Annotated in this window: 41 protein-coding genes; 13 read left to right on the top strand and 28 right to left on the bottom strand. The window is 40.0% G+C overall.

The features are described 5' to 3' along the window. Positions 1 to 524 precede the first annotated feature (524 nt). Both AC106S_RS07220 and dnaK read left to right on the top strand, forming a co-directional pair. Positions 525 to 1,532: a DUF1028 domain-containing protein gene (locus tag AC106S_RS07220; RefSeq protein WP_482438406.1), complete on the top strand. Its 1,008-nt coding sequence runs from the start codon at positions 525 to 527 to the stop codon at positions 1,530 to 1,532. Positions 1,533 to 1,686: 154 nt separating this feature from the next. Next, positions 1,687 to 3,588 (top strand): molecular chaperone DnaK, encoded by a 1,902-nt coding sequence (dnaK, locus tag AC106S_RS07215; RefSeq protein WP_482438405.1) that lies wholly within the window; start codon positions 1,687 to 1,689, stop codon positions 3,586 to 3,588. Between the two features lie 78 nt (positions 3,589 to 3,666). On the opposite strand, the gene AC106S_RS07210 is transcribed toward dnaK, so the two are convergent. The 3 genes from AC106S_RS07210 to AC106S_RS07200 are packed head-to-tail and all read right to left on the bottom strand — an operon-like array spanning position 3,667 to position 7,216. Next, positions 3,667 to 4,656, bottom strand: coding sequence for a tetratricopeptide repeat protein (locus AC106S_RS07210; protein WP_482438404.1), 990 nt, complete (start codon positions 4,654 to 4,656; stop codon positions 3,667 to 3,669). A gap of 4 nt (positions 4,657 to 4,660) precedes the next feature. Next, entirely contained in the window at positions 4,661 to 5,527 is an 867-nt protein-coding gene (locus tag AC106S_RS07205) for a hypothetical protein (RefSeq protein ID WP_482438403.1), read from the bottom strand. Positions 5,528 to 5,539: 12 nt separating this feature from the next. Then, entirely contained in the window at positions 5,540 to 7,216 is a 1,677-nt protein-coding gene (locus AC106S_RS07200) for a hypothetical protein (protein WP_482438402.1), read from the bottom strand. A gap of 197 nt (positions 7,217 to 7,413) precedes the next feature. On the opposite strand from AC106S_RS07200, the gene AC106S_RS07195 reads away from it, so the two are divergent. After that, positions 7,414 to 8,376 (top strand): hypothetical protein, encoded by a 963-nt coding sequence (locus AC106S_RS07195; protein WP_482438401.1) that lies wholly within the window; start codon positions 7,414 to 7,416, stop codon positions 8,374 to 8,376. A 121-nt stretch (positions 8,377 to 8,497) separates the two neighbouring features. Here AC106S_RS07195 and AC106S_RS07190 read toward each other — a convergent pair whose 3' ends face one another. From AC106S_RS07190 to AC106S_RS07165, 6 genes are all read right to left on the bottom strand, one after another. After that, entirely contained in the window at positions 8,498 to 10,111 is a 1,614-nt protein-coding gene (locus tag AC106S_RS07190) for a RagB/SusD family nutrient uptake outer membrane protein (protein ID WP_482438400.1), read from the bottom strand. A gap of 7 nt (positions 10,112 to 10,118) precedes the next feature. Next, positions 10,119 to 13,109, bottom strand: a complete 2,991-nt coding sequence (locus tag AC106S_RS07185; RefSeq protein WP_482438399.1) for a SusC/RagA family TonB-linked outer membrane protein — start codon at positions 13,107 to 13,109, stop codon at positions 10,119 to 10,121. Positions 13,110 to 13,193: 84 nt separating this feature from the next. After that, positions 13,194 to 14,015 (bottom strand): FecR family protein, encoded by an 822-nt coding sequence (locus tag AC106S_RS07180; RefSeq protein ID WP_482438398.1) that lies wholly within the window; start codon positions 14,013 to 14,015, stop codon positions 13,194 to 13,196. Positions 14,016 to 14,116: 101 nt separating this feature from the next. After that, entirely contained in the window at positions 14,117 to 15,382 is a 1,266-nt protein-coding gene (locus AC106S_RS07175) for a histidine-type phosphatase (RefSeq protein WP_482438397.1), read from the bottom strand. 172 nt (positions 15,383 to 15,554) lie between these two features. Beyond that, positions 15,555 to 16,772, bottom strand: a complete 1,218-nt coding sequence (locus AC106S_RS07170) for a S41 family peptidase (protein ID WP_482438396.1) — start codon at positions 16,770 to 16,772, stop codon at positions 15,555 to 15,557. 92 nt (positions 16,773 to 16,864) lie between these two features. Next, positions 16,865 to 17,356: an RNA polymerase sigma factor gene (locus tag AC106S_RS07165; protein ID WP_482438395.1), complete on the bottom strand. Its 492-nt coding sequence runs from the start codon at positions 17,354 to 17,356 to the stop codon at positions 16,865 to 16,867. 220 nt (positions 17,357 to 17,576) lie between these two features. Here AC106S_RS07165 and AC106S_RS07160 point away from each other — a divergent pair, with 220 nt between their 5' ends. From AC106S_RS07160 to AC106S_RS07150, 3 genes are read left to right on the top strand one after another with little or no spacing between them, the layout of a single operon-like run. Continuing rightward, a complete protein-coding gene (locus AC106S_RS07160) occupies positions 17,577 to 18,668 on the top strand; it encodes a thioredoxin domain-containing protein (RefSeq protein WP_482438394.1) in 1,092 nt (363 codons plus the stop codon). Continuing rightward, the gene (locus AC106S_RS07155; RefSeq protein WP_482438393.1) at positions 18,637 to 18,816 is read left to right on the top strand and encodes a hypothetical protein; all 180 of its coding nucleotides are present in this window, start codon (positions 18,637 to 18,639) and stop codon (positions 18,814 to 18,816) included. Before AC106S_RS07160 ends, AC106S_RS07155 begins: the two co-directional genes overlap by 32 nt. Positions 18,817 to 18,852: 36 nt before the next feature. Then, on the top strand, positions 18,853 to 19,542 hold the full coding sequence (locus tag AC106S_RS07150; protein WP_482438392.1) for a hypothetical protein: 690 nt from the start codon (positions 18,853 to 18,855) through the stop codon (positions 19,540 to 19,542). A 160-nt stretch (positions 19,543 to 19,702) separates the two neighbouring features. Here the strand turns inward: AC106S_RS07150 and AC106S_RS07145 are convergent, their stop codons facing one another. The 3 genes from AC106S_RS07145 to AC106S_RS07135 all read right to left on the bottom strand — a co-directional run bounded on the left by AC106S_RS07145 (position 19,703) and on the right by AC106S_RS07135 (position 20,721). Continuing rightward, a complete protein-coding gene (locus AC106S_RS07145) occupies positions 19,703 to 20,098 on the bottom strand; it encodes a DUF7674 family protein (protein WP_482438391.1) in 396 nt (131 codons plus the stop codon). Between the two features lie 50 nt (positions 20,099 to 20,148). After that, the gene (locus AC106S_RS07140) at positions 20,149 to 20,280 is read right to left on the bottom strand and encodes a hypothetical protein (RefSeq protein ID WP_262486735.1); all 132 of its coding nucleotides are present in this window, start codon (positions 20,278 to 20,280) and stop codon (positions 20,149 to 20,151) included. 81 nt (positions 20,281 to 20,361) lie between these two features. Beyond that, positions 20,362 to 20,721: a DUF7674 family protein gene (locus AC106S_RS07135; protein WP_482438390.1), complete on the bottom strand. Its 360-nt coding sequence runs from the start codon at positions 20,719 to 20,721 to the stop codon at positions 20,362 to 20,364. A 38-nt stretch (positions 20,722 to 20,759) separates the two neighbouring features. Here AC106S_RS07135 and AC106S_RS07130 point away from each other — a divergent pair, with 38 nt between their 5' ends. The 3 genes from AC106S_RS07130 (at position 20,760) to AC106S_RS07120 (ending at position 23,355) form a co-directional block, all read left to right on the top strand. Continuing rightward, entirely contained in the window at positions 20,760 to 20,945 is a 186-nt protein-coding gene (locus tag AC106S_RS07130; protein WP_482438389.1) for a hypothetical protein, read from the top strand. A 188-nt stretch (positions 20,946 to 21,133) separates the two neighbouring features. Further along, positions 21,134 to 22,147 carry a nucleoid-associated protein gene (locus AC106S_RS07125; RefSeq protein WP_482438388.1) on the top strand — a complete coding sequence of 338 codons (1,014 nt, stop codon included), beginning with the start codon at positions 21,134 to 21,136 and terminating at the stop codon, positions 22,145 to 22,147. 434 nt (positions 22,148 to 22,581) lie between these two features. Continuing rightward, positions 22,582 to 23,355: a cyclase family protein gene (locus AC106S_RS07120; protein ID WP_482438387.1), complete on the top strand. Its 774-nt coding sequence runs from the start codon at positions 22,582 to 22,584 to the stop codon at positions 23,353 to 23,355. Positions 23,356 to 23,455: 100 nt separating this feature from the next. On the opposite strand, the gene AC106S_RS07115 is transcribed toward AC106S_RS07120, so the two are convergent. The 6 genes from AC106S_RS07115 to AC106S_RS07090 are packed head-to-tail and all read right to left on the bottom strand — an operon-like array spanning position 23,456 to position 30,500. Continuing rightward, positions 23,456 to 24,205 (bottom strand): succinate dehydrogenase/fumarate reductase iron-sulfur subunit, encoded by a 750-nt coding sequence (locus AC106S_RS07115; RefSeq protein ID WP_482438386.1) that lies wholly within the window; start codon positions 24,203 to 24,205, stop codon positions 23,456 to 23,458. A 12-nt stretch (positions 24,206 to 24,217) separates the two neighbouring features. Then, positions 24,218 to 26,134 (bottom strand): fumarate reductase/succinate dehydrogenase flavoprotein subunit, encoded by a 1,917-nt coding sequence (locus AC106S_RS07110; RefSeq protein ID WP_482438385.1) that lies wholly within the window; start codon positions 26,132 to 26,134, stop codon positions 24,218 to 24,220. A 12-nt stretch (positions 26,135 to 26,146) separates the two neighbouring features. Continuing rightward, entirely contained in the window at positions 26,147 to 26,803 is a 657-nt protein-coding gene (locus AC106S_RS07105; protein ID WP_482438384.1) for a succinate dehydrogenase cytochrome b subunit, read from the bottom strand. 16 nt (positions 26,804 to 26,819) lie between these two features. After that, a complete protein-coding gene (locus AC106S_RS07100) occupies positions 26,820 to 28,250 on the bottom strand; it encodes an anion permease (RefSeq protein ID WP_482438383.1) in 1,431 nt (476 codons plus the stop codon). Between the two features lie 18 nt (positions 28,251 to 28,268). Next, positions 28,269 to 29,426 (bottom strand): porin, encoded by a 1,158-nt coding sequence (locus AC106S_RS07095; RefSeq protein ID WP_482438382.1) that lies wholly within the window; start codon positions 29,424 to 29,426, stop codon positions 28,269 to 28,271. 24 nt (positions 29,427 to 29,450) lie between these two features. After that, positions 29,451 to 30,500, bottom strand: coding sequence for a linear amide C-N hydrolase (locus tag AC106S_RS07090; protein ID WP_482438381.1), 1,050 nt, complete (start codon positions 30,498 to 30,500; stop codon positions 29,451 to 29,453). A gap of 369 nt (positions 30,501 to 30,869) precedes the next feature. Here AC106S_RS07090 and AC106S_RS07085 point away from each other — a divergent pair, with 369 nt between their 5' ends. The 3 genes from AC106S_RS07085 (at position 30,870) to AC106S_RS07075 (ending at position 34,683) form a co-directional block, all read left to right on the top strand. Beyond that, the gene (locus AC106S_RS07085) at positions 30,870 to 33,059 is read left to right on the top strand and encodes an ATP-binding protein (protein WP_482438380.1); all 2,190 of its coding nucleotides are present in this window, start codon (positions 30,870 to 30,872) and stop codon (positions 33,057 to 33,059) included. 27 nt (positions 33,060 to 33,086) lie between these two features. Then, positions 33,087 to 33,638 carry a biliverdin-producing heme oxygenase gene (locus AC106S_RS07080; protein WP_482438379.1) on the top strand — a complete coding sequence of 184 codons (552 nt, stop codon included), beginning with the start codon at positions 33,087 to 33,089 and terminating at the stop codon, positions 33,636 to 33,638. Between the two features lie 118 nt (positions 33,639 to 33,756). Then, the gene (locus AC106S_RS07075) at positions 33,757 to 34,683 is read left to right on the top strand and encodes a malate dehydrogenase (RefSeq protein ID WP_482438378.1); all 927 of its coding nucleotides are present in this window, start codon (positions 33,757 to 33,759) and stop codon (positions 34,681 to 34,683) included. A gap of 99 nt (positions 34,684 to 34,782) precedes the next feature. Here AC106S_RS07075 and AC106S_RS07070 read toward each other — a convergent pair whose 3' ends face one another. From AC106S_RS07070 to AC106S_RS07025, 10 genes are all read right to left on the bottom strand, one after another. Further along, positions 34,783 to 35,379 carry a hypothetical protein gene (locus AC106S_RS07070; protein WP_482438377.1) on the bottom strand — a complete coding sequence of 199 codons (597 nt, stop codon included), beginning with the start codon at positions 35,377 to 35,379 and terminating at the stop codon, positions 34,783 to 34,785. 151 nt (positions 35,380 to 35,530) lie between these two features. Then, positions 35,531 to 36,082: a putative glycolipid-binding domain-containing protein gene (locus AC106S_RS07065; RefSeq protein ID WP_482438376.1), complete on the bottom strand. Its 552-nt coding sequence runs from the start codon at positions 36,080 to 36,082 to the stop codon at positions 35,531 to 35,533. 104 nt (positions 36,083 to 36,186) lie between these two features. Beyond that, complete coding sequence (locus tag AC106S_RS07060) at positions 36,187 to 37,104, bottom strand: alpha/beta fold hydrolase (protein ID WP_482438375.1); 918 nt, start codon at positions 37,102 to 37,104, stop codon at positions 36,187 to 36,189. Positions 37,105 to 37,188: 84 nt separating this feature from the next. Next, positions 37,189 to 37,911, bottom strand: coding sequence for a YwqG family protein (locus tag AC106S_RS07055; RefSeq protein WP_482438374.1), 723 nt, complete (start codon positions 37,909 to 37,911; stop codon positions 37,189 to 37,191). 50 nt (positions 37,912 to 37,961) lie between these two features. Next, positions 37,962 to 38,507: a hypothetical protein gene (locus tag AC106S_RS07050; RefSeq protein WP_482438373.1), complete on the bottom strand. Its 546-nt coding sequence runs from the start codon at positions 38,505 to 38,507 to the stop codon at positions 37,962 to 37,964. Between the two features lie 115 nt (positions 38,508 to 38,622). Continuing rightward, a complete protein-coding gene (locus AC106S_RS07045) occupies positions 38,623 to 38,871 on the bottom strand; it encodes a redox-active disulfide protein 2 (protein ID WP_482438372.1) in 249 nt (82 codons plus the stop codon). A 1-nt stretch (position 38,872) separates the two neighbouring features. After that, a complete protein-coding gene (locus AC106S_RS07040; RefSeq protein WP_482438371.1) occupies positions 38,873 to 39,469 on the bottom strand; it encodes a hypothetical protein in 597 nt (198 codons plus the stop codon). 149 nt (positions 39,470 to 39,618) lie between these two features. Further along, positions 39,619 to 39,870: a hypothetical protein gene (locus AC106S_RS07035; RefSeq protein ID WP_482438370.1), complete on the bottom strand. Its 252-nt coding sequence runs from the start codon at positions 39,868 to 39,870 to the stop codon at positions 39,619 to 39,621. A 134-nt stretch (positions 39,871 to 40,004) separates the two neighbouring features. Beyond that, positions 40,005 to 40,541 (bottom strand): GNAT family N-acetyltransferase, encoded by a 537-nt coding sequence (locus AC106S_RS07030; protein WP_482438369.1) that lies wholly within the window; start codon positions 40,539 to 40,541, stop codon positions 40,005 to 40,007. A 17-nt stretch (positions 40,542 to 40,558) separates the two neighbouring features. Then, a complete protein-coding gene (locus tag AC106S_RS07025; protein WP_482438368.1) occupies positions 40,559 to 40,951 on the bottom strand; it encodes a VOC family protein in 393 nt (130 codons plus the stop codon). A gap of 273 nt (positions 40,952 to 41,224) precedes the next feature. On the opposite strand from AC106S_RS07025, the gene pafA reads away from it, so the two are divergent. Continuing rightward, positions 41,225 to 42,868: an alkaline phosphatase PafA gene (pafA, locus tag AC106S_RS07020; protein ID WP_482438367.1), complete on the top strand. Its 1,644-nt coding sequence runs from the start codon at positions 41,225 to 41,227 to the stop codon at positions 42,866 to 42,868. Positions 42,869 to 43,049 lie beyond the last annotated feature (181 nt).

The following is a 43,049-nucleotide window of genomic DNA, read 5'->3' as shown; positions in this document are numbered from 1 at the left end:
GTGGTAATCTGGCTTAAGAAATCCTGGGTAGAGGATTTGAGATCTTTCTGCCATACTACTTCCTGAGCAGGAAAAGTAAGGACAGCACATACAGCCAGAACGCCTGCATAGCTTTTTCTCATGTATTTATGTCTTTTTTTTAGTTAATATTAGTTTTTGTATTCCCGCTGCAAATTTAACACTTTTTAAGACAACGGTATCACTTGAACGGGATCTAATACAATTTATTTTATCATTTTTATATTTTTCTCAATTTTATAAGAGAAATTTTCTCTCTTTGGCAAAGCTATGGCTTCAAAGCGACAGAACGTGTCGTGTTTTTTGATAAATTCCATAGAATGAAGAATTTTCTATCTGTGTTTTATTTTTATTTTAACAATTATTTTTTATGATGGTTTTTGATGTATATTTTAAATTATTTTTAATTAGTTAGTTGATTAATAGTGTGTTTTGGGTATTTACTTGTCTTTTTTAATATATTTAATTTTAAAGTTCAAGACAAAAAACACTTTAAAATATATATTATGAAAAGAATTTTTTCACTTTTATTATTCGCTGTTCATTACTTAGTTTTTGCCCAGGATACTTTTTCAATCGTAGCCGTAGATCCGGTAACCGGAGAAGTAGGGAGCGCGGGTGCATCATGTTTGGATATTAGCTGGTATCCTTCATCTTTTTATCTGAGCAATGCTGATTTTCTTTCAGTACTGATTCCGGGGAGAGGGGCAATTAATACACAGGCAATGTACGATGCGGGTAATCAGAATAATGCGACAGCCAGAATGCTTGCAGGATACAGTCCTCAAGAGATTATTAATTGGCTTATGGCTAATGATACTAATAATCTTCCCCAAAATCGCCAGTACGGTATTGTAGATCTGAATAACGGAACGGCAAGATCGAAAGCCTTTACAGGAAACAGCTGCCTGGACTATAAAGGACATATAGAGGGACCAACCTATGCTATTCAGGGAAATATACTCTTAGGTAAAAAAGTTCTGGATTCAATGGAAGCTAGATTCAACAGGGAGCAGGGTGGGCTGGCATGTAAGCTTATGGCTGCTCTTCAGGGAGCAAAAATGGTAGGAGCAGATACGAGATGTGCCAATAATGGAACATCGGCTCTTTTTGCTTTCCTGAAGGTTTCTAAATCTACGGATCCCACGGGCTCACCTTCTATACTTTTAAGAGTTAAAACATCATCTACTGCTGGTCAGGAGCCCATAGATCTGCTGCAGACAGAATTTAATAATAATGTAGGCGCATGTGGAACACTGGGGACTGATACAGTAAGTAAAGAAAAAGATAGGGTAGAAGTATATCCAAATCCATTTTCTTCATATGTGCAGGTGGTTTATCATAATGAAGGAACTCCCTATTCAATTAAAGATGTTTCAGGTAATATAATACGGACAGGAAAACTACAGAAAGGAATATCCAGGATTGATTTGCAAAACCTGACGGCCGGATTGTATTTTCTCATTATCCATGATGGAAAGACGGATATTATGAAAAAAATTATCAGAAAATAATGAACATATTTACCAACTTAAACACAAATAAACCTCGATTCAATCGGGGTTTTATTTTTATTGTGTCATTTTGTCACATTTTTTTGAATGGTATAGATATTGAGAAATTGAGAGTGTAAATTAAAATATAAAAATTAGAAAAATTAAAAATATTATGAGTAAAATAATTGGAATTGACTTAGGAACGACCAACTCTTGTGTTGCTGTAATGGAGGGTAAAGACCCTGTTGTTATTCCTAACGCTGAAGGTAAGAGAACAACACCTTCTATCGTAGCATTTACAGAAGATGGTGAAAGAAAAGTGGGAGATCCTGCAAAAAGACAGGCTGTAACGAATCCAAAGAAAACTGTATACTCTATCAAAAGATTTATCGGAACTCATTTTAAAGAAGATGCCAAAGAAATCTCAAGAGTGCCTTACGAAGTAGTAGCAGGACCGAATGATACCGTAAAAGTAAAAATCGACGACAGAGAATATACTCCACAGGAAATTTCTGCAATGACTCTTCAGAAAATGAAGAAAACTGCGGAAGATTATCTTGGACAGGAAGTAACAAGAGCAGTAATCACTGTTCCGGCATACTTCAACGATGCGCAGAGACAGGCTACTAAAGAAGCCGGTGAAATTGCCGGTCTTAAAGTGGAAAGAATCATCAACGAACCTACGGCTGCTGCTTTGGCTTACGGTCTTGATAAAAACCATAAAGATCAGAAAATCGCAGTATATGACCTTGGTGGTGGTACTTTCGATATCTCTATCCTTGATTTGGGGGACGGTGTATTTGAAGTATTGTCTACCAACGGTGATACTCACTTAGGAGGTGATGACTTTGATGATGTGATCATCAACTGGATGGCAGATGAATTCAAAGCTGAAGAAGGAGTAGATTTAAAAACTGATGCTATCGCTCTTCAAAGATTGAAAGAAGCTGCTGAAAAAGCAAAAATCGAATTATCTTCTTCTCCTCAGACTGAAATCAACCTTCCTTATATCACGGCTACGGCTACGGGACCTAAGCACCTGGTGAAGACTTTAACTAAAGCTAAATTCGAGCAGCTATCCGCTGATCTGGTAAGAAGATCTATGGAGCCGGTTGCCAAAGCGCTGAAAGATGCAGGTCTGTCTACTTCAGATATCGACGAGGTAATCCTGGTTGGTGGTTCTACAAGAATCCCGATCATTCAGGAAGAAGTGGAAAAATTCTTTGGTAAAAAACCGTCTAAAGGGGTAAACCCGGATGAAGTTGTAGCTATTGGTGCAGCAATCCAGGGGGGTGTATTGACAGGGGATGTAAAAGATGTATTGCTTCTTGACGTTACTCCGCTTTCTTTAGGTATTGAAACAATGGGTTCTGTATTCACAAAATTAATTGAAGCGAATACCACCATTCCGACTAAAAAGTCTGAAGTATTCTCTACTGCTTCTGACAACCAGCCGGCTGTAAGCATCAGAGTAGGACAGGGGGAAAGACCAATGTTCAACGATAACAAAGAAATCGGTAGATTCGATCTTGCAGATATTCCACCGGCACCAAGAGGAGTTCCTCAGATTGAAGTAACTTTCGATATTGATGCTAACGGTATCTTAAGTGTATCTGCTAAAGATAAAGGAACAGGTAAAGAGCAGACGATCAAAATTCAGGCTTCTTCAGGTCTTTCTGATGAAGAAATCGAAAGAATGAAGAAAGAAGCTCAGGAAAACTCTGCTGCTGATGCCAAAAGAAAAGAAGAAGTTGAAATCTTCAACAAAGCTGACGGATTGATCTTCCAGACTGAAAAACAATTGAAAGAATTCGGTGAAAAACTTTCTGCTGATAAAAAAGCAGCTATCGAAACAGCTCACGCAGAATTGAAAACGGCTTTCGAAGCTAAAAATGCTGATGACGTAAAAGCTAAAACTGAAGCGTTAGATGCAGCATGGATGGCGGCTTCTGAAGAATTGTACGCAGCTGGCCAACAGCCGGGAGCTGATGCAGGTGCCGGAGCTCAAAACCCTGGAGGTAACACCGCAGGAGGTGAAGATGTACAGGATGCTGACTTCGAAGAAGTGAAATAAAAAGCAAACAGCATATCGCTAAATATCAGAAAACCGTGGTACAGCCACGGTTTTCTTTATTTTAAAAAATATCAATCATTATTTATTCCGCCATTCTCTGGCCAGTTTTTTATTTTTTTCTGTGCCTAATCCTTCCTGATACATTTTGGCTATATACCCTTTAGCTATATTTTTAGTCTCTGCATCTCCATTTTCATAAGATCCCTTAAACCATTTCATCGACTTTTCATAATCCTGTTTCATATAATATAAATGTCCTATGATATGCATGCTGTAAAAATTGGGGGTGAAATTTTTGTCCAGTGCTTTCTCAAACCAGCTGAGCGATTGATCATAATCCTGCTGTACACCCAATCCGGAATAATACATAACCCCTAATGAACATATGGAATTGCCATCGTCTTTCATGGCCGCTTTCTCAAACCATTTTTTAGCTTCAGAATATTTTTTGGCATCATAATGTAAAATTCCAAGATTATTCATGGCAGTCCTGATTTTTCTTTCGGCCGGTATTGTATACCATTTCTGAGCCTGTTCAAGATTTTTTTCCACTCCTTTTCCTTCTGCATAATAATATCCTATATAAGTCATTGTATATAGATTTCCTTTTTCAGCTGCCTTTTTAGAATAATCAAAAGATTGTCCGTAGTCTTTATCATTAAAATATTTTGCAGCCAGCTTGGCATCAGGGTCTTCAAATTTTATATTGGCAGAGTTCACATATTTCTCAATCGTATGTATCTCCCGGAACTTGTCGGTATCTATATTCTTTGCCCTGGAAGCATATTGCATGTATTTTTTTATCTGTGCATTCATAGTCTGTAATTCCTGGCTGTCCGGTGTCTGATAATCCATTACTTTATCCAGGCAGATTATAAACAGATATGAAACTTTTGGTGTCCATTTTCCCAGGAGCTTTTCTGCTTCTGCAAGATGTGTGACCGCTTTCGGATAAGCTTCTTCGGCAAAGGCTTCTTCCGCCATTTCATATTCCAGCCTTGCTTTCAGGTCATTTTGTGAGAAAACCAGCACAGGAATCAGCAAAAGTAAGAACGGTAGTATTTTCATAGTATTAATTTATCATGACAAAAGCCGTATTATATGCGGAGAACGCAGCATCTTTTCCGGTAGAATCCTGTAAACCCCAGATCTGGAAAACAACAGTTTTACCATTTTTCTTCCAGGTGTATTCTATCGATTTTTCTTTTTCATCGGTTTGCGGTTTAAATCCGAATTTTTTGGTATGCTCCTCAATAACAGGCTGATATATCTGTTGGATGGAGGAAATACTGACATTGCCCTTATACCGGCTGTAATCATATGTAAACATATATCCTTTTACTACATCTTTGTCATTCAGCAGAACAGCAGTAAGGTCAAAACCGTATTTACCCATCGGGAAAAGATGGTATCCAAAATAATCATGGGGCTTTTTAGGCTTTTTCGGACGGGCTTTAAAAAATTTTGATTCTTTATGTTTTTCCTTCAGTTCATCTATATTTACATCAAGTTCCCAGTCTTTGAAAGAAAAGTTTTGGAATGCCGATTCTTTATTCCGGGTATCTTTCATTTCATTGACAACAGCTTCTTTCTCCGAATCCAGCCTTTTATATATTTTGTAGATTTCTCCTTTCTTCTCTTCTGAGAAAGGCTTATACCCCGGTGATTTTTCAAATTTTTCAATCGTTTTTTTTACTGTGGAAAAATAGGCGGTATCTTTTCTGGCCAGTTCTCTTTCTGCTAAAATCTGCAGATAAAGAATTTTGGCATTTTCTTTTTTCAGGATTTTTTTTGCTTCTTCAAGATGAGAAAGCGTTTTGGTAAAATCTCCCGAAGCAAAAGCAGTTTCTGCATCTTCATATTCTATTTTGGCCTTTGTATCATTCTGCGGGAAAGCCAATACAGAAATAAAAAGGAATAAAAAAGGCAGTATGTTCATGATTAGTTTTTTTTAATTATTCCAGAAATCATCAGTTTTTGTTTTCGTAGTTTCCTTTTTGGGAGCCGTTTTTCCAGTTTCCCAAAAATCACCGGAAGAAGTTTTGTTTGTTTTATCCGCGGCTTTTCCTTTGTATTCAATACCAACGGTTTTCATTTCAGCTTTTGCCGAAAGGTTGATAAGGCTCTGTCTCATCTTATCTGCCAGGTCTTTTTGAGTGTAATATCCCATCAGGGTTATTTGCGGGGTTTTGGTCCTGGCTTTAATTTCGTTGACCAGAGAATTTTTAAACGGCCAGGTTCCATCGCTGTACTGTGCAACGGGATATACATTGGTGATATAAATTTCCGGTTTATCGGCTTCCATATCATTCTGGTTGAAGTAATACGCAAAACAGTAGACTTCAGGCTGTTTTATATTGTGTCTGGAGAGTGGTGTTCCGCCATCGGGAAACTCAGAAAAAAGTTTCTGTCTCAGTTCCAGCAAAGCTGCTTTTCTTTTGGTTTCAAATTCAAGAAGATATTGCCTCCTTTGTTTTTCCAGTTTTTCTCTTGCTTCTCTTTTCTGTTTTTCACCATTATTGAACAGGCTTGCTGCCAGGCCTGCAAATTCGCCAATTGCCTGTCCGGAGGCCGTTCCGTTATTAAAAAGTAAATTGGCTCCCTGTTTTACCGATTCATCTGCGGCTTCTTTCCATTCGTTTACAGACTGGTTTATAGAAGAGTATTTCTGGTTGAAGTCTCTCTCCAGTTCTTCAACAGATGAATAATTTCCTGAAAGACTTGAATTTTCTTCTATATTTTCCCGCAAAGACCGGGCATTTTGCTGTGCATAAAAAGTGGTGTTGAAATTATTTTGCCAGGCATCCATCTTCCTGTTGGATTCTTCTCTTCTTTTTTCACCTTCTTCCATGATGCCGTTGATTTTTCCTATGTATTCTTTATCTTTCCTGGCTTTTTTTTCCGCCGCAGTTTCAGCTTTGGACGTAGTTTTATTGGAAGATTGGACGGGGGATTTATCATTCCGGAAATCATCATCAGAAGCCGGGGATTTGCTTATGGATTTTTGTTTCTTACCGGAAGATTTTTGATTCTGCACCGTTTTTTCCGGCTCTTCTTTTTTTATGTTTTTCGATTCCTCTTCTTTTTGTTTACGGAGATATCTTTCTATGGCAGCGTGGGCATCGCCTCCATCAAAGGAGATACTCTTCGCGGTAAAATCCACTTTTGTGTCGGAATCAGCCCAGTTTTTGGGAATATTGGATGAAACTTCGGTATTGTTTCCTCCTGCCAGCCCGGAATTATCCAGGTAGCCGCCTATGAAAATTTCTACATTTTTGGTAATCCGGGGAGGGTTCAGTGATGGATTGTATACCTCCAGAATACCGCTTACCGATTTAATCTTCACATTTCTGAGCTCAGGAATCATATTGGACATATATGTTTTTCCTTTGTAGAAGTAGATGACTTCCTGAGAAGTAGACCAAACGGATGCTTTATAGCCGGCATATAGATTTCCGTAAGCAGGGATCACTCTGTAATTAATATCAAAAGTTATAGAGGCAGGTCCGTTTTTATCACCGAAAGTATTGGAATAAGTTGATTTTACCTTTCCTGTAATTTCATTTTTCTGAGAAAAGACCTTTATAGATATTAAAAATATAATAATACAGCTAATTATCTTTTTCATTTTCAGAATTTATATGATACAAAATTCAGGAATCGGCATTTTTTTTCAAATACCGCAATCGTGGTATTTTTAAGTACGGTCAATCAATTTTATAGCAGGCTGAAAAAATGATGATAAAACTTTATCTCTTTTTCAAAAAAACCGGTTATTTGCCGTGATTGGGCTTTTTTTCCGATCTTTATCAAAATATTAAAACGATGAAACTGAATTTCAGCAGAATGCTTTTCGGGCTTATGGTGCTTTGCAGCGTTCTGGCCCATGCCCAGAAAAATGCGGAGAATATCGAGGGAGTTTATAAAGCCAAAGGGGCCGCTTTTGTCATCAATAAAAATAAAACGTTTCTCGTCATAGCCTACGGAACATTGATAAAAGGAACCTGGAGCATTGAAAAAGATCTCGTTTATTTAAAACCTCAAAATCCGGATGCCAAATTCTATGTCTATGCAAGGAAAAATCCTTCCGTTAAAACAGGAATGCGCGTCAGCTTCATGGGAGATGGTATCGGAAACGGAATTGTAGTGGGGGAATTTCCCAATAAAATGCAGCCGCTTTTTAATGAGAATGCCAATTGCTTTGATTATCCCAATGTTCATCTGTTTAAAGAAAAACCGGCAGCCATTACTTTACTGGAAGAACAGAATTACGAAAATGAAAGGGGAGTGGATATCCCCAGACTGATGTATAATTTTCCGACCGGTGATTACAACGATTTTATTGTTCAGCATATGCAGGACAGCCTGTATCATCGCGATTTTGTTTTCAAAATAACGAAAAACGGTTTATCCGATCCGGAGGATGCTTCAGGAAAGGCTTTCAGAAAATCTACCGTAAAAGAAGCATTTTCTGATCAAGAAGAACTGAAATTTATCGAGGGAGCTTTCAACCGGGCTTTTGCAGCAGATTATAAACTGGTCAACAACGCTTATAATACCCATGATGATATGGACCGGGAAATAAATATTGAACACTACAAGTACGATAAAATAAAGAACATATATGTAAATCCGGCTGTACCGGCAAAACAGCTGGACTACAACAGTAAAGATTACCATTACCAGGATGTCCTGATGAAATTTGACCGGATCACGGGAACCTCACAGCCACAGGTAACCGTAAAAAAAATATCCGCTCCTGTTTTTACTGCTGATTGTGACAGGTAAGGAAGTCACTCATCGGAACAAATGTCAGTAAACATATACGAAATTTAACCGATGCAGATTTCTGCAAAAAAAGACACCCGGATAACCAGGTGTCTTTTCTATGAATGTTAAAGGGTATCAGTTAATAACCGTCGTTCTGTACCAGGTTGGGGTTGGCGGTAATATCTGCGGAAGGAAGCGGGAAAATATTGTATTTTTCTGCAATTCCTTTTCCGGCCTGGGTATTTCCTTTCCAGCTCCAGGTATAATCCGCTCCGGTAAACTTACTGAAACGGATCAGATCGGTTCTTCTCACAAGTTCCCATGAAAGTTCCCTTGATCTTTCGTCCAGCATGAAATTCAGGTTCAGATCGGAAGCGGTAATAGCTCCGTTACCGTTATTGTAAGCTCTGTTTCTTACGACATTCACGTAGTTAAGAGCTGTGGAAGTATTTCCTGTTCTTAAATAGGCCTCAGCAGCGGTAAGGTAGGCTTCGGAAAGACGGAACATCGGGAAATCGGTATCTACATAAGCCGCATCAGAACCGGCAGTTCCGCTTTTGGTGACATTTCTCCATTTGGTAAAGGCGTATCCGTCCTGGAAAGTTCCCGGTAGAGCGGCAATATCTTTTTTATGACCGATGTTGAAGAACAGCGCTCTGCTGTCATTCTTGGCAAAAGCATTAGGATCCGCGGTATTGAAATTCTGATCCGCTGTCTGGAACCTGTTGACAAATTCCGGGCGTACGCGGATATTTCCCCATCCTCCGGCAATACCCATATTCAGGTAAGTAAGCATGGTTCCTCCGGTCTGTGCCAGTACAAAAAATGTTGTTCCTCCGTATGTTTTGGAATGGATACCGTCCATATTCAGAGACCAGATGATCTCCGGCGAAGTATGGTTGTCTGCCAGGAAGTTGTACAGATATTTTGGAGAAAGGCTGTAATGGCTGCTGATTACCTTTTCCGAATATTCAGCGGCTTTTGCCCATTGTGCAGACCCTGTATACACCTGGGCATTCAGATAAAGTCTTGATAAAAGAAAATCGGCGGCGGTTTTATCCACTCTTCCGTATTCATTGGATGTGGGAAGGGCTGTTTCAATTTCTTTAAGTTCATTTTCCACATAGCTGTACAGATCCGTTCTTGAAATCTGCTTGGGAAGGAACTGAGGATCCAGTTTGTCAGCATCCGTTACAAATGGAACTTTTCCATAGGTATCCAGAAGTACCCAGTAGGAATAGGCTCTCAGGAAACGGGCCTCAGCACGGAAGTAGCTTACCTGCTGCCTGAAATCAGGATCGTTGTGGCCTCTTTCTGCAAGTTTGCTGTCTGTGGTCTGCCTTAAAAATTCGTTGGTATATCCGATGATCTGGTATAACCTGGCGTAATATCCGTTCAGAATGGCGGTATTGGAATCCCAGGTATTGGTGGCAAGCTGCCTTAAACCGTTGGTTTGTGAACCCATAATAGCTTCATCAGTGGTAAGGATCTGGATATAGAAGGCAAGACGGATGAATGAGCTGTATCCTTCATCAAAGTTCCCCATATCCGGATCTCCGGTAGGACCTTCCTGTCCGCTGAGACACAAGGCAGCATAACATTTGGCCAGGACCCCCTTGTAATTGGCAGGATCTGAATAAATCTGCTCTCCGGTTACCATATTCGGGTCAATAGGAGCGGTATCCAGGTCATTTACACATGATCCCGCTGTAAAAAGAAGCAGTATAAACGGCAGTATATATAAACGTTTCATTATGATATTATTTAAAATTAACATTAAGCCCGAAAAGGAACGAGCGCGGTCTTGAGTAAATATTATTGTCAATTCCCAGATAAACTTCAGGATCCAGCCCGCTGTATTTGGTGATGACAAAGACATTCTGCATAGATAAATTCACACCCAGGTCAAATTTGTTGCTGATGTTTTTAAAATTATGCCCTAAAGTAATGTTATCCATCCTGAAGAAGGAGGCCTTTTCAAGGAAGAAATCCGAGTAAAGCTGAAGGTTGTTGAATCCCTGTTCCGCTGTGTAGGTCAGGATATTGCTGTACGTTCCGTTACCTGAATTGGCTTTCATTTTATAGTCTTTGGATTTCACATTATTATAAACATAGTTTCCGAAATTAGCATGACCGTTGAATCCCAGGTACCAGTTTTTATAGCTTACTTTTGAGGAAATTCCAAGATAAGACTTCGGCATTGGACTTTTATCCTTTACCAGTCCGCCTTTATATTTTCCTTCAACAGGTTTCCCGTTGGCATCATATTCCTGCTGATAAAGATAGAACGTATACGGAGAATACCCGATTGAATGGATCTGGATCGTTCCTGCGGTAGCCCCTGAAACATTTCCTATATTCACTCCATAATCAGGGCTGTCAACCAGTGTAAGTTTGGTGATTTCAGATTTATTGAAGGAAAGGTTCATGTCTACATTCCACTGCCAGTTTTCCGTTTTTACGGGAATGGTATTCAAGGTAAGCTCTACCCCTTTATTCTCCATAGATCCGATATTGGTGTAGATCATATTGGTAAGATTGGAGCCGGCAGCTACGGAAATCTTATTCAGGAGGTCGTCCGTTGTTCTCTTATATACCTCTACTGTTCCGGATACCCTGTTTTTAAGGATTCCGAAATCCAGACCGACATTGTAGGTAGATGTTGTTTCCCATTTCAGGTTGGGATCGTAGCCGTTCGGACGGATGGTCTGGTAAAACTGGTTCCCGAACTGGTACATGGCATTGGACTGGCTGAAAGTATAGGTCTGCATCCATTCATAATCTCCGCCAATGTCCTGTTGCCCGGTTTTTCCGTAGCTCAGTCTTAATTTCAAATCAGAGAAAATATTCTTGCCTTTCAGGAAGCCTTCTTCATTGATCTTCCAGGCAAAAGCAGCCGAAGGGAAAAGCCCCCAGTGGTTAGCTTTGGAAAAACGTGAAGAGCCGTCATTCCTTAATGTTGCTGTAAAGAGGTAGCGGTCTTTGAAGCTGTAATTCAGACGTCCGTAAAACGAAACAAGATAATATTCGGATTTGGTGACAATATCCCTGTATATCTTTGATCCGGTAAGGTTGGTCTGGCTATCATCATAGCTTTTCCAGAATTTCTGCCATGAGTAACCTCCCATCACATTGATCTTATGGCTGCCGATACTTTTGTTATAATCGGCGTAAAGATCCAGCTGGAGGTTCTTCTTTTTTTGGGTATATGCTTCCGTAAGGCCCTGGCCGTCATTTCCGATAGAAGTCCATGCCAGAGGAGAGTTGTCCGGAACAAATACGTCTCCGTCACTTTTCAGCATATCAAAACCTGCATTGACGTTTAATTTTAAATCCTCAAATCCGTGGATTTTATAATCCATCTGAATATTTCCGATATGACGGATTACTTTAGATTCATCTTTTCTCAGATCGAGAACGGAAACAGGATTGGATCCGGCCTGCGTGATCGGCTTTCCTGCGGCATCTGTCCAGATGAAGTAGCCCAGGCCATAAGGCGTAGAGCTGTCATATACCGGGCGGGTAGGGTCAAAAGAAGCTGCACCGCTTGCCGGATTGGAAATAAAATCATTATTCTCGATGCTCGGTTTATAGTTCAGGTTTACATTAAGATGTTTATCGAAGAAAGAAGGATTCAGGGCAAGGCTCATATTCATTCTTTCATAGGCATTTTTACGGATAATCCCTTCCTGATTGGTGTAGCCTAATGATAAACGGTAAGGAATTTCTTTAACAGCACCGGTCATACTGAAATTCTGATCGTTACTCACCGCAGTACGGTAGATCTCATCCTGCCAGTTGGTGCTGAAGGTTCCAAGCCCGTTAATAACGGTACTGTTGCCTGCATATTGGCTTTTAATGAAATTTCTGTATTCATCACCGCTCAGAACATCCAGCATTTTGGGATTATAACTCACCTTTGTAGATGATGAATACTGATATCTGGTCTTTTTACTCCCTTTTTTGGTGGTGATAATGATGACCCCATTGGAAGCACGGGAACCGTAAATTGCTGTTGAGGAAGCATCTTTAAGGACAGTATAGGTTTCTATATCATTCGGATTGATCATTCCCAGGATATTGCTGGATCCTGAAGTTGCAGAATTGTCTATGGCAATCCCGTCAATAACGATCAGAGGATCGTTGCTGGCGGAAAGGGAAGACCCTCCTCTGATCCTGATCGTAGAACCTGCACCGGGAGCTCCTCCGGGTGAAATGATATTCACCCCGGCAGCTTTTCCTGCCAGTGCATCCTGTGCAGAAACCGGGCTTCCGTTGTTCTCACTGTCAATTTTTACCGTTGTGAGTGAACCTGTGGCATCCGATTTCTTTACTTTTCCGTATCCGATGATGACTACTTCATCAATTTTTTTCTCCTTTATGGCAAGAGTATCCGATGCGGAAAAGTTTTCTGAGTTTTGTGCAACCGATTTGCGGGCAGCCGTTTTTCTGAGAATAACCGTATTGTTCCTGATCTCGTATTCCAGCGGATAATTTTTCCTGAGATAAGTAAGAGACTGCTCCAGGGATGAGTAATTGATATTGTTTTCATCAATAAGAACATCCTTGAAATCTGAGCTGGAATACAGGAACTGAACTTTTGACGTTTTGCTGAGTTTGTCAAGAACTTTGGAAATGGGTACCCGGTTTACCTTTTGCTGAGTAGCCGGAGAGGTCCTGTTTTGCCCGTAATGAAGAGCGGGTGTCCCGATTGAAACCAGTAAAACAATGGAGATTATTGTTTTTTTCATAAATTTGGGAGTTAAACTTTATTAGACTTTCGCGAGTTGTAAGAGTTAATCCGGCATCGATAACGCCAATTATCGGTGCTTTTTTTATTGTAATTCTATTTCTTTGTCTGATATTTTTACCGTTTTCAGGTTGAAAGGGTAGCACACCGCAGATAAAACCTCATCCAGATTTCCGGAGAAAGAACCTCTTATCTTTTTGGATTCATATTCTTTCGGATAACGGATTTTTATATGGTATACCTGCTCCAGTTCAGAGATAATTGTTCCGAAACTGTCATCCTGAAAAGAAAAATCCCGTTTGGAATCTGCAGCGTAATAGGTCTGCTTTACATTTTCTGTTTTCTGGTTCCAGCTTTCATTAGGCAGTAAATAAGTGGTCTTACCATGATGGCTGATCATTACTTTACCTTCAAATAATTCCACTTTCTGGCTGCCGCTTGTCTGATCCAGGAAAAATTTCGTTCCCAGGACCTGAACTTCAAAATCTCTGGCATTGATACGGAACGGCCTGGCCTTATCTTTGGCAATATCAAAAGTGGCTTTACCGATAAAGGTGATATTTCTGCCGGTCTGGCCAAAGTCAGGGGCAAGGACAAGTGTACTGTGGGGTTCCAGCACAATACGGCTTCCGTCCGGAAGACTGACGGTTCTGGTATAATCGGAACTGGAATAATATTGCATTCTTATCTCTTCTTTCGGCATTGGGGACGGGGAATACCACATGCTAAAGATTCCTGTGAGTATCACAGCAGCAGCTGCGGCCCAGTACCATTTCCTGTAATGATTTTTACGGGACTTCAATTTACGTTCAATACCTGCCCTGATGCGGGCATCCGTAAGGTCGTCGATCTTCTGGTCTTCCCTGCGGGCTTCTTCCCAGCTGTTTCTGAAATTTTTGTCTTCCATAATGTTCTTATTGAGTATTACGCGAAAATCCCGAATCGTCAACCTTTAAAATTAATTTTTAGAATAATATTTTTTAAAGTACTGATATTCAGTGTTTTATTTTACAGGGACTTTGTCAGTGTTTCCAGGTAGTTCCTTACGTCCTTCCACTGGTAATAAGGGAAACTTCCTGACTGAACCGGAATATGAACTTCTTTTTCATTATGAAGGAATTTTACCAGAATATCATCCTTTTTATTCCTGTAAAAAATCAGCTGCAGGTTGGCTGCCATCGGAGCTGCCTGGAAAGTGTTCCAGACTTTGTAAACATTTTTGGGATCTGCTTCTTCCCTGTTCATTCCTTCAATATTCAGAAAAGCCAGTAACGGGATGATATTTCCGTCATGACCGAACCGTAAAGAAGCTCCTTTTTTATTATTTTTAATATAATCATCAGCCTCAGCCAGAATATTTTTAACCAGCGGAGCGGCATTATTCTTTACCAGGCCTTTGCTTAACGGGGAAGGACCGTCATTTACATAGGTCTGATAGTTTATGCTCTGGTAGATATTGAAAATTTCGTCTTTGGTGAACAGGTCATAGAATGAAATATCGGTTTCCAGGTTCTGCATATCGCTGGCGATCCAGTAAAACGCTTCCATTACTTTTTCCGGATTTATATTTTTATAAATATATTCGTCATTATTGAAGAGGTTTCTGATGAATCTTCCGGTCTGGAAGTTATCCTGTCTGAATTTTCTCTTTTCCTCCTGCCAGAAATTATCTCCAGCCCGGAAATCAATAGATTCTTTCGTGTGATGGTTGAGGTACTTCATATACTTATCCGAAGATTCCATAGATAGTTTCACTTTCGGATTATAGGCGGTAATTTCATTGGAAAAGTAGGCCATACTGAGAATACATCTCGGTACAACGGTGGATTTTGCGGTCACGACTGCATTTCCTTCAAAAGCCTGAGGATTGTTTCTGATCATTCTCTGTGAAATCTGCTGATGCTGTAATGCACCGAGTTCGGTAAGATCCCCGTTGTGACCTTCAGCCTGTATCCAGATCTTTTCAAGCCTTTGGAGAGCAGATTTTCCGGCTTCCGTTAAGGCATTGTCTGCTGCTGCTTTTTTCAGGATATTCATTACCCCGGAAAAATCTTTATCGTTAATCAGCCATCGGGAACCATGTCTGCCGTAATGGCTGATATAAAACGGCTGGTATCCGGTAGGAACTGCCGTCAGTTTTTGGGTAGGGGCAGGGTAGGCGAGATATACTCCGCCTGTGTTTCTCAGATCGGAAGTGATCTCTTCTTTGGTAGTCTGCGCATTATAAAAAACAGTAGCGGAAAGTAAAAAAAGAAATGATAGCGTTTTTCTCATGAGGAATTATTTTTCGGATTCTTGAAGCAGCAAAAAAACTGGCTGCTGTATAGTATTACGCGGAAATCCGGAATCGTCAACCTCTGAAAAAGAAATTTTTCTTAATTAAGCTTCTCCCTGCATTGATTTTAATGTTTTAAACAGGGGAGAATTAGAAACAGCTGTAAGATATTCAGGGAGTTGAAACAGAGGGAGTTCTGTTCTTTTCAGAAATGATTTCCCTGATTTTCTGAAGTGTTTCTTCACTGTTGCGGGTTTCTGTTTTGGGAATAAAATTTTCTCTCGGTGTACCGTTAATATGATACAGCCTTTCTGTCGGAAACTGAAACCCTATTTTAGTATTGGTAAGCTGAAAATTAGAAATAGCGCCCCGTAATCCCGCCATAGGTGTTCCAATAATTTCAGCCCTGCCCATTCCGTCGAATCCGATGGTGATACCTTCTCCCATACTTCCTGTCCAGCGGCCGGCCAGAATGTAAAGGTTTCCTTTAAATATTTCTTTTCTGGGCGTTACATATTCTACCCAGTGTCTTTTGGTCTGGTATTCCTTTTCATCAAACTCATGAACCTGATACGGTAAAGGTGTCTGAATAAATCTTCCCATAATAGATCTTGCCACCGTAGAATTTCCTCCGCCGGGTGTTTCGGTTAAATCAATGATGAGGTTTTTATACTGAAGCATACTGTCCAGTGCTTTATCAAACTCAGCAATCAGGCTATTGTTGCCTAAAGAATTATTTATTTTGATATATCCCGTATGGCCGTCTATTACTTTTTTAAACAGCAACTCGCTGGAATTACTGTAACTGACAGGATAAAATACGGCTGTTTTCTGATTTTCCTTAATGGTAATTTCCCTTTTAATATCATGCGTTCCGGCAAAAAGCATATCCAGGGCGTACTGATACATCTGCGGAGTGTGCCGGTTTGTGAATTTGGGCAGAAATTTTCTGAGCTGTTCATCAACAGGCTTTCCATTGAAAAGGATGACCTCCATTCCTATTTTCAACCCTGATAAATCTGCACCGAACCCTTTTCTCAGATCCCGGATAAAATATTGATTCCCTTTTTTTTCAACACGCAGATCGGAACCGGAAGGAACCAGGCGGTTGGAGGTGTCTAAATTCGTATTCAATGAGGAATGATGATCATAAAGCTCATTCTGAACCTGTTCCAGAAACTGAATAAATTCATGATCATTAGAAATTTTTTCTGATTGCGGACTGTAAATTTCCCTGACCTTTTTCCAGTCGATATCCCGCTGATCCCAGTAGGCATACCGGCTGTTGAGGTCTGACCAGAATTCCTCAAAATCCTTCTGGTATTTTGTCTGTGCAGAGCCCTGAAATCCGGAGATTAAGATCAAAGGAATAAGCAGATATTTTTTCATGAATGAGTTTTCAATTGTGGCGGTACAATATAATCATTTATCAGATAAATATAGAAAGACCACAATGTATTTATGAGAAAGTGTATTATTCTTTAAAGGCAGAAAAAGGAGTGAAGGTGGGTTTTGATCAGGTTCAGAACTTTATTCACGTGCTTCGCAACGGCATTTTTAGAAATGCTGTGCTCTTCGGCAATCTGGGAGTAGCTCTGTCCTTCAATTTTATGTTTAAGGAAGAAAGATTTGCTTTTATCAGGAACCTGTTCCAGTAAACTTTCAATCTGCTGCAGATGTTTTCCGGATTCTTCCTCGTCATATTCTTCTTTTTCGGGATCCGGAACAGAACTTTCGTTGAGGTCGGTAAAAGAAAGTTTATTTTTTCTGTAAAAATTGGCGATTTCCTGCTTGGCAGTTTTGTAAACGATAGCTTCTGTATTCTTATTCAAAGAATCCCTGTGCTTCCATAAATGAACAAAAATATCCTGTACAATATCCTCAACATCGTCCTGTCCGTGAACATATTTTTTCACGAAAAAAAAGACCTGATGCTTATAGCCGGTATATAATTTTTCAAATACAGAATCCAAGTTAAAAAACGGTACTCATTTAACATGTAACGTTTTCAAATATAACAAAAATGACCTAATCTGATTAAAATCGTCTAAAGTGTTTACCGATTGTACATTATGAAAAGAATATTTTGTTTTTTTTGAATTTATTTTTACAGATAATGCTTCCGGTAATTAAAAATGAATTGATACCCGGAAAATAACTACATTCGCAGGATGTAAATCAAAAACTAATTTCATGAAATTTTTACAGGCTGTTTCGGAAGTTCTACATTCGCAGCACCAATGGGATAAAACACATAGAAAAGCAGTTGTCATACTGAATAAAATCCAGATTGATGAAGAGAAAAAACTTCCTTTTTTACCTTATTTAAGTATGAAGAGTTTTCAGTTATTATCCGTTTTATGTATGGTTTTCTCCGTCATTTCATGTTCCCGGAAAGAAAAAGAAACTGTTATCCAGGGGAAAATTCCCAATCTGCCAGACGGAATGCTGTATATCTATAAGGATAATCCCTCTCAAAGAATTGACAGCGTAAAAACGATAGGAGGCAATTTTAAGCTGACCCATCAGTGGAAAGCAGAAGAGGTTCCCGGTTATATCGGGATTGATCATATAGACAGGAAAGGGGTTCTACGGGCTTTCAGTTTTCCGACTCATGCCAAATACAGAAACGGAGACTGGGAATCCCAGTTTTTCATGAATGATCCGCACATTACAATCAATGGCAATATCAAAGATTTTGTTTCAAAAAATATTCAGCTTTCGGAAAATTATAAGCTGGTAACCGGCCCTGAAATTGCTGCCGGAAATCAGACGGAAGCACTCTTTAACGTAGATGCTGATCTGTTTGAAAATATTAAGGAAGGAACGGCTCAGACGGTAAAGGAAAAAATCGTGAAATACCCGTATTCGTTTCATTTATTAAAGAAAATCAATGAAAATAAGAACAGTTTTTCTGCCCGACAGGTAGAGGATTTCCTGGAATCCTTTAAGGGGGATATTACTCAAAGTGATCTATATGAAAAGCTTCAGGTCTATAACCAAAAAAGATCAGACAAAAACAATATTCCTATTCCTCAGCTTGAAGATCATAACGGGGTGAAAAGAGAAATCGCTGATAAGAGCTACAAAAAACATCTGATTATTTTCTGGGCCAGCTGGTGTGGTCCCTGCAGACAGGAAATTCCGATGCTGAAGAAAATCCGTTCTTCATACGGAAATGAAATTGAATTGGTTTCCGTTTCTATTGATACAGACAAAAAAGCCTGGCAAAAAAGCATTGAAAGAAGAAAAAATGAACTGGAAACAGCTGATCATAAGCAATAACAACACTGAGAAAGAAGCTCTTCAGATTCATTTCATGCTTAATCAGGCCATTCCGTATACTGTTCTGGTTGATGATAATTTTAAAATAATTTCTGCTTCTACCGGATTATCGGATGAAAAAGAACTGAAGAAACTCATCGGGAAGTGATTTTCAAAATTGTAATGAAATAAGAAACAAATCATCATGAAAATAGGCAGAACATTATTTTGGTTCAGGGACGGTTCTGAACGGATGCAGCATCTTTCCGGACAGTTTTTTGGATTGGGAACCTTATTGAATCGTCTTCTCAATGAAAAATATGATGGAAAAAAGATTCCATTCATCAATCTTGAATTCTATACAGAAAAAACATATGAACTATTTCCTGTAGTACCTAAAAATACGCACTATTATTCTGGCGGCGATTTGCAGTATTATGGATGGTTTGATAAGGCTGAGTTTATGAAACTTAGCTGGCCCGGACAAAGTGTCTTTCTTTGGGAATGCGGATGCCGGTATTTGAGAGAATCTGCTCAACTGATGAAGAATAAAGGTTTGGCTGAGGCTGTTGATTATGCTTACCATAAAGGACTCGCAATGGAACTCAACCCTGATTTCAGAGCAGTAGATACCGAAATTATTTTATCAGAACAAAAGATCAGAGCTTCTGTCTGGATTGTTTTTAAAGAAGAGGGAATGTATTCAAAACTTACCCTGGAGCAGGATGGGGCCGTTATTTTTGAAAAGAATATCGATCAAACGGCGAATGGAGTAGAATTCTTCCTTGAAATCTATAAATCCATAAGTCTGGAAGGTGAGTATATGGTAATCAAAGGGCATAAGGATGTTGAATATCTGCCTTTAAAAATTTCATTAGCTGAGCTGCGGATATAAAGCTTCCATGTATCAGATTGTCATCTTTTTTTAGCTAATTTGATTGTACAGAGCTTTTCAGTATCTATAACTAAAAGTAACTCCCAGCCTCCTTCTTCCATCAACCTCTAAAAAAACTCCCCTGGCAAAAAATACCAGAGGAGTCTATTGACAAATTAAATTATTTTTTAAAGAATATTTCATCCTGCTTCTGCTGCTCATTGTAAATGATCTGGAAGCTTACCGGCATATACTGGTACAGAAGTTTCCAGTGGGCTATCCTGGCATGTTTTTTAAAGCTTTCGAACGATCTTACGAACAGGTTCTCAATCACGGTTCTTACATAAGAGTTACCGTTCCTGTATATCCAGTCCATCAGCTTGATGTGATGGGCAATGATATTGATTTTTGATTCCTGAAGCAGATTTTTCAGATAATTGATCGTCGCCTGGATCACCCCGGCAAAATTGTCCTGAACGGATAACTGGGTGATCTCATTTCTGAGCGGAGGATAGAAAAATTTTAAGTATTCAACAGCTATTTTTTGATTAATAGTTTGCATTGGTACTTTCATCATAATTAAGATTTTTCAAACACTTTTAATTGCAGCGAAATGTATACCAAAATTTACAGACAGGCTGCAAAAATAAAGACCCCGACAATCACGGCAATGTGAGTGAGTAATATCTCTGAATTGTGCCTGTTAGTCGTGGTTTTCCAGGTTTTCCAGTCTGAAATTTTTCTGATTTTATTTTTCATAATCTATTGATTGTGAGTTATTTTAAATTTTGTTTAATTTAAACACTTTGTAATGAAACGGATAAAAAATGTAATAAAACCTTATAACCCGTGACTGTAAATCTGTCTGGAATGGCACATCTTCAGCTCATGTGAAATATGACTAAAGATCACTTTCCGGTATTCTCCGCTGCAAAATGCTGTAAAATTGTCCAGGGAATAGATGAAAATATTTTCCACTGCATTTTTTAACGGAAGATCTCCTTTATTATAAATTACACTCATCTTTCGCAGGCTTTTAAACAAAAGATCACTGTCATTCTGTCTGACCATGTTTTTGATGCATTCCGTGAACGTACGGATTACACTGTGGGCATTCCGGGGCATAAACCCGGCAAGTCTGTTTTCAAAATCAGGAAGGATTTCTGTGATTTCCTGAACGGCATCTGAATAGTTCATCATATCAATGATTTTGTTCAATTAATTTAAGGATAGCACCCATGATAAAAACAGTAAAGAAAGCGATGAACAGAAGATGGTACGGCTTCAGCCATCCCGGAGTTTTTGGTCCCCTGCTTTTCAGTCTTCTGAGTCTGTCAATCCGGTTTAAGGTCTTTAAATCCATAGGTTTATATTTTAAAAACCATGATGCCAATGCCATACCTTTGAGAATTGTATTTGTTTAATTCGTTGATAATTAATGATATAATTGATTTCTGATGAGGTGCTTCATCATGAAAATACTGTCAAAATGATAAGGATATTATCGAAATGGAAGGAACGGAAAAATAAAGCCGGAATTTTTATGTCAGTGCATTAGTCTTTTGCATTTCACATCAAACCATCTATCTTTGCAGTCCAAAATATTCAGGACATGTTTTCAAAAATAATAGTACACAGAGTAGGAAATAAAATCAACGGAGAATCTTTAACGCTGTCCCAGGAAGAGCTGAAGCTGGACGAAGGAATGGCAGAACTGCTGGAAAATTACTTTTTAGGATCTTTCAAATCCGAAGAGACCTTCCACTTTTACAGCGATACTTATTTAGTGAATAACCCGGTTTACAGTGCGGTATCCGAGATCTTTGAAGACAAAGCCAAATTCCTCTGGGAGTCGGAAAATATTGCCAAACATCTTTTCGAAGCAGCCGAAAACCCAAGAGTACAGAGCGGCGAACTGTTTATCGTTTATTTTGAAGAAGAAAGCGACCGTCCGGATAAAGTAGATAAGATCGGGATCTTTAAAACAGAAAAAAGAGAATCCTTCCTGAAAATTAATCCTTTGGAAGAAACTTTCGACATTGAAAAAGACCAGGGAATCGGTTTATCCAAAATAGATAAAGCTGCCCTGATCTACAATAATCATAAAGACACCGGATATGTACTTTCTGTGATAGACAACAACAAGAACGGGGATATGTATTACTGGTTCGAAGACTTCCTGAAAGTAAAACAGCGCGACGATGAATATTTCCACACCCAGGAAGCCCTGATGGTGTATAAGGACTATATCACAAAACAGCTTCCGCAGGAATTTGAAGTTTCCAAAGCAGACCAGGCAGATTTCCTTAACAAATCCATCAATTTCTTTAAAGAAAAAGAAGAATTCAAGCTGGATGATTTCGCCAATGAAGTATTGGGGGACGAACATGTAATCGAAAGTTTTGTCAATTTCAAGACAGATTACGAACAGGATATGCAGATCAATATTGCAGAAGAATTCCCGATCAGTGAAGCAGCCGTAAAGAAAACACAGCGACACTTCAAAAGCATTATCAAACTGGACAAAAACTTCCATATCTACATTCACGGCGACCGCCAGAAAATAGAAACCGGAGAAGATGACAAAGGAAAATATTACAGACTTTATTTTGATAAAGAAGTATAAATAAAAAGGTTAAAATTCCATTCAATCAGTATAATCGAGAGAAAAAACTCACACAGATCTCCACCGTGAGTGGAAATCAGCTGTAATTGCAGAATTTATTCAATAGAGGCGGACTTTAGTCCGCCTTAATAATAAAAAACCATCCGTTGGGCTTTAGCCAAAGCCTACACAGCCAATCTGTACAACGATAATAAAATTCGTGCATCCGTGGCAAAAGTAAAGCTATATAAAATCTCCGGTTTTTATTGGCCACAGAATCAAAAATCTGCCCAATCCGCGTAATCTACGAGAGTAAAATACCCTTCCCAATAATTTTTACCGGAGTATTGATATGAAAATCTTTGCGGCCAGTAAAAAAATGCTCTGTAATTTCATATCCCGTTTAAAGTTACAGGCTTCATTTTTGTAATTTCGCGATAATACCATACCATTCTATGAAAACAACCATAATAGACCTTTCCAAACCTATTCAGTACAACGCAGGGGATCCCTGGTTCATGAGAGTGAAGATCAGACATAAATCCCACAAAAAATCCCATTGGCTGATCCGCCTGGCTCTGAATCTTCCGTTCAGGCTCTTCCCTAAAAACTGGACAGGGTGGGCAGATGATACCATAAAAAATATGGGACTTCATTCAACAACGCACATTGATGCACCGTGGCATTATGGGCCGGAGGTAGAAGGAAAACCGGCCAAAACCATTGATCAGATCCCATTGGACTGGTGTTATGGTGATGGAATTGTGATCGACTGCAGCCAAAAAGAAGATTTCGTAGTCATTACCGTGGATGATCTTAAAAAAGACCTTGATAAAAACGGGATTACCATTCAGCAGGGTAATATCGTCCTGATCAGGACCGACCGTGATAAGCTGATGGGAACTCCGGCATTTGCCGAAAAAGGAACCGGAATGAGCCGTGAAGCCACCGAATGGCTGATTGATCAGGGAGTGAAAGTAATGGGAATCGATCAGTGGGGATGGGATCTGCCTCTGAAATACATGGCCCAAAAAGCAAAAGAAATGAACGATCCCGAATTTTTCTGGGAAGCCCACCGCGTAGGCATCGAAAAAGAATACCTTCATATGGAGCAGCTGACTAACCTTAGTGCGTTGCCTCCTTCCGGATTTAAAGTCTGTGTATTTCCGTTAAAAATTGTTGGCGGTTCTGCAGCTCCGGCAAGAGTAGTGGCTATGATCAATCCGTAGTTAAAAAGATAAAAAAAACAAAGGGTAAAACTGCGCATTTTAAGCCTGCGGTTTTACCCTTTACCCTTAGTTCAAATAAATATTTATCACTGCTTTACACTCATTTTTTTCTGAAAAACAGGGCCCTGCTGTATTCATAATTCATTCTGGCGATATTCAGGACAGAAATTCCCTGAGGGCATTCCACTTCACAGGCTTCCGTATTGGAGCAGTGTCCGAACAGTTCACTGTCCATCTGGGAGACCATATTCATCACACGGGTGCTTCTCTCTTCTCTACCTTGTGGAAGCAGAACCATATGCGTGATCTTGGCTGAGGTGAAAAGAGCGGCACTTCCGTTTTTACAGGTTGCTACACAGCCACCACATCCAATGCACGCCGCGGAATCAAAAGCTTCTTCAGCAGTCTGGTGTGTGACCGGAATAGCAGTGGCATCCGGCGCCTGTCCGGTATTTACAGAAACAAATCCGCCTGAAGAAATAATCCGGTCAAAAGCAGAACGGTCTACTTTCAGATCTTTTTTTACAGGAAAAGCTTCAGCCCGGAAAGGTTCAATCAGAATGGTTTCCCCGTCTTTGAAAGAACGTAAGTGAAGCTGGCAGGTTGTTGTATTTTTTAAAGGACCGTGGGCAATTCCGTTGATCATCATACCACACTGTCCGCAGATTCCTTCCCGGCAGTCGTGGTCAAATTCAACGGGCTCACTGCCTTCAGTGATGAGCTTTTCATTTAAAGTATCCAGCATTTCCAGGAAAGACATGTGAGGATTCAATCCTTTGAGGTCGTAGCTTACCAGTTTTCCTTCACTTTGTCTGTCTTTCTGTCTCCATATTTTAAGATATACATCCATAATTTTTGTTTTTTATTTGTAGCTTCTTACCGTAGGCTGGATCTCTTCAAAAACCAGCGGTTCTTTAATCAGTTCAGGTTCGCTGTTTTCCCCTGTCCAGGCCCATGCAGAGATAAATTGATATTCAGTGTCATTTCTCAAAGCTTCTCCGTCCGGTGTCTGGAATTCTTCCCGGAAGTGGGCCCCGCAGGATTCGTTGCGGGTTAAAGCATCATAGCACATCAGTTCCCCGATTTCAAAATAATCAGCGACACGGCCGGCTTTTTCCAGTTCACTGTTCATGGTATCGCCCTGCCCGGAAACCCTTACATCCCTGTAAAATTCCTGTTTCAGTTTTCTGATTTCTTCAATGGCGTATTTCAGACCTGATTCATTTCGGGCCAGCCCGCAATAGTCGTATAGCAGTTTTCCCAATGTTTTATGAAAATAGTCAACTGTTTTGGTTCCGTTGATCTTCATAAAATCCCGGATCTGGTTTTTAACGGACTGCTCGGCGGCTTCAAATTCCGGTGCGTCAGGAGAAATTTTTCCGGTGTGAATTTCATCAGCCAGATAATTGGCAATCGTATAAGGAGCAATGAAATAGCCGTCCACAGAAGCCTGTAAAAGTGAATTTGCTCCCAGTCTGTTCGCCCCATGATCCGCAAAATTAGCTTCTCCGAGTGCAAAAAGCCCGGGAATAGTGGTCATCAGCTCATAATCCACCCAAAGTCCACCCATAGAAAAGTGTGCGGAAGGAGAGATCATCATCGGTTCCGTATAAGCATCATATCCGGTAATTTTAAGATACATATCGAATAAATTTCCATACTTCTCCATGATCTTATCTTTTCCCTGTTCTCTTATCGCTTTTGAAAAATCAAGATAAACGGCATTTTTCAAAGGGCCTGTTCCGAAGCCTGCATCAATCCTTTCTTTGGCGGCGCGTGATGAAATATCTCTTGGTGCCAGATTTCCGAAAGCGGGATACCTGCGTTCCAGATAATAATCTCTTTCCTCTTCCGGAATATCATTAGGTTTTCTGTTGTCGTCTTTGTTTAAAGGAACCCAGATTCTCCCGTCGTTACGGAGAGATTCGGACATCAGCGTTAATTTGGACTGATAGTCACCGGATTGCGGCAGGGAAGTGGGATGAACCTGAATCCAGCTTGGGGAAGCCATTAATGCCCCTTTTTTGTGGGCTCTCCAGATCGCAGAACCGTTGCATCCCATCGCTAAAGTAGAGAGATAATAAATCTTTCCATAGCCTCCTGTTGCCAATATAACAGTATGGGCCGCGTGTCTCTCAATTTCCCCGGTATCTAAATTCCGTACAATAATTCCTCTTGCTTTTCCGTCAATAACGACTAAATCAAGCATTTCATGTCTGGAATAGAGCTGAACACTTCCTTTGCCTACCTGTCTCATCAATGCCTGATAAGCTCCCAGGAGCAATTGCTGCCCGGTTTGTCCTCTCGCATAAAATGTCCTGCTTACCTGCACCCCTCCGAAAGAACGGTTGTTAAGATAGCCGCCATATTCCCTTCCGAAAGGAACCCCCTGTGCAACGGCCTGGTCGATGAGGTTCAAAGAACATTCCGCCATACGGTAAACATTGGCTTCACGCGCTCTGAAGTCGCCGCCTTTTAACGTATCAACGAACATTCTGTAAACACTGTCGCCATCATTTTTATAGTTTTTGGCAGCATTTACGCCTCCCTGTGCCGCTACGGAGTGGGCTCTTCTCGGGCTGTCCTGAAAGCAGAATGCTTTTACGTTATATCCCATTTCACCAAGAGAAGCCGTCACGGAACTTCCGGCAAGCCCGGTTCCCACCACAATCACATCCAGTTTCTTACGGTTGGCGGGGTTTACAAGTTTTGCTTTCTTTTTATAATAAGCCCATTTCTGTTCCAGCGGGCCCTCTGGTATCTTTGAATTTAAAATCATAATGAGTCTGTTTTAATTAGCGGTGAAAAATACGTATACCGGCATCAGGGCAAATCCAAGACAGATGATGACCGAGTAAACCGTTCCTGCCGTATGAAACCATCTGACAAACTTAGGATGATACAACCCGAGTGTCCTTGTGGCACTGTAAATTCCGTGAATAAGGTGGTAGCAGAGGGCAATCATCGACAGAACGTAGATGATGACATACCACCATTCTTTGAAAACGGTAACCACCAGGAGATAAAGGTCTTTATTTCCGTTGGCATCCAGCGGGGTATTTCCGAATTTATACACATACCAGAAATTCTGAAAATGAATCACCAGAAAGATCAGAACAAGAGTTCCTAAAATTCCCATATTGCGCGAATACCATTTACTGGCTCTTCCTCGGTTTTCAGAACGGTAATTTCCACCGGATTTCTTATTTTTTAAAGTAATGATCAGCCCATCCACGGCGTGCAGAATGATACTGGCATACAGAACATAGGAAACGATTTTGATCAGAATATTTCCTGACAGAAAATGTGAATAGGCATTGAACTGCAGATGCGCCTGCTCAGCCGGAAGAAAGAGCTGAAGATTTCCAAGGAAATGAATCAGCAGGAAAAAACACAGGAAAAGTCCTGTAAGACACATCAGCATTTTTCTTAACAATGTTGACAGCATATTTTTGATTTAATGATTAATAATATCCTAAAACTTTCATCCACAGACCACCTACGGCCATGTAAATGATAAGCAGAACGATTCCTATTTCAAGGCCTCTGAGCCACCATACTTTGAGGTCTACATAACCGCTTCCGAAGAATACCGGAGCCGGACCGTGGCCGTAATGGGTAAGAACCCCATACACGGATCCCATGAAACCGAGCATCATGGCTAGAAGCATTGGCGGAATTCCCAGAGAGACACCTACCCCCAATAAAGCGGCATACATTGCTGCCACGTGGGCCGTTGCACTGGCAAAAATATAATGGCTGAAAAAATACACCACAATGATCACCGGAAAGGCAACCTGCCAGCTTAATCCGCCGATTTTAACCTTGATCAGGTCACTGAACCAGCCGATGAAGCCTAACTCATTCAAAGAACTTGCCATCATCACCAGAACGGCGAACCAAACAATGGTATCCCATGCCCCTTTTTCACCTTTTACGTCTTCCCAGGTCAGTACTGAAGTAAGAAGCAGCAAAGTAAGTCCGATAAACGCGGTTGTGGTAGCATCAATAGAAAGGGATGCGCCAAATATCCAAAGGGCAAGGAGAATGAAGAAAGCCAGTAGCATCAGCCATTCATTTCTGGAAATCGGGCCCATTTCCTTTAATTTCTGAGCGGCCATTTTGGGAGCGTCACCCGTTTTTTTAAGCTCAGGCGGGTATAATTTGTACAGAACCAGCGGAACGACAAAGAACGCGACCAATCCGGGAAGGAATCCTGCTGCGGCCCATGACATCCAGGTAATATTGATGCCGAGATTGGCTGCAAATTTCTGACACATCGGGTTACTGGCTGTTCCGGTAAGAAACATGGAAGAAGCGATGAGGTTCATATAATAGCTGTTCAGCGTTAAAAAAGAACCCAGTTTTCTGTGGGTTTCCGGCTTTTCCGGAACGGAATCAAAACTGATGGCCATGGATTTCATGATCGGGTAGATAATTCCGCCTCCTCTTGCGGTATTACTCGGAATGGCAGGAGCGAGACAAACGTCTGCAAGTCCCAGTCCGTATGCCAGTCCCAGTGAACTTTTTCCGAAAATCCGGATGAAGAGGAAGGCTATTCTGTTGCCCAGCCCGGTTTTGATGAATCCTCTGGCAATAAAGAAGGAGATCCCGATCAGCCAGATCACTTTATCTCCGAATCCGGAAAGTGCTTTGGTAATCGATTTTCCGGCATCCCCGGGTGCTACAACCTGGGTAAGTGCGGTAAAGGCAATAGCCATCATACACATGGTTCCCATTGGGGCAGCTTTAAGAATAATCCCCAAAATCGTTGCCGCAAAAATAGCAAACAGATGCCATGCATCCCGGGTGACACCTTCCGGTACAGGAATAAACCATATCACCAGCGCAACACCAAACGTTATCGCTACATTTCTGATATTAATTTCTTTCATAATTGAATGTTTAAATGGTTAAAATCTACTCTGTACCTGGACAATGAACAGATTGTTGTTGTATTGTGAGGTGTTGTCCACCTGATGTTTGTAACGGTCAAACTGTACTCCGAGCTGGATTCTGGCTCCGTAGTTTTTCAGGAATTCCAGCCCGGCCATCGGAGTGATCGTCTGTCTGGGATTTGAGTTCATCCTGAAATTGGTGTCAAGGTATTCGTACCGGCAGGAAAGCTCAAATGCACTGAGATTTTTGTGGTTGATCTCATACCTCAGATTCGGAAGAAAATAAGCCCCCCGGATGAGGTACTGATCCGGATTGGAGGGTCTGGTTTCAGGATCAAGGGTGTTGTACAGGACATGATTGGTAGCCTGTTTGGCCTCAAGCTGCATATCAAGGCTCCATCTGGGATCAAACTGGATCATAGAACTCAGATCAACCCCCAAAGCATATACTTTCTGGCTGAAGACTTCCCCGATACCGCCGTTCAGTCCGACATTGAAGTTGTATTTTTTTGAAAGCCCGAAAACCAGTCTCGTAGAATATTGCTTGCCGTTATCATTATCATTGATCTGGTTTTTTCCGTTTCCGTTCACAACAGATACTGCATATTGGAAGGGAATTTCACCCAGCTTCAGCTGTCCTGTGGCAGAAAGCCCGATCTGGAAACTCGTCCAGCCCAGCTTTCCGAACTCACTGTATTGATTGGACCAGTCTAAAGATTTGATGATGTCAATAGGATAGGTTTCTTCAATACCGAACCAGGGTCTGAACTGTCCCACAGTGAATGCCAACCTGGGACTGAAAGTATACTTCAGATAGGCATTTTCAAGTACTCTGCTTTTGGGATCGTTTTTAAAATCCGCAAGATTGGCAAGGGCTACAACTTCTGTCCGTTTACTGATCTGGGCACGTACCTGAACCCTCATATACTTCAGCATAAAATTGTTGCTGGTTCCCGATCCATCGGCATGATGCAGCCCGTTGACATCGACATCTTTGGCCATTCCTACCAGGTAACGGGCCTGGAAAAGTCCTTTGATCTGCAGCTGCGGGTACTTTACATTGTCTTCCTGCGGGGCAGTCTGCAGAGAGTCCGGGATTTGTGCGCCGGCTGATAGTCCGGCCAATAGAGCACAAAACACCAGGCTTCTTTTTTTGGGTGAAAAAAAGGTCATAGTATTTGTGTTTAAATGAATATATTATTGAAGTCCCAAGAATTTGAAAGGCTTGGATTCCTTAAAATCCTTATTGGCTTTTCCGTTATAAGTCTGGAAATTGCTCAGATCAAGTTTCATAACCTTTCCTTTTGAGCTGAGATCAAAATCTTTGAGGTTTACCCAGAATGTGTTAGGGGTAAATACCGTTTCGAAATAATAGACCAGGTTTTTCTGATCGGAAACGGAGCGCCATCTTGTTGAGGAAATATTAGGTTCTGTTTCCGAAGTGATGCCATAAGGAACGGAACAGTTTCTGATGACACTGAATACGCTGGCTACGGCTGTCCGTGGATCACTGGTTTTCGGAATGGCATTGATGTAGTAAGAAGCTCTTACGAAACGGTCTGCGGCCCGATTGGTTCCCGGAAGCATTACCGTTCCCGGAATTCCCTGCCAGTATTTGTTTAGAGCGAGCTGTTCCTCAAAAACAGGAGAATTGGTCATCACTGTATATTCAGAATCGTGGTGTACAACCAGTTTTCCTTTGATGTATTCGAAGACGGCATTATCTCCGGAAGCATCGGATAAAGAAAGGTGTACGGTTGCAAACCGTTCGGTTCCGGGGATATAATCGCTGACAATGATGAAGGGGTTGGTGTTCATGTGGGCTACCGCTTCTTTTACTGTCGCAAAATTATCAAGGAAGTATTGTGCCCAGAGGGAAATGGCCAGACCTTTCTGTTTTCCTTTAGGATCAAATGTCGGATATTGAGATTCTCCGAGCCAGAGCAGGTTGGCTACAAGTCCTTTTTCGTTCATACCGTCTGAGGAAGTAATGTCCCAGGAAGAACTGATGATGCTTCCATATTTTGAGGTCCATTGTAAAGACAGAGGTCCAACTTCACCGCTGCGCCGGATTTCTTTCGGGAATACCCACAGATTACCGGGAATTTCATCGCGCCAGTCCATAGAACGGGCAGTAATGACCGTATTGCCGGGCCCTTTGTAAACAACTCTGGTGCAGGCATCGTAGCTGCTCCAGGCTCCTGATAAAATAATCAGAGTGAGGATAATGAAAGGGAACTTTTTCATAGTAATATTATTTGAAATTAAATGAAGTTTTTATTAAGAATATGGTAAAAAATTCAATTATTTTTAATTGTAATGGTTATTTGGTGATATAAATTTAATAAATTTTGTTTAATTAACGCAATTATTTCACTTGTTAATGTAAAATTCATGTGATGAATCATACTTCTTGGAATTCTGTGGAATTTTCCGTATTTTTTAGATAAATGCTTTTATAAGTATTAAAAAAATAAGAGTTACGGACAGGATTTTAAGGCAGATCAATGTTTTTATCTGTGGAAATCAGTGTGGTTTCGCTCATGTTGAGATTGGATACCACAAAATAAATATGTCTTTAAAAAAAACGTTATATTTGATAGATCAAAAATATATATGAATTTTGTAGAGTGTCATGAGGAACCCATCCATATCCCTGGGTATATACAAAGTTTTGGATATCTGATTGGCATTGATGCAGAATCTCATTCCATTACTTTCTTCAGCGGAAATATTACGGATATATTCAGGATCGAAAATGCAGAGCAGCTTTTTGACAGAAAGCTTAGTGACTTTCCGGAAACCTTCGGACCTGTTATAGAATCCGATATCTATATTTCATTTCAGGACTTTACGCGAAGAGAAAATGAGACTCATTTTGACAAAATATTCATCAGTGAGAAAGAATATCACTGCTCTGTATTCAGAACCGGGAAAAGTGTTTTTTTCGAGTTTGAGGCGGTGGTGGAAAATCCGAATAAACGGATCTCAAACAAATACGATAACTTTTATGTGATCGATAATGAACAGGAGCTCTGGGATCAGCTGCTGAGTACGCTTTCAAAAATCGTGAACTACGACCGGATGATGGTGTACAAATTTATGATGGACGGTTCCGGAAAGGTTATTGCAGAGCGGAAAGCCGGAAATATGGAAAGCTATCTTGGTCTTCATTATCCGGAATCTGATATCCCCAGACAGGCAAGGGAATTGTATTTAAAGAAAAGAAAAAGGATCTTCAGCAATGTATATGCGGAAACAGTTCCTTTATTAAGCAAAAAACAGGATCACATCAATCTGACATATGTTGCTTCAAGAGGGATGTCACCCATTCACGGGCAGTATATTAAAAATTCAGGGACTTCTTCAAGTTTCAGTGTTTCCATTATTATTGACGACCATCTTTGGGGGCTGGTTACCTGCCAGAATTCGGAGCCTAAACATATTGATCTTGAAGACCGTGTTCAGGCCGGAATTTTTACGGCACTGGCGTCCAATGCCTATTCATCATTTAAATCCAAAAATGAACTGAATTACCGTCTGGAACTCAATGAGAAATCATCGGAGCTGAAAGCGGAATTTTTAAAGCATAATCATCTGTTTGATTCTCTCACGGATAATAAAAACAAAATCAAAAAGCTGCCGGATGCAGACGGACTTGTCATTACTTCGGAAGGGGATACGGTAACTTCAGGAACAGTTCCTGACCGCAGTACGATTGAAAAGATCATCGACTGGGCATTGGAAAATACGGAAGGAAGTATGTATGTAAACAGAAGCTTCCTGAAAGACCATGGAACCCATCTTGGCCTGAATGAAAATACGGCCGGTATTATTATTTATTTTATCGAAAGGAATAAAAAAGAAATGCTGATGTGGTTCCGTAAAGAATTTGACGAGCATATCAACTGGGCAGGAAATCCCGGAAAAAATGTAGAAATATTCCTTCAGAACGGGGAAGAAAGACAGATTGTTTCGCCGAGGACTTCTTTTCAGATTTTTACAGAAAATATAAAAGGAAATTCAAGAAGATGGAATTCCAGAAGCATCAGTGCAGTAAAAGCGGTACGGGATGTAATTCTTGAAACTTCCCACAAACAGTATAACGCGATCAAGGAACTGAATAACCAGCTGAGAAAAGTTAATGAAGAACTGGACAGTTTCTCCTATACGATCTCCCATGATCTGGGAACTCCTTTAACGGTGATGAAGCTTAATGCACAGATGCTGCTTTCTGATTTTGAAAAGACAGAAAAGAATAAAAATAAGCTGAACTCTATTATTGAAGAGATCGACAATATGGCGGAGATGATGCATGATGTCCTTCAGCTGAGCCGCGCCAAGCACAGTGAGATTCAGCTGGAAAGTCTTCAGCCCGCCCGCACGATAGAAAAGATCTCTGAGAATGCCAGGATTACTTTTGACAGTCCGAAAAGTGAAATCATCATTCACGAATGTCCTGAGGTACTTGCTGATAAAACCATGCTTCACCAGGTGTTTCTCAATATCATCAATAATGCGGTAAAATATTCTTCCCACAAAGATTATCCGAAAGTGGAGATCGGAGGAACGGAAGACGGAGAAACGGTGATTTACCGTATTTCGGATAACGGAATTGGAATTCCTGAAGAGGAAAAGCACAAAATGTTCAAGATTTTCAACCGGATGGATAATGCCAAAAAATTCAAAGGGAATGGGGTAGGACTCTCCATTGTACACCGCATTATGAACCGTATCGGAGGCAATATAGATTATGAAAGCAATAAAGAGGGGACTTCTTTCATTTTAACGTTCAAAAAACCTTAAATTTGAGAAACCTTAAAAACTTTATGGATGGTATCAGAATATCTTAAACAACATACAGCGGAATACCATAATGCTGCGGAGAAACTTTTCAATTCCGAAAAAATTTTTAATAAAACCTTCACTCTGGAAGATTACAAAAAGATCATCAGTTCCAATTATCTGATGCTTCTTCACAGTGAAGATAAAATATTCAGCAGTCTTTCTGATAAGTATTCGGAGAAACTTCAGCTAAACGACAGAAAAAAACTTCCTCTTATTGAAAAAGATCTTGAAAGCCTTTCCCTGGAAAATAAAACGGCTATCCACGATCTGAATTTTGATAATGAACACGAAGCACTGGGAGCAATGTACGTTATTGAAGGTTCTACACTGGGAGGAAATGTCATCGCAAAACAGCTTTCCAAAACGGAAGGCTTTGATGAAGTTACTTTCAACTTTTTCGGATGCTATCAGGAAAATACCGGGCCGATGTGGAAGAATTTCAAAGAGGTTCTCGATACGGAAGTGGCTGAAGACAATTACAGTGAAGTGCTTTCCGGAGCTAAAAAACTCTATACGTTTTTACTGAACGTGAATTAATGATATTGAAGTCTAATTAAATTCCTGAAAAATTGCCCATTTTTTCAGGAATTGTTAAATTTGGGAGTTTCAATTTTTAAACATAACTAAAAAAAATAATTTAAAAAAAGTATACAATATGAAAGTAACTGTAGTAGGTGCAGGCGCGGTAGGAGCAAGCTGTGCAGAATACATCGCAATGAAAAACTTCTGTTCAGAAGTAGTTTTGGTAGACATTAAAGAAGGGTTTGCTGAAGGTAAAGCAATGGATTTGATGCAGACGGCATCGCTTAACGGATTCGATACAAAAATTACCGGAACAACAGGAGATTACAGCAAAACTGCAGGTTCTCATGTAGCCGTAATTACTTCAGGTATTCCAAGAAAACCGGGAATGACAAGAGAAGAGCTTATCGGTATCAACGCAGGTATCGTGAAAGAAGTTACTGAAAATTTAGTAAAACATTCTCCGGAAGTAATCATTATCGTGGTTTCTAACCCAATGGATACTATGGCTTATCTGGTACACAAAACTTCAGGTCTTCCTAAGCACAAGATCATCGGAATGGGTGGTGCACTGGATTCTGCAAGATTCAAGTACAGATTGGCGGAAGCATTAGAAGCCCCTATTTCGGATGTTGACGGTATGGTAATCGCTGCACACAGCGACACGGGAATGCTTCCTCTATTAAGCAAAGCGACAAGAAACGGAGTTCCTGTAACTGAATTCCTGGACGATGAAAAACAGAAATATGTAATTGAAGAAACTAAAGTAGGAGGAGCAACTCTTACCAAATTATTAGGAACTTCAGCATGGTATGCGCCAGGTGCAGCGGTTTCTGTAATGGTTCAGGCTATCGCTTGCGATCAGAAGAAAATGATCCCTTGTTCTTTAATGCTTGAAGGAGAATACGGTCAAAACGATATTTGTCTGGGGGTTCCTGCCATCATCGGAGCTAACGGTGTTGAAAAAATCGTTAACATAACGCTTACCGCTGAAGAGCAATTGAAATTCGCTGAAGCTGCTAATGCAGTGAGAGAGGTGAATGGAGATCTTAAATTCTAATTTATGAACCGGCTTTATGCTGAGGTTTAACTATAAAAACAGACTGTTTCGGTGAGAAACGGTCTGTTTTGTTTTGAATGATATTAAGATTTTGTATTGTTAATCTGCCAATTCTGAATAGATCCGATCCAGACTTTCAAACTTTAATTTGTCAAAATGATTACTTGGAATCTGAATTCCATTTAGATCAGCGAAAAGTATTGAATAATCTGCAGACCCAAATTCCTTTTGCATAATCTGATCAGATTTCTTTCGTGTTACTGTAATTGTCTTTTGGTATTCATTGTAATATTTTGTCTGATTATTGAAGGCGACCGGAACTGATGTAATTGTAATTTTGTTAGTTGAGGTATTGGCAAAAACTTGGAATGCAACATATACAATATCTCTTTTAACAGTACTAACGATTATATTTTCTGAATCCCCCTCAATAATAGGTTTTGAAATCTGGATGTGTAAATTATTTTCATCATTGTTTATGAATTTTAGAGTACCTTGTTCTATGGTAAAATCATGCGCATCCTTCAGCATGGTTTCTACGGATGCATATTTTTTTAATTCAGAAGGATTGATTTTTCGGACTTGAATCGGTGTAATTTGATTCTCCGTGTCTGCTGATCCTGTTTCTTTATATTGACTGCAACTTAGAACGAGGAATATTAGAACTGACATGATTATATTAAGTTTTGTATTCATTATACCACTTTGTATGAAGCAAAACTAAAGAATGTTTAGATCAGATAATTACGGAGAACCATAATAATTGGTTTTTATAGAATAATAATATTTGATTCGGCGCGGCCTCCGGCCGCGCCGAATCAAATATATTCTTTTAATAAGATAAGAATTAAAGCGTTTTCACCCTCTCAAAAAGCTGTGGATAATCGAGCACCAGTCCTGATTCATCAACCGTTATTTCCGCTTCAAAATTTGTAGGAATATTTTCATAAAGGTATTTTTCCTTTGCTGTTCTTGTATATCGTTGGCTGGCTGTTCTGAATCCGTTGTTTAGAACATCAATATAAATCACCTGAATTTCCTGTGAATTATTTTCCTGTAATTTTAAGGTGTTTATGGGAAGGGCATTCGTGAAAGGAGTCAGTGAAATATCTATATACTGAATACCTTCAAATTCTGGGCGTTCAATCTGATTGATCTCCCATTTGTTTCCCAGTTTCTTCCCTGACAGTGTATTTTTAGTAGAATTTACTTCAGACTGCATGAAAAATTCCAGAATATTCCAGTTTCTGTCAGTGTTTATGGTATATTCGGCCGTGTAGATTTTATCCAGATAACTACCTATGATTTTGGATGAAACGATATAGTTTTCTGTGTGTTCCTGCAGGGTAAAATATTCCAGGGACTGATAGAGTATTCCTTTCCAGATCAATGTCTTCATATTTTTTGTTTTTTTATAAGGAAGGATTTTTCAGATAAAAGTTAAAAATCAGGGAAAATCCGAACCGCTTCTCAGGTAAATTTATGAAAAAAACGAAAAGAAATTTATTTCTGTTGGTTGACAAAATTCCATACCGTTTGGGTAAATTCCTTGTTCTTTTCATAATACAGCAGATGACCTCCGTTTATAGAAACCGTTTTCTGGTCAGGAAACCGGAAAGTTTTATAATGGCGGGTTCCTACAGCTTTATCATTTTTTCCGGTAATTATCAGTACAGGAACTGTGATCTTTTGGGTAAGGGGTGTATAATCAGCGTAATATTCGGGGTATTCTTTAGGCTGGGAGATTACAGCCATTCCAAAGTCTATGATCCGGGGATGAAGGGAATCTGTTTTATCCATTTGCTTAATGGTTTCCACATCATCGGTAAGGAATTTATATCCGATTTTTTTCTTTCTCAAAAGGCTGCTTATTTTTGAGAGTTCAGAGGAAAGGCTGTCTTCGGGTATCATTTTATTTTTCTTTTGAAGGAGCCTGTTTCCATATTCTATCTGTTCTTTTACCGATTCACTGTTCAGAAAATGAAGCGTAATATTTGCCAGAATAAGCCCTTTGAGATGCTGCGGATACTTTTTTGCATAGCTGACGGCTATAATTCCTCCAAAAGAATGAGCCAGAAGAAAGATTTTATCAAGCTTCAGATGTTGTCTGAGTTCTTCAATATCCTGTACCATAGCATTCAGGTGGTAATTCCCGGAGGGGGCGGAACTTCCGGAACCCCGCTGATCCATATAGATCATTTTCATATTTTTCTCAAGATTGCTTCCTCCCAAATACTCAAAAGAACTATATCCCTGTCCGGGACCTCCGGGAATATAGATACAGGCTTCTCCCTTTCCGGAAACCTTATACCTGATTCTGACATGATCTGTGGTTTCAAAAAAAGCTACAGAACTGCTGTTCTGGGCCTGAATTGTAGTAGAGGACAGGATGATAAATAGAAGTAAAAAAATGGTTCTCATACAGTAATAACAATACTGAATAGATATTTATTACTGAAATGCTAAAGATTTTAAAGATAAAAATAACAGATTTGGTAGAGAGGATTAATAAAAATCATAATACAGACTCCATTCACCGGTTTTACTGTTCTTTGCAAACATCAGGCTCCCGCTGTCAATCACATTAAGACCTGCTTTTCCGTCTGATGAAATCTGGAACACATATTCAAACCCTTTTCCGAAACCGTCTTTAATTCCTATACCCGGCTGGCAGAAAGAAGGGTAGCCGCCCAGCTTTGTACTGTAACAGTGCTGGATAATGTCAAAATAACTTCCGATGATGCCTTCCTTTTCAAGGTTAATGATCTGCCGCTGTATACCACCGGGAAGATCTTCAAGCCCGCCGCCGTCCCATAACGGAGCGTCTTGGGGAATGAGTTGTGAGCGGAGTGGAAAAGGGTTCAGGTAGGATTCAGGATTGTTGAGATCTTTAGTCACGAAGTCGTTTAAACTTTCATATTCACGGATAACCCAGTTAGCACCCATTTTTTCAAGTGGTTCAGGAAAGTCGTAGGTCATGAAGACCGTGAGGAGTTTTGTGTTTTTAACAGGCTCAGGAATAAAAGGTTGGTTGGGAAGATAAAGCTGAAGGAGGGGCATCATCTGATCCCCGTTTTGATCCAGAGGAATTTCTTCGTCTTCTCCATAAGCGGTGACACGCCCTATCCAGGATTCCTCTATGCTGTTTTCCGGTCTGAATCCGCCGGTAATGAATTCTGTGGCGGGGATTTCTATTTTCTCTTTGATTTCCTGAATCCGTTTATCCATATTTTTTGTTATTATTGGTTAGTTCTCATCCTGAAATGCACTCTTCAGATTTATGATTTTTTAGGGGCTGGAATTTTCAGTAATAATACAATTGCCCAGATCTGGAGAAGTGTCTGTACAATATTAATCATTCCCAGGACAGGATCTGTTTTTAAAGTGGTAAAAATAGAAGGAAGAGCAAAGCATCCCAAAGCAAAACTGATGATGATAAAATATTTAACCAGCTCGCTTCCTTTTCCTGCCAAATATCCCAATCCAAATGTAAAGGCAATAACAGCGGCTCCGATAAAGATTCCCATTGGCGTATTGAACTGCTCATAGGTCCAGATCATGCTGGCGATTCCCAAAGCACCGCACAGGTAAAAAATACCGGAAACCTTTTTATAATAGGGATGAACTTCCGTTTCTCCCGTTTTATTACCGGAAATAACGGAATTGATCCGTATTGTTTCTTCTTCACTGAACTGTCTGCCTCTGGCTTTAAGTATTTCGTAAGCATAAGAGATCGCTTTCGGAGCAAATCTGCTTTCCGGCCGGATATATTTTTCCAGTTCCCGGTCTGACATTTTTTCCAAAACTTTCCTGCTGGTACTCATCGTTAAAATTAGATTTTAGGCTGTAAAAATAATAAAACTTAAAGTGAAAATATAAGGAAATCTATACGTATCAGGCTTTTCAATACAGTTGCACCAGAGTCGGTCAGCTCATAAGCTAAGATAGTCCCCGTTTTTCTTTCTCTTTTTTAATGTTTTTTAAATTGATGATATTTATGATCAGTAAAGGAAGCAAGCTCACCGGGATAATAATGACCGGATTGAATCCCTTTTTCAGGATCAGAACAAAAGAGGTTGCCAGCAGAACAATCATGGAGGAAGCAAGCATAATAGTAAGAACTTTTATTTTCTTTTCATTGCTGATGAGTTCTTCATTGGTGTACGCTGATGTCGGTTTATTTCTCATATTAATTCTTTTTAATAACTTCCAGATTGGTGATGCTTCCTACCGGAGCTATCCTGATCTGCTTTTCTCCTTTTTTAACGTAAAAATAATAGCTGCTGTTGATATCAATCATATAAATTTCAGCAGATGTATCAGAGCCGGTTGTTAATTTGTAATTATAATGCAGGTTCTGCGTATCCAGCCTTTTTTTGATACGGTTTCCGCCACCAATACCCAGCCCTACAAATAAGGACAGCAGTTCCAGAGCTACCAGTGCCACAAATACAGGGATCATGGCTTTCCGAAGTTCTTTTTTTTCCGGATCTACATTGATTCTGTAAGTTTTCAGTATTTTCTGAACCCAGTTTTTGTGACTGTTTTTGATCATAAGAACCTGAAAGCCAAAGAAAAGAAGGATCATCAGAAGAATCATCAGAATCAGAATAGGATTGGTCACCATATCCGCAACAGGACTGATCAGAATATCCGTGAGTGATGAATATTTCAGAATATTAATATCCAGCTGATAAAACATTACGCTTTCCTTTAGAAGACCCAACACAATCAGATATAAATAACCCAGGGGAAGAAGGCTCTGAATTTTCTCTAAATATCTCATAGTGTTATGTTAATAGATTGTACTGAAGTAAGGAATGAATAGTTCTCATGAAATAGTTTTTATTTTATCAAAGATGCATTTTTTATCGTTATAAACAAAAAAGAGCGGTAAAAACCGCCCCATGTATTTATCTAACAATACTTTATTCCTTAATATACGCATCCGCAACCTGTTTCCCAGGGCATGCATAAGCGCTGTGGCTCACTGCAGCCGCCACCGCCACCGCCACCGCCTCCTCCAGGATTGCCGCCCGGATTAAAACTGTAACATACACCATCACTGCAATAATAACTTCCTGCTGTTGGCGGGCATTCACCGTTCATATCACAAAGCGCATACGGATTATCACCGCCTTTAATAAATTCCAGCTGTTTTCTTGTTAATTTTTTTCGGTTTTTCATAGTATTAATATTTTAATTTGTTGATTACTAATATACAAATAATATTTAATACCCGTGTGTGTGATTTAAAAAATCTGTGAATTTATCAAACGGTTTTCAACCATTTCGGTTCTTTTTCAGCTACGGAAAATGCTTTACTGTAAATCAAGAGTCATAAAAACAGCCGTCTCATCCGTATTTTCATACAGCCTCGTATTAAACCCCGTAATACCAAAGCCCAGTCTTCTGTAAAATTGGATAGCGGCATAATTGGTGTTCTGGGTTTCAAGTTCAATGATCCGGCAGCTGAGGGTTCTGGCTTCTTTCACAATATTTTTGATCAGCATTGCTCCTACACCGGATCTTCTGTGTTTTTCACTGATCAGAATATTTTCAATATAAAAACTGTTGTTCCAGGTTCTGTGTTCGCCAATGATCCAGCCGATCAGCTCCTCATCCGCGTAAGCTCCGAAAGAATGCCCTTTTTCAATAATTCTGTTGAGTTCTTCTGTATCTTCGGAATGGGTTTCCCAGGTTTTGGTATAGCTGATTGCTTTTTCTTTTAAAATAAATTCAAAAGAGCCTGCATATTCAATAGCCGAAACGGAAAGGATCTTATCCGTAGCATAACCGTTGTGGCCCCAGTCAGATGAAGGATTCCCGGTGAGTTTTTCCAGTCTTTTTATTTTCATAGTAGGTGGTTTTGCTGTTACTGAACTTCTGTACAGATTTCTACCAGGTAATGGTCAGGATCTTTGATGTAAGCGGTTTTCTGCCCCCACGGTTTTACAGCAATATCTTCATAAAGAACAGCACCGTTGCTGACAGCTTTTTTTACCAGGGATTCTACATCATCGGTTACAAATCCCAGTTCTATTCCGAAAGGCTTTTCTGAGGCTTTTGATGATAAAAATCCCTTTTTGATGTTGGATCCGGCAAGGTGAACGGAAGCAAATGAAAGTGTAGTATTCCCGGTGAGCAATTCCCCGTAATCTTTTTCAGGAGTGATGAATTTGATTTCGGTCTCAAAACTTTCTTTATAGAAATTCATGGATTTCTCAACGTCTTCAACGTATAAGATGACGTATTTAAATTTAACCATAGAGCGTGTGATTTTCGTTAATTATTGAATTTAGTATTGATCTTAAAAGATTAGAAATGTAAATTGGTTTTCAAAAACAATCTTAAGCTTTATCTGCCGGGAGATACCTGCAATATCATCAAGACTGGGAAATTCGTCTGATGAGGTAACGGTTATTGATTGAATGGTCCTTTCCAAAGCTTCTAAATCGGTGATCATGTCAAATTTAAATAAAATTTCACACTCCAAGACTTTCAAAACCCGTAAATTTGTGCTCAATAAAATTTTTACCGGATGTTTAGGAAAATTTCAGTTGCGGCAGTTGCTTTTTTGTCCGTAATTACAATCAATGCTCAGAAGAACAGTTCTCAGGTACCAAGACCCAGATTAGTTGTAGGAATGGTGGTAGACCAGATGCGGTGGGACTATCTTTACCGCTATTACAGCAAATATGGAAATGACGGTTTCAAGAGACTGTTGAATACCGGATATTCATTAAACAATGTTCATATCAATTATGTGCCAACCATTACGGCATTAGGGCATACCTGTATCTTTACAGGTTCTGTACCGGCCATTCACGGAATTGCAGGAAATGGCTGGACAGATAAGGAGACCGGGAAAGGGGTCTACTGTACTGCAGATGACAGCGTTAAGCCGGTAGGAACAGACAACATAAAAACAGGAAGTCATTCCCCGAAAAACCTCTGGTCTACAACAGTAACTGATGAACTGAGACTGGCAACGAATTTCCAGGGAAAAGTAATCGGGGTTTCATTGAAAGACCGTGCTTCCATTCTGCCTGCGGGGCATACTCCGAACGGTGCTTTCTGGTTTGACGACAGCACCGGGAACTTTATCACCAGCACATGGTATATGAATGATCTGCCTCAGTGGCTGAAATCTTTCAATGCCCTGAATTTACCTGCAAAATTGGTGGCAAACGGCTGGAATACATTGCTCCCAATTAATCAGTATACGGAAAGTTCGCCGGATAATTCTTCCTGGGAAGGGCTTCTGGGTAGCTCAAAAACACCTGTTTTCCCGTACAGCAATCTTGCCAAAGACTATGAAACCAAAAAAGATAATATCCGTTATACACCATTCGGAAATACTCTTACACTGAAGCTGGCTGAAGCTTCTATTGAGGGAGAAAAACTGGGAGCTGACAATATTACGGATTTCCTTACCGTCAACCTTGCTTCCACGGATTATGCAGGCCACAAATTCGGACCGAATTCCATTGAAGTGGAAGACGTTTATTTAAGACTGGACCAGGATCTGGCACAGTTCTTCAGCTATCTGGATTCAAAAGTAGGGAAGGGCGAATACACTGTTTTCCTTTCTGCCGACCACGGCGGGGCTCATTCAGTAGGATTCCTGAAAGAACATAAGATCCCGACAGGTTTCTTCGGAGAAGGGATGGAAAAAGATATCAACCAGAAACTGAAAGATAAATTCGGTGTGGATAAGCTGATTAATGCTGTGGACAATTACCAGGTTTATTTCGACAGAAAACTGCTGAACGATAACAAGCTTGAGCTGGATGATGTAAGAGATTTTGCCATAAAAGAAATACAGAAAGACCCAAGTGTTTTATATGCGGTTTCAGTAGAAGAAGTTCAGGAATCAAGTATTCCGGAACCGATTAAACAGAGAATCATCAACGGGATCAACAGGCAGAGAAGCGGAGATATCCAGCTGATCTCAAAGGATTCTATGCTGCCACCATATTCTAAAACAGGTACAACCCACAGCGTATGGAACTCTTATGATTCCCATATCCCACTGATCTTTATGGGATGGGGCATCCAGCATGGTGAAAGCAATAAAGCCTACAACATGACAGATATTGCTCCAACCGTTTCTTCTTTACTGAAGATCCAGTTCCCAAGCGGAAATGTTGGAAATCCGATTACAGAAGTTATCGGTAAATAAAATAAAAAAAGAGGTTGTTTCAAAAATGAGACAACCTCTTTCAATATATGCATCAAATAGAAAACTGCCCGATCTGCTATTTTAACCGCAATAGGCACAAAGATTTTGACACTTAAGTTATTTTTTGGTTCAATTCTTTGCGCACAGAAGTTCACCTAAGATTCTTAAAAATCTGTGATTT

Source organism: Chryseobacterium sp. FR054 (assembly GCF_056844565.1).
This window is presented reverse-complemented; position numbering and strand designations above follow the sequence as displayed.

What these genes read in the sequence shown, in the direction of transcription:
- AC106S_RS07125 (WP_482438388.1), top strand. Translation starts at nt 21,134, where the DNA reads ATGTTTTCAAAAATAATAGTACACAGAGTAGGAAATAAAATCAACGGA.
- AC106S_RS07205 (WP_482438403.1), bottom strand. Translation starts at nt 5,527, where the DNA reads ATGAACATACTGCCTTTTTTATTCCTTTTTATTTCTGTATTGGCTTTC.
- AC106S_RS07200 (WP_482438402.1), bottom strand. Translation starts at nt 7,216, where the DNA reads ATGAAAAAGATAATTAGCTGTATTATTATATTTTTAATATCTATAAAG.
- AC106S_RS07070 (WP_482438377.1), bottom strand. Translation starts at nt 35,379, where the DNA reads ATGAATACAAAACTTAATATAATCATGTCAGTTCTAATATTCCTCGTT.
- AC106S_RS07110 (WP_482438385.1), bottom strand. Translation starts at nt 26,134, where the DNA reads ATGATTTTAAATTCAAAGATACCAGAGGGCCCGCTGGAACAGAAATGG.
- AC106S_RS07035 (WP_482438370.1), bottom strand. Translation starts at nt 39,870, where the DNA reads ATGAAAAACCGAAAAAAATTAACAAGAAAACAGCTGGAATTTATTAAA.
- AC106S_RS07120 (WP_482438387.1), top strand. Translation starts at nt 22,582, where the DNA reads ATGAAAACAACCATAATAGACCTTTCCAAACCTATTCAGTACAACGCA.
- AC106S_RS07135 (WP_482438390.1), bottom strand. Translation starts at nt 20,721, where the DNA reads ATGATGAACTATTCAGATGCCGTTCAGGAAATCACAGAAATCCTTCCT.
- AC106S_RS07060 (WP_482438375.1), bottom strand. Translation starts at nt 37,104, where the DNA reads ATGAGAACCATTTTTTTACTTCTATTTATCATCCTGTCCTCTACTACA.
- AC106S_RS07025 (WP_482438368.1), bottom strand. Translation starts at nt 40,951, where the DNA reads ATGGTTAAATTTAAATACGTCATCTTATACGTTGAAGACGTTGAGAAA.
- AC106S_RS07045 (WP_482438372.1), bottom strand. Translation starts at nt 38,871, where the DNA reads ATGAGAAATAAACCGACATCAGCGTACACCAATGAAGAACTCATCAGC.
- AC106S_RS07160 (WP_482438394.1), top strand. Translation starts at nt 17,577, where the DNA reads ATGAAATTTTTACAGGCTGTTTCGGAAGTTCTACATTCGCAGCACCAA.
- dnaK (WP_482438405.1), top strand. Translation starts at nt 1,687, where the DNA reads ATGAGTAAAATAATTGGAATTGACTTAGGAACGACCAACTCTTGTGTT.
- AC106S_RS07175 (WP_482438397.1), bottom strand. Translation starts at nt 15,382, where the DNA reads ATGAGAAAAACGCTATCATTTCTTTTTTTACTTTCCGCTACTGTTTTT.
- pafA (WP_482438367.1), top strand. Translation starts at nt 41,225, where the DNA reads ATGTTTAGGAAAATTTCAGTTGCGGCAGTTGCTTTTTTGTCCGTAATT.
- AC106S_RS07105 (WP_482438384.1), bottom strand. Translation starts at nt 26,803, where the DNA reads ATGCTGTCAACATTGTTAAGAAAAATGCTGATGTGTCTTACAGGACTT.
- AC106S_RS07040 (WP_482438371.1), bottom strand. Translation starts at nt 39,469, where the DNA reads ATGAGATATTTAGAGAAAATTCAGAGCCTTCTTCCCCTGGGTTATTTA.
- AC106S_RS07185 (WP_482438399.1), bottom strand. Translation starts at nt 13,109, where the DNA reads ATGAAAAAAACAATAATCTCCATTGTTTTACTGGTTTCAATCGGGACA.
- AC106S_RS07155 (WP_482438393.1), top strand. Translation starts at nt 18,637, where the DNA reads ATGAACTGGAAACAGCTGATCATAAGCAATAACAACACTGAGAAAGAA.
- AC106S_RS07065 (WP_482438376.1), bottom strand. Translation starts at nt 36,082, where the DNA reads ATGAAGACATTGATCTGGAAAGGAATACTCTATCAGTCCCTGGAATAT.
- AC106S_RS07080 (WP_482438379.1), top strand. Translation starts at nt 33,087, where the DNA reads ATGGTATCAGAATATCTTAAACAACATACAGCGGAATACCATAATGCT.
- AC106S_RS07115 (WP_482438386.1), bottom strand. Translation starts at nt 24,205, where the DNA reads ATGGATGTATATCTTAAAATATGGAGACAGAAAGACAGACAAAGTGAA.
- AC106S_RS07150 (WP_482438392.1), top strand. Translation starts at nt 18,853, where the DNA reads ATGAAAATAGGCAGAACATTATTTTGGTTCAGGGACGGTTCTGAACGG.
- AC106S_RS07180 (WP_482438398.1), bottom strand. Translation starts at nt 14,015, where the DNA reads ATGGAAGACAAAAATTTCAGAAACAGCTGGGAAGAAGCCCGCAGGGAA.
- AC106S_RS07050 (WP_482438373.1), bottom strand. Translation starts at nt 38,507, where the DNA reads ATGAGTACCAGCAGGAAAGTTTTGGAAAAAATGTCAGACCGGGAACTG.
- AC106S_RS07055 (WP_482438374.1), bottom strand. Translation starts at nt 37,911, where the DNA reads ATGGATAAACGGATTCAGGAAATCAAAGAGAAAATAGAAATCCCCGCC.
- AC106S_RS07090 (WP_482438381.1), bottom strand. Translation starts at nt 30,500, where the DNA reads ATGAAAAAGTTCCCTTTCATTATCCTCACTCTGATTATTTTATCAGGA.
- AC106S_RS07170 (WP_482438396.1), bottom strand. Translation starts at nt 16,772, where the DNA reads ATGAAAAAATATCTGCTTATTCCTTTGATCTTAATCTCCGGATTTCAG.
- AC106S_RS07075 (WP_482438378.1), top strand. Translation starts at nt 33,757, where the DNA reads ATGAAAGTAACTGTAGTAGGTGCAGGCGCGGTAGGAGCAAGCTGTGCA.
- AC106S_RS07195 (WP_482438401.1), top strand. Translation starts at nt 7,414, where the DNA reads ATGAAACTGAATTTCAGCAGAATGCTTTTCGGGCTTATGGTGCTTTGC.
- AC106S_RS07085 (WP_482438380.1), top strand. Translation starts at nt 30,870, where the DNA reads ATGAATTTTGTAGAGTGTCATGAGGAACCCATCCATATCCCTGGGTAT.
- AC106S_RS07130 (WP_482438389.1), top strand. Translation starts at nt 20,760, where the DNA reads ATGATAAAAACAGTAAAGAAAGCGATGAACAGAAGATGGTACGGCTTC.
- AC106S_RS07140 (WP_262486735.1), bottom strand. Translation starts at nt 20,280, where the DNA reads ATGAAAAATAAAATCAGAAAAATTTCAGACTGGAAAACCTGGAAAACC.
- AC106S_RS07030 (WP_482438369.1), bottom strand. Translation starts at nt 40,541, where the DNA reads ATGAAAATAAAAAGACTGGAAAAACTCACCGGGAATCCTTCATCTGAC.
- AC106S_RS07100 (WP_482438383.1), bottom strand. Translation starts at nt 28,250, where the DNA reads ATGAAAGAAATTAATATCAGAAATGTAGCGATAACGTTTGGTGTTGCG.
- AC106S_RS07210 (WP_482438404.1), bottom strand. Translation starts at nt 4,656, where the DNA reads ATGAAAATACTACCGTTCTTACTTTTGCTGATTCCTGTGCTGGTTTTC.
- AC106S_RS07145 (WP_482438391.1), bottom strand. Translation starts at nt 20,098, where the DNA reads ATGATGAAAGTACCAATGCAAACTATTAATCAAAAAATAGCTGTTGAA.
- AC106S_RS07220 (WP_482438406.1), top strand. Translation starts at nt 525, where the DNA reads ATGAAAAGAATTTTTTCACTTTTATTATTCGCTGTTCATTACTTAGTT.
- AC106S_RS07095 (WP_482438382.1), bottom strand. Translation starts at nt 29,426, where the DNA reads ATGACCTTTTTTTCACCCAAAAAAAGAAGCCTGGTGTTTTGTGCTCTA.
- AC106S_RS07190 (WP_482438400.1), bottom strand. Translation starts at nt 10,111, where the DNA reads ATGAAACGTTTATATATACTGCCGTTTATACTGCTTCTTTTTACAGCG.